Below are 57,671 nucleotides of genomic sequence, written 5' to 3'. Positions count from 1 at the left end.
CAGATTTCCTCACCCATAACGGGGACTCCCGCGTGCGTGTCGATGAACCAGCCTCGGTAGAGGCACCCGCGGCTGGCCTGGATGAGCTCGAGCGCGAGCTGGTCCAGCTCCGTGCCGACCTCGTCGCCGCCCGCCAGGAACATCGGGAGTCCACCGACTTCTTCGACAACGCCACGGTCCCGCTGCACTGGGTGGGACCGGACGGCACGATTCTGCGTGCCAATCAGGCGGAGCTCGACCTGTTGGGCTACGCCCGGTCGGAATACGTCGGCCGCAACGTGACGGAGTTCCATCTCGAGCGGCCGGTGGTCGACGAGCTGCTGGCCCGCCTCCGGGCCGGTGACGTGGTCCGCGAGTTCCCCTCCCGGCTCCGCTGCAAGGACGGCTCGGTGCGCGACGTCCTGATCGACTCGAGCGGCTACCGGGACAGCGGCCGCTTCATCCATTCCCGTTGCGTCACTCGCGACGTCACGGACCAATTGCGAGCCGAAGATGACCTGCACCGCAATCAGGCGCGCCTCCGGCTTGCGGCTCAAGCCACCCAGGACCTGATCTGGGACTGGGACCTGGTGAATGGCCGGGTCGCCTGGGAGGGTCCCACCGACAGTTTCTTCCCGCACCGGCCGGGCGAGCCCGGCCTGGCCGGCAACCCCTACCAGCTCTGGGCGCGCCGGGTCCATCCGGACGACCTGGCAGTGACCGAGGCGGCCTCCCGCGCTGCCTTCGAGAGCGGGGCGGAGTCCTGGAAGCAGGAATACCGCTTCCGGCGTGCCGATGACTCCTGGGCGCATATCCTGGAACGGGCGTTCGTGGTCCGCGACGCCCGGGGGAAGGCCGTCCGGGCCGTGGGAGCGATGCAGGATGTCAGCCGGCGGCGCGAGACCGAGGAGGCCACGACCCGCCTTGCCGCCATCGTCGCCTCGTCCACCGACGCGATCATCGGCAAGACGCCCGACGGCATCGTCACCAGCTGGAATGCCGCCGCCGAGCAGATCTTCGGGTACCGCGCGAGCGAGATCGTGGGCCGGTCGATCTTCCTGCTGATCCCCCCGGAGCTGCACCATGAAGAGCAGTCGGTGCTGGATCAGATTCGGCGAGGAGAGCGGGTCGAATTCTCCGAGACCGAGCGGATCAGAAAAGACGGCACCCGGATCTACATCTCGGTCACGGTCTCACCCATCCGGGATTCGTCCGGAGTGGTCATCGGGGCGTCCTCGATCAAGCGCGACGTTACCGAGCGGAAGCGCGCGGCCGCGGAGCTGGCGCGCCGGGAAGAGCGGTACCGTGCGCTGGTGACAGCCACCAGCTCCATCGTGTGGACCAGCGACCCGGAGGGACGGTTCAGCGAGCCGCAGCCGTCCTGGGAGGAGTACACCGGACAGTCATGGACCGAGCATGCCGGCTTCGGCTGGCTGGACGCCCTGCATCCCGACGACCGTGAGTCGGTGCTGGCCGCGTGGCTTCGGGCCCGCACCAACCGGTCCATTCTCGAGGCCCGAGGGCGAGTCTGGATGGAGGCGCACCACCGATACCGTCATTTCATCACCCGGGCGGCACCGGTGCTCGCGGCCGACGGCTCGGTCCGGGAGTGGATCGGCACGGTGACGGATGTGGAGAATCGCTGGGTGGCCGAAGAGCGGTTGCGGCAGGCGGAACGCATGGAATCGGTGGGCCGGCTGGCAGGCGGTATCGCCCATGAGGCGAATAATCAGATGACGGTGGTGCTCGGCGCCTCCGAATTTCTCCTCCGGCGCCTCCAGTTTCCCGAGGCGCGCGAGGACGTCGAGCATATCCGCCGCGCCGCCCACCGGACCGCGGCGATCACCCAGCAGCTGCTCGCCTTCAGCCGCCGCCAGGTGCTGCAGCCGCAGATCGTGGACTTGAACGCTGTGATCACCAGCATGCAGCCGATCCTCCAGCGTGCCCTGGGCGAGCTGTCCCGGCTGGTGCTGCGGCAGGCCGCCGATCTGGGTCCGGTCAAGGCCGATCCGGGCCAGCTCGACCAGGTGCTGCTCAACCTGACGCTCAACGCGAAAGACGCGATGCCCAACGGTGGCGTCCTCACCATCGAGACGCAGAACGTGATGCTGGGCAAGGCCTACGGAGCAAGCAAGGGGGTCGAGAGCCTGGCACCGGGGCCCTACGCCATGATCATGGTCGGCGACACCGGCCGGGGCATGGATCGGGCGACGCTGGACCACATCTTCGAGCCGTTCTTCACCACCAAGGACGTGGGCGAGGGCACCGGTCTGGGCCTGGCCACCGTGTACGGCATCGTGAAGCAGACCGGCGGGTTTGTCTGGGTCTACAGCGAGCCGGGTCACGGCACGGCTTTCAAGATCTATCTGCCGCTGTTCGTCTCTCCTGCCGAGACGACGTCCGCGCCGGTACCCGCCCCTGCCGAGGGTGGCAGCGAGGTGATCCTGCTGGCCGAGGACGAAGCGTCGGTCCGCGCCATTCTCGCCCGCTCGCTCCGGGAGTACGGCTACACCGTGCTGGAAGCGGTCGACGGCGCCGAGGCCCTGGAGCTCGCCCGGCAGCAGCTCGCCCCGCCGGCCCTGGTCATCGTGGATGTGGTCATGCCGGGCATGGGCGGCCGGGAGCTGGCGGAACACCTGGCGGCCCGCTGGCCCGGGATTCCCGTGCTCTTCACCTCCGGGTACACCGGGCTCGACGCCGTGAGCCGGGGCCTCTTGCAGGAACACCAGAACTTCATGCAGAAGCCGCTCGAACCGGAGGCGCTGGCCCGCATGGTCCGCCAGATGATCGACGCCAGGAGGTCTCCCGCCCAGCCCACCTGACCTGGCCAGGGCTAAGTTGCATCGAAAATGTCGCTCGGTTGTGACTCAGGTCCCAGAGTTTTGGGCCGGAGTGTTCATTGGTTGGCTACCGCCCCTCTTCGTGGAGAGGGTCTTTCGCCAGTGCCACGCGCTGCGAGGAGGCCCGGAATGTCTCTACCCGAGGATGACGCGGTCATCCCGCTGTCACTCGCCCCCACCGTGCTCGTCGTCGACGATGAGCTGACCCCGCGCTCCATCATCTGCCGCATGGTGCGGGGAATGGGATACCAGGTACGAACCGCACGGAATGGACGGGAGGCGCTCCGCTACTTGAAGCAGCACCCGGGAGAGGTCCACCTGGTGCTCACTGATGTCATCATGCCGTACATGGACGGCGGGGAACTGGCGGAGCGGGCTCGAGATCTCGACCCCAGCCTCAAGCTGATCCTCATGTCGGGCTACCCCCGCGGCGAAATCGCCGATCTCCTGGGCGCATATCCCGAGCTCCCGTTCCTGGAGAAGCCGGTGGCATTCGGCAGGCTCTATGAGCTGCTGGGTGAGCTGCTCGGCGTGGTCGGCGGGCCACCGAGCAACCCGCGTCGCACCTCACCCGCACGATATCGGAGCTCCCACTCCTCCTCGGGGTGAGCGGCCGGGTGCTCAGCCCGCTGGCTCGGCCCAGTTCCTTGGCTCCAGCATGGCCAGCAGCTCCGCCTCGAACGACCCGGGGGGATAGCTCGGCGCGTAGTCCCAGGCAGCCACCGGCGGCAGGCTCATGAGCACGCTCTCGGTCCGGGCATTGGTCTGCAGTCCGAACACGGTGCCCCGGTCGTGGAGCAGATTGAACTCCGCATACCGGCCCCGCCGCACCAGCTGGAAGTGCCGCTCGCGCTCGCCGTACTCCAGCTCGCGGCGGCGCGCGACGATGGGCGCGTAGGCCAGCGGCAGCGCCCGGCCCACGTCGAGCAGGAATTCCACCAGCCGCTCGAGGCCGAGCCCGGCCTCGCCGTCGCGCAGGTTATCGAAAAAAACCCCACCGATACCCCGCCGCTCGTCCCCCCGGTGGGTGTTCACGAAATAGTGGTCACACCAGGTCTTGAACCGGAGATAGAAGGAGGAGTGGTGCCGGTCGCAGATCGTCTTGAGCGTCCGGTGGAAATGGGCGGCGTCCTCCTCGAACGGATAGGTCGGCGTGAGATCGGTGCCGCCACCCAGCCAGGCATCCCGAACCTCGCCGGCCGGATCGGTGATCTCGAAATAGCGAACGTTGAGATGGACCGTGGGAATCATCGGACTCCGCGGATGGAGCACCAGGCTCATGCCGGTGGCGTAGAATCCCACCTCCTCCAAACCGCTCGCCCGCGCCCCGACCCGCTGCGCGGCGGCCGCGGGCAGGATTCCTTCCACAGCCGATCGATTGACCCCGGCCTTCTCGAAGGTCACGCCTTCCAGCACTCGCGCCACGCCGCCGCCGCCACCGGGCCGCTCCCAGCGATCCTCCCGGAACGTGCCGCCGCCGTCGAGCTGGGTGAAGAAGCGGGTGGTCTCGTCGTGGAGCGATTCCAGCGATTCCGTGACCAGCCGGCGCAGTGGAGTCATCGGGCGCTCCACTCCTTCACCGCATCGACGAAGGCGCGCGCATGGGCCACGGGTACGTCAGGCAGGATGCCGTGCCCCAGGTTTGCGATGTGGCCACGGCCCCCGAACGCGTCCAGCATGTCCCGGGTGCGCTCACGGATCGTGGCAGGCGCCGCATAGAGCCAGGTGGGATCGAGATTGCCCTGCAGGGCCACCCCATGACTGGCCAGTCGCCGCCGAGCGTCGGCGGGGTCGGTCTGCCAGTCGATGCCCACGACGTCCGCCCCGGTTGCGGAGGCGATCTCCTCCAGCGCCCATGCCGCGCCCGGGGCGAACACGATCACCGGCGCGCCCGCCTCCCGCGCGAGCCGCGCCGCCTCGGCGAGATAGGGCAGCGCGAACTCGCGGAAGTCGCGCGGCCCCAGCGCGCCGGCCCAGGAGTCGAAGAGCTGCACCGCCTGTGCGCCGGCTGCGACCTGGGCCTGGAGGAACCCGCCCACCGTGTGGGCCAGCCGGCCCAGCAGCAGGTGCGCAAGCCCGGGATCCTGCAGCAGCAGGCGCTTGGCCTGAGTGAATGCCTTCGAGGCACCGCCCTCGATCATGTAACTCATGAGCGTCCAGGGCGCGCCGGCGAACCCGATCAGCGGCACTCGGCCGGCCAGCTCCCGGCGGGCCAGACGGATGGCATCCAGCACGTAGGCGAGGTGCTCCCGCGGCTCGATCTCGCGGAGCGCCCCGAAGTCGGCTGCCGACCGGAGCGGCCGTGCAAACCGCGGTCCGACCCCGTCGGTGACCGTCAGCTCCATCCCCATTGCCTGAGGAACGACCAGGATGTCGCTGAAGATGATCGCGGCATCCACCCCGACCAGATCCACCGGCTGCAGGGTAACCTCGGCCGCGAGCTCCGGAGTGCCCACCATCGTGAGAAAGTCGGCCCGCTCCCGCACGGCGCGATACGCGGGCAGATAGCGCCCCGCCTGGCGCATCATCCATACTGGTGGCCGGTCGGTGGGCTCGCGCCGGCAGGCGCGGAGAAAAAGGTCGTTCATTCTCCCCCGTGACAGTCAGCTGGACAGCAGGGTGCGAACGCCGGCGGCGAGTGCCTCCGCCGTTGGGAGGGCGGCGACGCCGGCGGGCGGCCAACCGGACGCGCGTGCGGCCGCAGCGGTCGTCGGACCGACGGCGAGCAGGGCCGGCCGGGCCCCGCTGGGACAGGCGCGGGCCAGCAGGTCGGCGACGCTTGGGCTCGCGACCACCACCACCTGCCCGCGCTCGACCGCTCGGCGTGCCTCGACCTCGCCGGCCAGCACCGAGCGGTAGCAGACCACTTCCTCGACCTCGATGCCGTCATCGCGCAGTCGGGTCGGGAGCTCGTCCCGCCGGATCTCGCCGCAGGGGAAGAGCACCGGGCCCCGGACCCCGCCGTCGAGCATCGCCCGGGCGAGGGCGCCCGCGGCGCCGAGCGAGCCGGTGAGCCGCCCATCGGGTGTGTGGAGCGGCACGGACAGATCGCCCAGTGCCGCCGCCGTGCCGACGCCGCTGGCCCACACGCTCGGGCTGCGCGGCGGCTCGAGCCGCGCCTGCCTCCCCGCGCCCAGCACGCGGTCGATGAATGCCCGCGCCGAGCGCGGCGAGGTGAATGCCAGCGCATCGTACCGGTCCAGGTGGTCCAGCGCCGAATCGACCGGTCTCCAGTCGAGCGGCGGGACAAAGGAGATCAGCGGGTGCTCCTCGACCGCCACCGGAATGGCCTGCAGCGCCGCCAGCAGGCCGGGGAACGTGCCTGCCGACGCGGTGACCACGACGGTGCCACGCATCAGGGCTCCGGTATGGCCGGAACCGTTGCGGCGCGCACCTCGGCCAGGATCGCGCTCGCACCTTCGGCGAGGAGCCGCTCGGCGAGCGCCACGCCCAGCGCGTCCGCCGCCGCCTCGTCGACGACCTCCGCACTCTCGACGCCATCCACGGCCCGCTCGCCGCCCAAACTGACCACCCGGCCGTGCAGTCGAAGATCGCGACCCGCACCGGAAAGCTCGGCGTGAGCCGCCACCGGAACCTGGCACCCACCTTCCAGTCGCCGGAGGAAGGCACGCTCCGCCGAAACCGCGAGCGCGGTCGCCCGGTGGTGCAGCGCGCCGCGAATGGCTGCCGCCAGGGAGGCGTCGCCGTCAGGTACCGTGATCGCGAGCGCTCCCTGCCCCGGCGCCGGCAGCATCAACGCCGGCGAGAGCCGCTCGCCGATCCGGCCGCCCAGGCCGAGCCGGAGCAGACCGGCGGTCGCGAGGAGGATGGCACTCCACTCGGGCTGAGCATCGAGCTTGGCCAGCCTGGTGTCCACGTTCCCGCGCACATCGGTCACCCGGAGATCGCGGCGCAGGTACAGCAGCTGCGCCCTTCGCCGCAGACTGCTGGTGGCTAACAGACCGCCCTGCGGCAGCTGGTCCCAGCGGCAGGGGCCCCGACCCACCAACGCGTCGGTCGGATCCTCCCGCTCGCTGATGGCCGCCAGGGTGATGCCGGTGGGAAGCGTGGTCGGGAGATCTTTGAGCGAATGCACCGCCAGATCGATCCGGCCCTCGAGCATGGCATCGTCGATCTGTCTGGTGAACAGGGCGCGGCTGCCGATCCGGGAGAGAGGGACCTGCTGGACCAGATCACCCGTGGTCCGGATCTCGACTCGCGCGGTCCGGTGGCCGGCCGAGTGCAGCAGGGCGCGGACGTGCTCCGTCTGCCAGAGCGCCAGCGCGCTGCTCCGCGTCCCGATCCTGAGCGAAGCCGCGACCGTCACCGCGTGCCTGCGGCCGCATCCGCTTCGAGCCGCTCGATCAGCCGGCCGGCCGCCTCCTCGCCCGACGTTATCACCTCGCCGACCGCCACCCCTTCGCGGTACGAGCCGGCCAGCGCGAGCCCCGGGTTCCGGCGCTCCACCTCGTCCATGACGTCCTTGTAGCGACCGTAGGTGAGATCGTACTGCGGGATCGCCTTGGGCCAGAGCTGGAAGCTGCGAAACGTCGCCTCGCCTTTGACTCCCAGAAGGGCGTGGAGATCGTGCATCGCCCGCGCCGTGATGGTGGGCAGGTCGGCGTGCGCCAGGTCGGGGTTCCTGACGCCGCCGACGAACGTGGTGAGGGTGACGTGGCCCTCGGGCGCACGGCCGGGAAAGAGGGTGGAGGAGAAGATCACGCCCAGTACGCTCCGGCGCTCCACTTCAGGCACCAGAAAGCCGAACCCGTCGAGCGGATGGGTCACGTCTTCCCGGCGGAAGCCCAGCACCAGGACGCCGATCGGCGGGTGGGTGATGCTGGCGAGCGTCTTCAGCCGATCGCCGCCGGCGAACTCCAGATCGATGTCGTCGATGCAGTGCGCCGGCGCGGCGTACACCACGCCGTCGTACAGCTCGGCCGGCTGGAAGGCGGCGCCCACGGTCCAGCCCTTGGGTCCTCGCCGGAGCTGGGTGACGGGGGACTTGAGCCGGATCTCCGAGCGGAGCTCGCGGGCAAACGCCGCAGGCAGCTCCTGCAGTCCGGTCCGGAACGAAACCAGGCCGTCGCCCGCGGCTTCGCCTTCCTCCTCACGCCGGCGGGGCCTCGCCATCCCGGCCAGCGCCCTGATCACCGACCCGTGACTCCGCTCCAGGGCGGCCAGCTTGGGCAGCGCCAGCCGGACCGAGAGCTGTTCCGGATCGCCCGCGAACACGCCTGCGACGAACGGGTTGGCGACGTAATCGAGCACTTCCTGATTGAACCGCCGCCGGACGAAGGCCCCGACGCTCTCTTCCATCGGCGAGTCGCTCGCGTCGACCAGCGGCTCCCCGAATACGGCGAGCTTGGCGGTATTGGAGAGCAGTCGCGTGGTGAGAAGCTCGGGAGGCGAGGTCGGGAGGGCCAGGAGCCTTCCCTTCTTCGCGATGTACCGGTGCCGCGCCTCGGGCGAGGCGGCGATGAGACTGGCCCGGAGACCCAACTCGTCGAGCAGGGCGCGGACCGGGGCCGCGGGCGCGGCGAGCGAGCTCGGTCCCAGCTCCGCCACGTAACCCTCCCGCCGTTCCGTGAGGATCACGCCGCCCACGCGTTCCGTCGCCTCGTAGACCACCACCCTGACGCCGCGCCGCTTGAGCCGGAAGGCAGCCGTGAGGCCGGCCACCCCGGCCCCGATGATGGCTATCGCGGCCATGCCGAGGCCAGCGCCGCCTCGAGCGTCGCGAGCTCGGCCGCGCCGTGCACGGTCGAGGTAAACGCGGCCTCGAAGGCCGACGGCGCCAGATACACGCCGCCGTCGAGCATCGCATGGAAGAAGGCGGCGTAGGCGGCCCGGTCGCTCCGGCGCGCGGCCGCGTAGTCGCGCACCGGCTCGGAGGAGAAGAACGGCGTGAGCATGGTCCCGACGCGCTGCACAGTCACCATCACGCCGGCGCCGGACGCCGCGGCGAGGATGGCCTGCTCGGCCCGGCGAGCCCAGTCTTCGGCCCGGTCCCACACGCCGGGACGCGAGAGGACGTCGAGAGTCGCGATGCCGGCGGCCATGGCCAATGGGTTGCCGGACAGCGTCCCGGCCTGATAGACCGGCCCGGCCGGCGCGATCTGCTCCATGAGCGCGCGGGAGCCGCCGTACGCGGCGGCCGGCAGTCCGCCACCGATCACCTTCCCCAGGATGGTGAGATCGGGGTCGATGCCGTACAGCACCTGGGCGCCCTGCCGGTGCACTCGCCAGCCGGTCATCACCTCATCGAAGACCAGCAGCGCCCCGGTGCGCCGGGTGATTGCGCGGAGTCCTTCGAGAAACCCGGGCACCGGCGGCACTACGCCCATGTTCCCGGCCACCGGCTCGACCAGGACCGCCGCCATCTCCTCGCCGCGGGTGGCGAAGATCGCCTCCACGGCCGCGAGGTCGTTGAACGGGGCGATGATCGTATCGGCCACCGTGGCCGGAGTCACGCCGGGCGAGTCCGGCAGTCCCAGCGTGGCGACGCCCGATCCGGCGGCGGCCAGGAGCGCGTCCGCGTGACCGTGATAGCAGCCGTCGAACTTGAGGATCAACCTGCGGCCGGTGGCGGCGCGGGCGAGCCGGACGGCACTCATTGCCGCCTCGGTGCCGGAGCTGACGAACCGCACCATCTCGAGCGCGGGGAAGGTGTCCACCACGACCTGCGCCAGTCGGACTTCCAGCTCGGTCGGCGCACCGAAGGTGGTGCCCCGCCCCGCGGCGGCGACGACGGCTTCGAGCACCTCGGGATGGGCGTGTCCCAGGATCAGCGGTCCCCAGGACAGGACCAGGTCGACGTAGCGATTTCCGTCGGCGTCGACCAGCCAGGCGCCCTCACCCCGCTCGATGAACCGCGGCGTCCCACCCACGCCGCGAAAGGCGCGAACCGGGCTGTTGACACCGCCGGGCAGGACCCTGCGGGCGGCCGCGAAGAGCCGCTCCGAGACGGAGCTCGATCGAGCGGAGCGTACCTCGGTCATCGGCTGGTGTCCCCGGCGAGCCAGGCCGCGACATCCTTCGCATGATAGGTGATGATCGCGTCCGCACCTGCGCGGCGCATGCCCAGCATGGCCTCGAGCACCACACCGCGCTCGTCGATCCAGCCCTGGGCCGCGGCGGCCTTCACCATCGAATACTCGCCGCTGACGTTGTAGGCCAGCAGCGGCAGCGTGGTCCGCTCCCGTACCGCCCGCACCACGTCGAGGTAGGCGAGCGCCGGCTTGACCATGAGCATGTCGGCGCCCTGGGCCTCGTCCAGGGAAGCTTCCAGCACCGCCTCCCGCACGTTGGCCGGATCCATCTGGTACTGCCGTCGGTCGCCGAACGCGGGCGCGCTGTCTGCCGCTTCGCGGAACGGACCATAGAACGCACTCGCGTACTTGACCGCGTAGCTCAAGATCCCCCGCTCGGTGAAGCTCGCCTGGTCGAGCGCGCTCCGGATGGCTCCCACCATGCCGTCCATCATCCCACTGGGCGCGACGATGTCCGCCCCTGCCTCGGCGTGGCTCACGGCCACGCGGCCGAGGACGGCCAGTGTGGCATCGTTGTCCACCGAGCCGTCCCGCAGGATGCCGCAGTGGCCGTGGCTGGTGTACTCGCAGCAGCAGACGTCGGTGAAGAGCAGCAGGCCGGGGTGCCGCGCCTTCAACTGGCGCAACGCCTGCTGGACGATGCCGTCGGCCGCGTAGTTCTCCGAGCCGATCTCGTCCTTGGCGGCGGGAAGTCCGAAGAGGATGAGTCCGGGAATGCCCAGCGCCTCGAGCCGCTCCGCCTCACGGTCGAGGGGGCCGTCGACCGAGAGATGAAAGACACCCGGCATCGATGCGATTTCCCGCTCGACGTCGCGGCCATGCACCACGAATACCGGCTGGATCAGGTCGCCGGGGCTCAACTCGTGCTCGCGGACCAGCTGCCGCATGGCCTCGGTGCGACGGCGGCGTCTGGGACGGAGGATCTCGGGGGAGGACACGGAGGGAAGACTAGGGAGCGCGGGGCGCCGCCGCAACCGCATACGATGGGGTGCTGGAGTCCTTCAGCGGAACCGTTCAGGCGGTGCTGCCGTTGGTATCAGTACGGGTGAAGGTACATTCCTGGTACGAAACAGCATTCCCGCGTGCCCGCTCCCGGGAAAATCATCCCCGAGGCGGGCAATGGGTTACGGTCTGCATCAGCCCTGGGCCATAGTGGCCCGGGTCACGCCGCGGCCCGAGCGGCTGTCACCGCTCGGCTGTTCGTTTCGTGGCATCATGAGTGTGTCAGGGCGTCCCGCGGCGTCGCGTACGCGGCGGCGGACCCCCGCCGTGCACGGAGCGCGACCGCGATGAAGCCCCTCGTCTCGCATTTTCCTGCCCTGCTGTTGGCGGTGTCGGCCGCCTCGTGCGCGCCGCACCGGGTACACGTCACCGAGCCCAAGCCGATCAATTCCACGGTGGCTATCGTCGGCGCCACCCTATGGGACGGCACTGGCCGCGGGCCGGTGCCTCACGCCGTCACGCTCATCCGCGCCGATCGGATCCTCTGCGCCGGTGCCGCCGCGGAGTGCCCGGTTCCCCGCGGCGCCCGGGTCATCGACGGACAGGGCCGTTATCTGATTCCCGGCATCATCGACAGCCATGTGCACCTGCTGTTCTTGACCAATGGCAGCGCCGGCCAGGACCTCGCGCTCGACCTGCGCGACCTGCTGGCCCAGGGCGTCACGACCGTGCGTGACATGGGGACCAATCCGGCGGAGCTGCTGGCCAGGGTGAATGCGATACCCGCGTCGCCCCGGGTCTACGCCATGCAGCTGGTGGCGGGCCGTCGCTTCTTCTTCAACGGCTTCCGGGCCACCGAGACGGCCCGAGGCGCCGTGCTGCGGCAGGCGCCTGCCGTCATCATGCAGTGGCTCGGGTGGACGCCGCTCCAGTTCAATCCGGGAGATAATCCGGATCAGATCGTTGCCACGGCCCGGGAAGTCGGGGCGATGGGTCTCAAGCTCTACGCTCAGCTCGACAGCGGCTCGGTCCGCCAACTGGTCGCGGCGGCCCATCGGGCCGGCATGCCGGTATGGGGCCACGCCTGGGTGCAGCCGGCCAGCGTTCGTGAGCAAGCCTCGGCGGGCCAGGACGGCGTGGTCCACGCCGCCGGTCTGGCCGGAGAGCTGTTCACCATAGAAGAGCGGGACACGCTGGTCAAAGACGGCGACCTGCAGATCGCCACTGCCCGGGTCGCCACGGTGGCCGCCGCGCACGATCCCCGCGTTCTCGCTGCGCTCGACACCATGGCACGGCTGGGAACCATGTTCGAGCCGACGCTCGACGCGGTCCAGCACAGCGTGGCGTCGTTCGACGCCAGGCGGCGGCACATCCCTTCACTGCAGGAGAGCTACGCGCGCGCCGCGTCCGGATTCGGTATGGAGGTCACCCGTGAGGCCGTGCGCCGGGGCGTGCGGATCAGCGCGGGGAGCGACCACGTGGCGTATGGCCCCGTCGGAGACCGGGCCTCGGTCTTCGGGAATATGCGGTTGCTGGTGGACTCCATCGGTCTCTCGCCCACCGCGGCGCTGCTCGCTGCCACCCGAGACGCGGCTCGGGCCATCGGCGGCGAGCCCGGCGGCCAGATCGGAACCATTGAGGTCGGGCACTACGCCGACCTGGTGCTCTTGAGCGCGAATCCCTTGGTCAATCTCGACAATCTGGAAGCGGTGGAGTGGGTCATGCGCGGCGGTCGCATCTGGCGGCCGGGACAGCTCCGCAGCGGCATCGCGATGCGCTAGGCGCTGCTCAGCGGGCGGACGTGCCGATCTCGATCGGCAGGTCCTCCCGCTCGGCCCACTCGGTCCAGGATCCCACGTAGATGCGCACCCGGGAATAACCCAGCAGGTACCGCAGGGTGAAGTAGACGTGGCTCGCCTCGGTGGCGCTGTTGCAGTAGGCGATGATGCTCTTGTCCGGCGTGATGCCCTGCGCCCTGTACCCTGCGCGCAGCTGGTCAAGGCTCTTCCACACGTGGCCGAACCCCGCCTGGGTCAGGTCATCCTGCCAGTAGTGATTGACCGCCCCCGGAATGTGGCCCCGGCGCATCTGGGCTCCCGCCTCTCCCGCAAATTGATCGGGTGGCCGGGCGTCGACCAACACGGCATCACCGGTCCGAAGCGCACCCTGAATGTCCTCCAGAGAAGCGGTCTCCGGGTGGAAGGGTGCGGCGGGGAACCGCGTGAGCGGAATCCGCGGATAGCGTCGCGCGATGGGCCGCTGCTCCAGCTCCCACTTGAAGTATCCGCCGTCCAGCACGTACACCTTGGGATGTCCGAACGCCGCCAGGAGATAGGCCAGGAAGGTCGCATCGATGTTGTGGGTCTCCCCGGCGCTGTAGATCACCACAGGCTGCTCCGGGCTGATCCCCAGCCGGGAGAAGAGCTCGGCGTACTCCTGGCCCGACAGCAGCCGCGTCGGTATCCCCCCTTCGCTGGCCCGGATCGTCTCGGTATTGAGGTACTCCGCGCCGGGCAGGTGCCCCTTGAGATAGGTGAACACGTCGGTGCGGACGTCGATCACCAGCACCGTACCCTCCGCCTGCCAGCGTGCCAGCTCCTCAGTGGAGAGAATCCTCGGCTGGGCCGAGCCCGCCACGGGACTCGGCGCTGCAGTGGGCTTTCCGGTGCATCCCAGCCCGACCAGAAGGCCGATCCCGAGCAGCCCTCGTCCGAGGCGTGTCATGGGAGTGAGTCGCCCAGACCCATATACGCCTTCTCCTCCTCCAGGTAGACCCGCACCGCGTTGCGCCGCCGGCGAGAATTGAGCGACACCGGGCGGGTCGCGTCGGCCGGCGGGAGCGCGCTCATGGCGCGCTGCATCGGCACTCCGCGCTCCACCGCCGTCCGCATGTCCGCGTCGAGCCCCGAGATGTATTCTCTGGTCCGGGCCACCAGCTTGGCCGGCACCCGGGGAATCGCGCCGTGCCCCGGAACCACCACTCGCGGGTTGAGGCTGTCGATGGCCGCGAGGGCCCGGAGCAGCTCGCGGGAGCTGCCGTCCACCACCATCGTGACGCCGTCCTCCACCAGGATGTCACCGGTGAACAACACCCGCTCGGCCGGGAGCCAGATCATCAGATCGCCTGGCGTATGACCCGCGCCCGGGTGGGTGATCACGACGACTCGCCCGCCCAGGTGCAGCGTGTCGGTGCCGGTAACCGGACGGTCGGGCACGTCGGCAAACTCGAAGCCCCGCATGGCATCGATCCCCATGACCCGTGTCCAATCCGCCACCAGCGCGTCGGGACCCGCTTCGGAAGCCAGGATGCGTGCGTCGGGATGGGCGATGACCTTGGCACCGGCCCGGCGGAATATGATGGCCCCGAAGTGATGGTCCGGATGGTGGTGCGTGAGCACCAGCCAGACGATCGGCTGGCGGGTGACCCGGCGGATGGTGCGCAGGAGCTGCTGGCCCTGTCGTGGACTCGCCAGCGCATCCACCACGATCACCCCTTCCCCGGTCACGATGAATCCCGCGTTTGGCCGCCCCTCGGACCCGCGTCCCGAGTCGCCCGGGACAGCGTAGATCCCATCGGCCAGACGGCGGGCGACGAAGGGGGGAGCGCGGAGCGAATCTCCCGCGGACGGAGTGGTACCGAGCTGCGAGTAGGCGAAGAGCGCGAGGGGAAGCAGCACGCGGGACAGCCGGCGATCGGAAGGTGGGCCGACCTGCCAGCGCCGGTCAGGCCGAAGCGAAGGCGATGTCGGCCGACTGCCGGTAGACCCCGCCCTTCGAGTCGGTCCACACCATCGTGAGCGGGGCCTCCTTCTCGGCCCGGAGGGTAAAGCTCACCACCGGATCTCGACTGATCCCCGAGGTCCACTCGAACCGGGCGACCGGCTGGTCCCCGTAAGTGATGACCACGTCCTTGATGAAGAACGCGGGGATCGGCCGGCCATCGGCGGTGCGGAAGAACCCGGTGTCCATCGGGTGCGCGATGATGGAGGTGACCCTGAAAACCTCACCCCGGGTGATCCGGTCGGGCAGGCGGATCCTGGCTTCACCGATGGGGGCGCCGGACATCATCCGCATCCGTTCAGGGACACGATCACGTGGGCGTAGGCGCCCCAGATCTCGCCGGTGCTGGTCTCCAGGATGGCCCGCACCCAGGTGGTGCGCTTCATCTTGATCCGGGTCTCCAATGCGACGCTACCAATGGCCGGCGTCAGGTGAAAGACGGCGAGATGCGGGTCGGGGTTGTGATCGACGATCAGATGAACGGCGGTGACGTGCTGCTCCGGGGTCATCGGCAGGTCGCTCTCGATCACGACCGGGACCACCCGTCCATCCTCCGCCACGGCCGGCATGTCCAGCGAGAGCCGTCCCTTTCGGATGGGACGATCGCCCACCACGGTCCGGAGGATCCGGGCGACCTCCTCGTTCGGCACCTCGGGGTCCGTCGGATCGGACCAGCGCTCCGGCAGCAGGAGCAGCCGCTCCTGGGCGAGGAGGCGCTGCCCTCCCAAGAGACCGGCCCACACGAGTCCGACGGTTCTGAGGAATGTTCTACGTGAGGACGGTTCCGAGCTTGACAGGACGACCTCCTGGGGCCACGGGGAATCCTCGGGTAAGGTCGGCGCTCCCGATGACCAAGTCAAGCGTAGCGGCGCGCTGCTTGCGGCGGCCCGGGTGGCCACGGTCAGGGCTGACGAGCCCGCCTCGTGCAACTTGTGTCACCCACCGGGGCTCACTAGTTTAAATCGTTCAGCCGCAAAGTGATGTGGGAACTCTCCCACCTCCTATTCGTGCCGAGGCACCGTGGACACACAAGAGCTTCAACAGGTTGCGCTCTTCGAGAAGTGCCGGCAGTTCACCAAAGCGCGAGAGCTGAAGGCGGTCGGCCTCTATCCGTACTTCAATCCGATCTCGGAGTCGGAAGACACCGTGGTCGTCATCGATGGGCAGAGGCGCATCATGCTGGGGTCGAACAACTACCTCGGCTTGACCCACCACCCCAAGGTCCTCGAGGCCGCCTCGCGCGCGCTCAGCCGCTATGGCTCCGGCTGTACCGGCAGCCGCTTCCTCAACGGCACCCTCGACCTGCACGAACAGCTGGAGGGCGCCCTGGCCGACTTCCTCGGCAAGGAAGCCTGCCTGGTCTTCTCCACCGGGTACTCGGCCAACCTGGGACTCATCTCCGGGCTGGTGGGCCGTGGCGAGGTCGTCTATCTCGACAAGCTGGATCACGCCTCCATCGTCGACGGCGCCAAGCTCTCCTATGGGGAGACCGAGCGCTTCAACCATGGGGACCTGGCCAATCTCGAGCGGCGGCTGGAGCGGAACGCCAACGGTCGGGGATCGATGATCGTGGTGGACGGCGTCTACTCCATGGAAGGCAACATCGCCGACGTGCCCGGCCTGGTCCGGGTGGCCCGGAAGTACGGAGCCGCGCTGGCCCTGGACGACGCGCACGCACTCGGAGTGCTGGGGCCCAACGGAGAGGGCACCGCGGCGCACTTCGGCATGACCGACGAGGTGGACATCATCGCCGGCACCTTCTCCAAGTCGCTGGCCTCGATCGGCGGCTTCGTGGCGGCCTCCGACAGCGTGGTGCATTACCTCAAGCACCACAGCCGCCCGCTCATCTTCACCGCCTCGCTCCCCCCGGCCAACACGGCCGGCGTGCTGGCGGCCCTGCAGGTGCTGCAGGACGAGCCCGAGCGTCGGGAGCGTCTCTGGGCCAACACCCGGCGGCTGCACCAGGGCTTCCGCGGTCTGGGCTTCGAGATCGGTCCCACCGAGACCCCCATCGTGCCCGTGCTCATCGGCCCGCTGGAGAAGACCTTCCTCATGTGGCGGCGACTGTTCGACGCCGGGGTGTTCACCAACCCGGTAGCGCCACCCGCCGTCCCGGCCTCTCAGTGCCGGCTCCGCACCAGCCTGATGGCGACCCACACGTTCGAGCAGATCGACTTCGCGCTCGAGCAGTTCCATCGCATCGGCCGCGACCTGGGGGTCATTTGACCGCAGCCCTGCGCGTACGCGCGGCGCGGGACCGACGAGACCTCAAGCGCTTCATCGACCTGCCCTATCGGCTGCACGCGCGGGACCCTCTCTGGGTCCCGCCGTTGCGTCGAGACGTGGCCTCGCTCCTCGATCGAAGCAAGAACCCCTTCTTCGAGCACGCCGAGGCCGAGTACTTCCTGGTGGAGCGGGCGACGGAGGTAGTCGGCCGCATCGCGGCGATCAGCAACCGGCTCCATAACGACACCCACGGGGACCGGGTCGGCTTCTTCGGCTTCTTCGAGTGCGTCGACGACCAGGCCGTCGCCGACGTCCTCTTCAGCACGGCGGCGGAGTGGTGCCGGGTGAAGGGTCACGACGTCATGCGCGGCCCCGCCTCGTTCTCGGTCAATGACGAGTGCGGCGTGCTGGTGGATGGGTTCGAGACTCCGCCCACTCTCATGATGCCGCACAACCCCCGGTACTATGTCCAGCTGATCGAGCGGGCCGGGTTCCGCAAGGCCAAGGACCTGCTGGTGTATCAGGGCGGCAGCGAGGATCACTATATCCCGGTGCCCGAGCGCCTGGCCCGGGGCACCGAGCTGATTCGGCAGCGCCAGGGCATCACGCTCCGGCCGCTCAACATGAAGGCGTTCAAACAGGACGTCGAGCGGATCAAGGAGCTGTACAACGCCGCCTGGGAGAAGAACTGGGGATTCGTGCCGCTCACCGAGCACGAGATCGACCACCTGGCGGAGCAGTTCAAGCCGGTGGTCATTCCGGAGATCGTGCCGTTCGCTGAGAAAGATGGAAAGGTCATCGGCTTCGGGATCGTGCTGCCGGATCTCAACGTCGTGTTCCAGAAGAACCGCTCGGGCCGGCTGCTGCCGGTGCTTCCTCGTCTGCTCTGGAGCCTCAAGACCGGCAAGATCCGCCGCGCCCGCATCCTGCTGCTCGGCATCGATCCCCAGTACCAGGGCAAAGGGGTTGACGCCATGCTCTACCACTGGATCTGGACCCAGTGTGGAGCGCGGGGCATCACCTGGGGCGAGGCCGGATGGATCCTGGAGGACAACCCGGCGATGAACGCGGGTCTCGAGAAGATGACCTTTCGGGTCTACAAGACCTACCGACTGTACGACCGGCCGATATGAGGGCGCTGGTGACCGGCGCCACCGGCTTTGTCGGCAGTCATGTGACCGAGGCGCTTCGCCGCCAGGGCGACGAGGTCACCGCGCTGGCCCGATCCGCCCGGAAGGCGAAGCTGCTTGCGCCACTCGGAGTGCGGGTCGTGCCTGGCGATCTGCATGACGCCGCGGCCCTGACCCGCGCCGTCGAGGGACAGGACGTGATCTACCATGTGGCCGGAGTGGTTGCCGCGAGGAATGAAGCCGACTTTCTCGCCGCCAACCGCGACGGCACCGCCAACCTGGTGGCCGCCGCGGAGCGCGCCGGCCGGCCGCGCTTCGTGCTGGTCTCGTCGATGGCGGCGGTGGGGCCGTCCGCCAGGGGACAACCGCACCGGGGCAACGAGCCGCCAAGACCGGTCACCGCCTACGGCCGGAGCAAGTTGGCGGCGGAGGGTGTGGTCACCGCCAGCTCGCTCCCCTGGACCATCGTTCGGCCGCCGATGGTCTACGGTCCGCGTGACACCGAGGTCTACAAGGTGTTCCGCCTCGCCCGGCTGCGAATCGCGCCGGTGTTCGGTGACGGCAACCAGGAGCTCAGTGCCGTCCACGGTGCCGACCTGGCCGACGCGCTGCTGGCCGTCGCGCGCTGTGCCGAGACCGCGGGGCGCAGCTATCACGCCTGCCACCCCGAAGTGTTCACCAGTGCCAGCTTCGTGCGAACGGTGGCAGCGGTCATGGGTAGCTCGGTGGCCCTCCTCCGCATCCCTCCGTCCGTTGGCCGTGTCCTGCTGGGCATCACGGAGACCGCGGCCCGTCTGACCGGTCAGACGACGATCCTCACCACCGACAAGGCCAACGAGTTTTTCCAGTCGGCATGGGCCGCCAGCCCTGCCCAGCTTACGGGAGACACCGGCTGGCGCGCCGCGCGGGACCTCCGCACCGGACTCGCCGAGACCTATCGCTGGTATCGGAGCGCGGGATGGCTTTAGCCGTCAGCGCGCCGATCGCCGCGGAGCCCGCCCGGCGCGGGACGCTTCAGCCGGTAGACCTTCTATTGTTGGGCTACCTCGGCATCGTCTCGGTCGTGGCGCTGCGCCGGGCCCCCAGCCAGCCGGAGTGCTGGTGGCTCCTCGGCGCGCACGCGCTCTTTCTCGTGCTGCTCGCGTTGATCACCCGGCCTCAGCCGGGCCGTCTGGGCCAGACCCTGCGGGAGATCTATCCGTTGCTGCTGCTGGTCGGGCTGTACGGCGAGCTCGACGTGCTGAACGGTCTGGGCGCGACGGTCCATGACGCCACCGTGCAGCGCTGGGAGCTCGCGCTGTTCGGCGCTCAAGTGAGCCGCGAATGGTGGCAGGCGGTACCCAGCCGGTTCTGGTCGACCGTGCTGCACGGCGCCTACTTCTCTTATTACCTCGTGGTCACGCTCCCCGCGCTCTACTTCGTCTGTCGCGGCGACCTGCGTGCGGTACGCCAGTTCGTGCTTGCGGTGATCGCCACCTTCGTGACCTGCTATCTGATCTTCATCTTCTTTCCGGTGGCCGGACCGTACTACGTCTTCCCCCCACCGGCCGCGTGGTTCACCGACAATTTTCCCGCCCGCCTGGTGTACCAGACGCTGGCAACGGGAAGCTCGTACGGTGCCGCGTTCCCCAGCTCTCACGTGGCCGCCACCGTGGCCGCGGCCCTCGCCGCCAAGCGCCATTCCACCAGGCTCGGTCTGCTGCTCCTGATGCCGACCGCGCTGCTGACGGTCGGGGTCGTCTACTGCCAGATGCACTATGGGGTGGATGCGATTGCCGGGCTGCTGGTAGGGCTCGTCGTGGCCTGGGCCACCCGGAAAGCAAGCGACCCCGTGAGCTGGAAGCCCACGGGGTCGCCCCTGGTGGCGCCGCAGGCGGTTACTGCACAGTAATCTTGCCGTGCATACCCAGCGCGAGGTGAGGCAGGCAGTAGAACTTGTACTCCCCCGCCGGCGCGCCGGCGAAGCTGACCTTGTAGACCGCATCCTGCTCGGCGAGCAGCGGGCCCTGCAGCGGGCCCATCTGATCGGGCATGCCGGCCTTCAGCTTGTCCTCGGCGCCCTTGGGGATGCTGTCGCCCCAGAACGAGACGTTGTGGGGACCACCACTCTTGTTGTGGAACTGCACGACGTCGCCGCTCTTGATGGTGAGCTGCGCCGGATCGAACTTGTAGGTGGAGCCCTGGAGCTCCATGGTCACGTCATGCGTCGCCCCGGTGGCGGCGGGAGCGGCAGCGGGAGCCTGCTGCTGCTCGGGCGTGGTGGTGCTGGTGGTTGTCGCCTGATCTGGAGCCTTCTTCTCGCCGCCGCAGGCCGCCACAATGACGGCTAGCCCAGCCACGAAGGATGTCGCTCGCATCGCTGCTTTGCCTCCGAATGACAGGAAAAACACGCACCTTGTGAACCCTTTCACAAGATCTCAATAATATCGTGGAAGCCCTCAAAGGGAAGGGTGACATAGCTGGGATCGGACAATGACATCGACGCTGCCGATCGCGCCCGGCGTTGCCGCGCCGCCCTGCCGAAGCCTGGGATCGCATTGCCAGGGACTGCACGTGACGCTTCGAGTGGGCGCGCTGGAGGAAGGCACCGCCTCGCTGGATCACGAGGCCACCTGGCTGCTGGGACACACTCAGCGCATCACCTTCCTGGAGCTCCGGGAGGGGGACGGGGACCTCTACGCCGAAGCGATTCTCCACGTGCCCTGCCGTTTCCTTCATCAGGAGCTGGGCCGCGCCACCTGCCGCGCGCATGGCTTCACCGGCCAGATCCCCAGGGGTCCGCGCCAGGAGGAGCAGCCTCTCCGACTCGGTCGAGACCGATTCGTCATCGTGGAAGACCGACAGAATACGGTGAGGACCCTCCCCTTCCCCCGCCGGTCGCTTCCGGTGCTGGAGGGGCCGTCCGCAATGGGCGACAACCCATGCGCCGGGGCGCCCTGCCGGACCGCCGACAACACCCGGGGGGCCGCCTGCTGCCGAGATCTCCAGGTGGAGATCATGTGCACCCGCGCCCAGCGCCGCCTCGAGGCCCTGGTGCGCGCGCGCCGCTCGCCCTATCTCTGTAAGGTGGTCCGGGCCGGTGACTTCTCCATCGACGTGGAGATGATCTCCTCCTGCGGATACTTGGCGGACGATGGCATCGCCTGCACCTTGCACGGCCGGGTCCGCTCCGACGGCCGGCCGGCCAAGCCCGACCTGTGCAGCGAATGGCCACCGAAGGATCAAGGGCTGCATCCCGGCTGTGTGTTCGCTCCGAAACGCCGTGCCCGGGGCCGCACCGGCTAAGGAGCGCAACTGTGCAAGCCTTGAGAGCTTGCCCGTCCTTGTCAGCGTTCCGGACTCCCTGCCAGCGAGGGGCCGGCCAACAGGGGAGGTCCGGTGCCCGACGAGCTTGAACAGCTTTACCTGAGCACCTATACGGCGGTCGTGCGCTTCCTGTATCGGAAGGTCTGGGACGCGGAGCGGGCCGAGGACCTGGCCCAGGAGGTCTTCGTCCGGGCCCTCTCGCACCGGCCGGACAAGCCCCGTGCCTGGGTGTTCGCGGTCGCCGCCAACCTGGCACGCGACGAAGCCAGAGCGGCGGTCCGCCGCCGGCGCCATCTGACCCTCCTGAAGGGCGATCCCATCGCCCAGCCCACCCTGACCCCCGCTCCAGACGATACCGTCGAGCACGACGAGCAGATTGCCTCGGTGCAGGAGGCGCTCAACACATTGACGCCGCGCGACCGGGAGATTCTCCTGCTGTGGGACGCGGGGCTGAGCTATCCGGAGATCGCCACCCAGACCGGGTTAGCGGTGGGAGCGGTCGGCACTACGCTGGCCCGCGCCCGGAAGCGTCTGGTGGACGCGCACGACCGGCAACATCGGCGGACAGGAACCGATGCGTCACATTCCTGAAGAAGAGCTGCACGCCTATCTGGATCAGGGGCTGAGCCGGACGCAGTGCGTCGAGATCGAAAGCCATCTCGCCGACTGCGCCTCGTGTCGGGCCCAGCGGGATGGCATTGCCGCTCTCCGGGACAGGACCACGGCGCTTCTGGCCCGGCTGGCACCGCCCCGCAAGCCGATGCCGGTGTTCGAGAGTCTGCGGAAGCGGGCAGCGGAGGAAGCGTCCATGCGGCGCCGTCGCCTGCAGCGAGCGGCCTGGGCCGCGAGTCTGGTGGCCGCGGTCGGCTTGGGCTGGGGCGCCAGCGCACTCCTCAGGCCTGGCTCGACCCGCCTGCAGGAGGGCAACACCCGCCGCCCTCGCGCGACGGCTGCGGTCCCCTCCGCGGCGTCTCGCCCGCCGATCCAGGCGGTCACCCCAGCCCCGGCGCGGATGGTCCACGATTCCGTGCGGCCGTCCAGGCCGGTCACCAAGGTCGCCACCCGCACTACCCCGCCGGAGCGCCCGGCCGCGCAGGACCGCTCGGCCGCGCTGGCCGTGCTCGATCTCGCACCCGCTCCTGAGCTCAGCAGACTGGACCCGCCCCGCTCCGGGAGCGAGGAGTTCGGCGGCATGTGGCGGACGCTGTCCTGGGATGGGGCGCAGGCGGAGGCCGGGAAGCCCCTGCCCCGCATCGAGGGACTACCGGTGGTGCAGGTGCAGATTCAGTCGGGCCAGCAGGGGACTCGCCCGGTGACCGTGGTGGCGCAACAGCTCGCGTCGGGGCAGGTCATTCGCACGATCGAGGGCTCCGCCACCGACGTCTCCCACTTGCTCTCGGTCCGCGCCGGCGGCGATCCCGAATCGCTCACGGTCCGCAGCGATTCCAACCCCGATGGCGCGCGGCCCACCGACCAGGCCATGGCCATGCAGGTCGGCGACCGGATGCTCGCGATCACCGGCGCGCTTCCACCCGACAGCCTGCGCGCCATGATCCGCCGGCTGAACGCGGAGATGCGTACCAAGTAGGATCGGGGGCCGCTCAGGCTCTGGGCTTGCCGCGGCGCTCCAGCAGCTCGGACGGCACATAGTCTTTGGGACTCTCCTCGTGGTCGTACTCCGCCGCAACCACCGCATGATGTCGCTCTCGCTCCAGAGTGATCTCCGCCAGGCGTGGCGAGATCATCGGGAAGGTCCGCGCGAACACCGCGTAGGACAGCAGGAATAATCCCAGAAACAGCAGGGTAGGTCCCAGCTCCGGCAGGTAGAACACCGGACCAGGAAGTGCCGTCACCGACGGCATCACGAGGAGGAACCGTTCCAACCAGAGCGAGACCAGACTCACCACAGCGAAGAAGCCCAGCGTGACCCGGGTCTTCTTGGGCGCCACACCCAGCAGACCGAAGAACGGAATCACGAACATCCCCAGCAACACCGCCCGCCCGATCGGCAGCCAGTGACCCCACAACCGGGAGAAGACGAAGCCGGTCTCCTCCGGCAGGTTCCCGTACCAGATCACCAGGAACTGGGCCCACATGAGGTAGGTCCAGAACACGGTGAAGCCGAAGCACAGCTTGCCCAGGTCATGGCGCTGCTTGGGTGACACCAGGTCGGCAACGCCGAGGTGCGAAGCCCCGTACATCATGGTGAGCGCGAGCAGCATGTGGGCGCCCAGGAAGGAGCCCATGAAGTAGAACGCACCCAGCAGGTTGGAGAACCAGTGGGGCTGCAGCGCCATCACGCCGTCGAACGCGATGAGCGTAGCCACCGCGGCGTACAGCACGACGTAGAGCGGCGCCAGGCGATGGATGTGCTCTTCCTGGGCGCGGGCCGCGGCGTCGCCCCCGTCGTAGCCCCGGGTCCAGCTGTCGAACAGCGCGCGCCGGCCGGGCGCCGCACCGGCCCGACTGGCCAGCAGGTCGGGCACCAGGTCGGCCCGGATCAGACGCCATCCCACCAGCGCGAGGATGGTGAGCCCGATGCCCAGCCGCGCGAACATGAACCCGTGAGAGAGCCAGACCGCCTTGGCGTGCTGCAGCTCCGGGAGGGCGGCGTTCATGGGGCCGTAGATCGACTGGTATCCCGCCGTGAAGATCAGCACCAGTCCCAGCAGCGAGATCGGCAGGAACGCGGCGGCAGCCTCGGCGAACCGGATCACCATGCCGGACCACTTGGCGTTGGTGACCTTCTGCACCGCCACGAAGGCGACGCTCCCGAGGGACAGCCCGGTGAAGTAGAGCCAGTTGACGTGGAACAGTTGCCAGGCGCGGTCCCGGTTGCCGTCCAGCAGCGCGCCGCCGAAGAGGATCGCTCCCAGAATGGCGCACCCGCCGCCCAGGCCGAGGAAGGCCTGATACTGTCCGGCGAGGGAGCTCCGGACCAGCCGCTCGTGCAGCGTCGTCGGGCTCATGGCGCCACCTCGCCGGTCGACCCGGTGGCGCTGGCGGTCGGCGGAATCCCCTTCTCCGCTCCCGCCGGCTCGGGCCCGGCCGGCGTCTCCGCCTGCAGCTTGCGCACGTGGTTTACGATGGCCCAGCGGTCACTGGGCAGGTACACCTTGTCGCCGTAGCGCGGCATGACGCCTCGACCGTAACGAATGATGCTGTAGATGTACCCGTCGCTGTATCCGCGGGCGCGGCCGGTGAGGAGGGACGGCGCGCCGATGCGGGAGGTGACCGTGCCGTTGGCGGCGCCACCCGGCCCGTGACACACGGAGCAATAGGTATGGAACAGGGTATCGCCCGCGGCGTCGACGTCCCGGGGGATGACCGCCACGCTCGGCCCCGGCGGAGAGGCGTGCCCGCCGGAGGCCGCCGCGTAGGGGTTCTTGAGCGCGTCGGCCGTGGTCGTCTTCCCGGTGACCCACTCGCCCGACCAGTCCGGCTCACCGCCGCTGACCGGGACGGCGCCCGCCGGCGTGTACCGCGGCACACCGGCGGTCTGGTAGGGATGCACGTAGCGCGCACGGATCATGTGATCCAGTACCGGAATGATGTGCCAGAGATCGTCCGGGGAGGGCACCCGATCGTACCACCAGTCGCACCCGCCCGCGCCCAGACTCAGCGCGGCCAGGAGCGCGGTCCGCACGGCGAGCGAGGCCCAGCGCGGCTCACGCGGCTTCATGACGCACCTCCACCGCTCCCGCCGAGCGGAGCAGTTGCTCCAGCGAGCCGAGCTGGTCGGCGCCGCTGGGAACGAACACCCCGATCTGGTCGTCGCTGTACTTGGGATCGTAGGCGATCCCGCGCTTGCCCATCAGCACGCTGAACAGTGCGAGGCCCGCCACCGTGCTGAGGGCGCCGAGCAGGATGGTCAGCTCGAAGGCGATCACCACGTATGGCGGGATCGAGCCGATCGGCTTGCCGCCGACCAGGGTGGGCCAGTCGAAGGACATCCAGAGCGTCATGCCGAAGCCCGCGGCGCAGCCGGTGAGGCCGCCGATGAGGGTGAACAGCCGCACCGGGCTCACCGAGTGATCGAGCGCCTCCTCGATCTCGTGGTTGGGAGCCGCCGAGTAGACCACCAGATTCCGGTGACCCCGCGCGCGCAACGCTCGAATGGCATCGGCCGCGGCGTCCACATGGACGAACGACGCCAGCAGTCCGGGCACCCGGCGGGGGGTCCGCCTCATGAGCGCCATCAGTGGTGTCCTCCCCGTAGCCGCGGCATGGGGATCATCTCCTTGATCTCCTGGATCGCGACGATCGGGAAGCTCTTGGCGAACAGCAGGAACCACATCCCGAACCAGCCGAAGGAGCCGGCGAGGATGCCCCAGTCCGCCCAGGTCGGGTTCATGCCGGACCAGGCCCACGGGATGTAATCGTTGCTGAGCGAGGAGGCGATGATGACGTAGCGCTCGAACCACATCCCGATATTGACGAAAATCGAGATCACGAACAGCGAGGTCAGGTTGGTCCGGATTTTCTTGAACCACAGGAGCTGCGACACGAAAGCGTTGCAGATGATCATGCTCCACCCCGCCCACCACATCGGGCCGAAGGGCCGCAGGAAGAAGGTGGTCTGCTCGAATGGGCTGCCGCTGTACCAGGCGACGAAGTATTCCATGCTGTAGGCGTAGAACAGGATCGAGCCGGTAAACAGGGTCAGCTTGCCCAGATTGTCGAAGTGATACGGGGTGATCATGTGCTCGATCCGGAGCGCCCGGCGAAGCGGGATGATCAGGGTGAGCACCATGCCGAGGCCGGAGTAGATGGCTCCGGCCACGAAGTAGGGAGCGAAGATGGTGCCGTGCCACCCGGGAACGATGGAGGAGGCGAAGTCCCACGACACCACCGAGTGGACCGAGAGCACCAGCGGCGTGGCCAGGGCGGCCAGATAGAGGTAGGCCCGCGAGTAGTGCCGCCACTGGTTGTCGGTGCCCTGCCATCCCACCGCCGTGAGCGAATAGACCGACCTCCGCCAGCCGCCCACCTTGTCCCGCACCGCCGAGACGTCCGGAACCAGCCCGAGGACCAGGAAGACGGTCGACACCGTGAGGTAGGTGGAGATCGCGAACACGTCCCAGATCAGCGGCGATTTGAAGTTGGGCCAGAGGTACCGCTGGTTGGGATAGGGAAGCAGCCAGTAGAAGATCCACTGCCGTCCGATGTGGATGATCGGGAACAGTCCCGCGGTCATGACCGCGAACACGGTCATGGCCTCGGTGGAGCGGTAGACCGCCGTCCGCCACGGCGACCGGAAGAGAAAGAGAATGGCGGAGATGAGCGTGCCCGCATGGCCGATACCGATCCAGAACACGAACGTGGTGATGTACACGCTCCAGAAGATCGGCGGGTTGTACCCGGCGTGCCCCAGGCCGTCCTTGACCAGCGTCAGGAAGGTGAGCACGCCGACCAGGAAGAGGGAGACCGCGCCGAACAGCAGGATCAGGTATCCCCGCGTCGGCCGGCTCAGCGTCCCCACGACGTCGTTGGTGACGTCGGCGTGCGTCTGGGTGATGACCAGGTCGCCGTGGACGCTGGTCGGCAATTTCGGTTCGGCAACGACGGCCATCGGTTATGCCTCCACCGGCTGCAGGACCTTGGCGAGGTAGGTGATCGCCGAGCGGGTGTTGACCTCCTCCAGCACGCGGTACCCTCGCGGATCCTTCTTGAGGGCGGCCACCCGGCTCGACGGGTCGACCACGTTCCCGAAGACGATGGCGTCCGACGGGCAGGCCTGGGCGCAGGCGGTGGTGAACTCGCCGTCCCGCATGGTGCGATTCTCCAGCCGGGCCTGGTTCTGGGCGCCGCGGATGCGCTGGATGCAGAAGGTGCACTTCTCCATCACCCCGCGCGCCCGCACGGTCACGTCCGGGTTGAGCTGCAGGTTGAGCGGCTCCGGCCAGGCCATCTCGTTGTACTTGTACCAGTTGAAGTAGCGCACCTTGTAGGGGCAGTTGTTGGCGCAGTAGCGGGTGCCCACGCAGCGGTTGTACACCTGCGCGTTGAGTCCGTCCGGCGTGTGATAGGCGGCGTACACCGGGCACACCGGCTCGCACGGCGCGTTGGCGCAGTGCTGGCAGAGCATGGGAATGAAGCGCGCGGAGATCGGCTCGCCGGGCGCTTCGCCGCCCTCCCAGTACCGCTCGATGCGCATCCAGGTCATCTCCCGCCCGCGAAGAATCTCTGCCTCGCCCACCGTCGGGATGTTGTTCTCCGCGTAGCACGCGGTGACGCACGCCTGGCAGCCGGTGCACTTGGCCAGGTCGATCGCCATGCCCCACTGGGGATGGTCGCCGGGGTAGTTGCCGTACTGGGTGGCCTGGTGCTGCTCCTCGCTCCAGCCCTTGAGCGCCGGCAGCTCACGCTCGACTTTGAGCTCGCTCTCCCCCTCGCCCTCCTCCAGGTAGGCCTGCTCGATCGTGAGCCCCTTGCGTGCCGCGGCGAGTGGGATCGCTTCGGCGATGCCCCGGCCCAGCTGCCGGGGGACTCCGGCCACGCTGGCGAGCTTCTTGTACTCGCCCGTCTTGGTGACCGCGACTCGAGTCGAGACGTACGGGATGAACTCGCCCTTGGACGCGCCCAGCAGGTCGAGTGCGTTGACACCCCGTCCCTGCGCGAAGGCGCCGTACTCCGTGTGGCCCAGCCCGAGCGGCACGGCCACGACATCGGGATGCACCCCCGGATAGATGAAGACCGGAGCCTCGATCTGTCCGTGAGGGGAGGTCAGGCGGACGATCTCCCCGTCGCGGACATCGAGCCTGGCAGCGGCGTCAGGATGGAGCTCGACCCAGGAGTGCCAGGTGATCTTGGTGACCGGGTCGGCGTTCTCCAGCAGCCAGGGCTTGTTGGCCCCGCGGCCATCGTGCAGCAGCCCGTGTGGGTAGGCGGCGAAGACGAACGCACCGTTGCCCTCGAATGCCGGCTTGGTATAGGCCATCTGGGCGGCGCCCGCCGCAAGCGTCACTTCCGGACCGCCGACCACGGCATCGAACACGCCGCCGCGTTGCAGCGCCTGGCGCCAGTATTCCTCCGCGTCCGGCGCGCCATGCTGGGTCGCGATGGTCTGCCAGCGGCTCCGCAGGTGCGCCTCGTAGGAGGGCGCATTGAACGCGGCCAGCGCCCCGCCCGCCTTCTGCGAGACCCGGAGCAGCAGGTCGCCGGTGGCCATGGTGTTGAATACCGGTTGCATCACCGGCTGCATCAGGCTGCGTACCCCGGCCCGCGGCGTCAGGTCGTCCCACCGCTCGAGTGCGTGATGCTGCGGGAGGATCAGATCGCAGAGCCTGCTGGTCTCGTCCAGAAACATCGAGGTCGAGACCTTGAATCCCGCCTTGCGGAACCGGTCGGCGAAGCCGCTCGCCTTGGGCACGGTGTACACCGGGTTGGCCTCGTGCACCAGCAGCACGGCCACCTCGCCGGCCGCCGCCGCGGTGGCCAGCTTATCCAGCGCGCCGTAGCCATCTCCCGAGCCAAGGTCGGCACCGAAGCGCACGGTCTCGCCGACGTTGCCCGCGACAAAGTTGAGCAGGTTGACCGCGGCGCAGAGCTCGACCGCCCCGGCGTGCTGCGCTCCGGCGCCGCCAGCCACCGCGAGGCTCGGCCGCGCCGCGGCGAACTCGCGGGCCAGCTGCTCGATCCGGGGCGCGGGGATGCCGGTCTCCTGCGCCGCCATGCCGGGGGTGAACTGGGCGAGCGCGGCAGTCACCGCCGCCGGGGCGCCCCGCTCCGCGGCGACCAGGTGCGCCATCGCCAGGGCGAGCGCGGTCTCGGTCCCGGGACGGAGGGCGAGCCACTCGTCGGCGTTGAGGCCGGTGAGATCCATCCGCGAGGAGGCGTAGACGAACTTCGCCATGTCGCCGCTGCTGAAGCCGTGCGACTGGGCGAAGCCCCGCTGGTTCTCGATCGGCGCCAGCCAGGTCTCCAGGAAGTCCGCCCCGAACGACACGATGTATTTGGCCTTGGCGAAATCGTGCGCCGGCAGCTTGTCGATGCCGAAGACCTGGCGGTTGGCGGCCCGGAGCGGCTCGTGATCGAAGGAGTCGTACCGCACCAGTCTCCCGCCCAGCGCGGCGGTCCAGTCGGCCAGCAGGTCGGAGAACGTGCCTCGGCCGGCGCCGGAGATCACCGCCACTTTGCCGCCGGCCGCCGTCAGTTTTCCCGCGAGCTGGCCGATCGCCTCGTCCCAGGTGATCTCCTTGAAGCCCCCCGCGGGGTTCCGGGCCATCGGCCCCTTGAGCCGGCTCGGATTGTAGAGACCCTGGAGCGCGGCCTGGCCCCGGGCGCAGAGCTTCCCCTGATTCACCGGGTGCTCCGGGTTGCCCTCCAGCTTGACGGCGCGGCCTTCCCGGGTCCGCACGTGGACTCCGCATCCGGTCGAGCACTCGGTGCAGGTGCCGGCGTACCATGTGGCCAGGCCGGGGATCTGGTCCTCGGACTGGACCAGATAGGGCACCAGCTTTTCCACTCCGCTGGTGGAGCAGCCGGTGAGGGCCATCGCTCCCCCGCCGGTGACCCCCAGAACGGTCAGGAACTTCCGGCGATCCATCGGTGATTCCGGAGTGACATCCGTCATCGTGAATCCTCGTTCTCTCGGCCCGCGGTTCGGCGGAGCGGCGGGAGACTCAATAATGACATACCGAGCAGTCTCGCGAGACCTTCCGCTGGACATGGCAGGTGATGCAGAATCCCATGTTGTTGACGTTGTTCACCCGGTAGACCTGGGGCATGCGCTGGACCTCGCCATGGCAGGTGATGCAGGCGTTCGGTCCCAGCGCCTTGATGTGCCGCTGGTGGGGGAAGTGGGCGTGCCGCGCGAGGTAATGCACGCGCACCCACTCGACCGGCTTCTTCTCGGTCCAGGCCTGGCGCACCTTCTTGATCTCGGTCTTGGCCGAGCTGTCGCTGCCGCCGATGACCAGGTGGCACCCCATGCAGGTCTGCATCGAGGGGATGCCGGGCTCCGGCGAGACCGCCACGGAATAGTGGCAGTACTGACATTGGATCTTGAACTGTCCAGCGTGAATGTCGTGGCGGAAGAAGATCGGCTGACGCGGACCCTTGAGCGCTCCGCTATCGGAGAGGACCGGGGCCCCGATCGAATCGGCGACCGCTTTGGCTTGCTGCGCCTGGGTGGACGGGCCGGTCAAGGCCAGGAAAGTCGCCAGCGCGCCGGCCCCGAGGCCGCCGACCACGATCGCCAACGTACGCATCATCGATCCCGTGCTGAGGGAGTGGCGCACCGCTGCTCGTGAAGCGATTCACTTGCGCGCCAAAGTAAAGTGCACCCATCCGATTATTCAACCCGAGCCCTCGGCTAATGGGAGCGTTTCACTCGGCTTCGATCCCGCCATCCTCGGGGTCCGGCCGAGCACGCGGCTTGGGAGCGCGGTGCGGCGTCGGGCGCTCGGCCAGCCACTCGGCCTTGCGGGCCGCCAGCCGGAGAAACGCGTCCACGGCGCGGCGGTCGTCCAGCTCCAGCCAGCACCACTTGACCGGACCGGTACGCTGTCCCTCCTGCACCGCCCGGGCAATCGCCGCCGCCGGCCGGGCGGCGCGGCGGAAGCGGTCCTCCTCGGACTCGCTCAGGGTGAAGGTGGCGGAGAGCGCGTCGCCCACCACGTGCACCCAGCACAGCTTGCGGTTTCCCAGGCCGTATTCCCAGGCCCAGCGCCAGCTGGTCCCCATGAAGCGCACGCTCTCCGCCACCCCGGGAAGCGCCAGCAGGCCCTTCCGGAGCGCCGCGAAGCGCGCCGCCGCCGCCGCGGGCAGATCGTCCAGCGGCGCCGCGGCGGCGGGCTCGACCTCGGCATCCGCGTAGCGATTGGCCGCCCAGTACGCGCTCGAGCGCAGACGAGTCATGCGTCGCTCCCGCTCGAATGGCCCGTGGAATCGTCGGGATCGGCCGCGAAGGGGACGCCGGCCCGCTCCAGGTACCGCAGCACTTCGATGCCCATGGCCCGGACCAGGGAGGCTTCCCGGCCGTCGAGGTCCGCGCGGTGCACGATCTCACGGAAGGAGCGCATGACGCTGTCGGGGCGGCGGGTCTTGAAGAAGTCGATGGCCCAGAGGGCCCGCTGCCAGTCGGCGAAGAGCGTCTCGAGCTGGGCGGCGGTCGCGGGACCCGCCTGATTCCGCGGCGGCTTCAGGGGCAGCCGTTCACCGCCACGCGCGTTCCAGCTCTCGTACGCCATGATCGCCACCGCCTGGGCGAGGTTGAGCGAGGGATGCGCCGGATCGGTGGCGATGGTGACCACCAGATGGCAGAGATCGAGCTCTGCGTTGGTGAGCCCGCGGTCTTCCCGCCCGGCGACGATCGCCACCGGCCCCGCGGCGGCCCGGCTCACCAGCTCGGCCGCCGCCTCGCGGGGCCGCAGGGTGTGCCGCTTGGCGGCTCGCTCTCGCCCGGTCAGCACCGCGGTGTAGACACAGTCGGCCACCGCGTCGGCCAGGGTCGGCACCTGTTCGATGCGCGCCACGAACTCCGCCGTGTTGTGCGCGATTCCTTCGATCCGGTAGGGATCGAACACTTCGGGATCGACCAGGCGCATCCGCTCGAGTCCGAAGTTCTTCGCGATCCGGACGGCGCTGGCGATGTTGACGATGTCCTGCGGATTGACCAGCACCAGGATCGGCGGGGCCACCCGCCCGCCGTCATCCCTCGCCGAGGAAGGACACATCGTGCCGCTTCGCCTTGAGCGCCGCGGCGAACCCGGCCTTCTCGACGGATTTCATGTAGGCTTCCTTGGGCTCGACCTGCTTGGCGTCCACCAGCTCCATCAGGGCGTCGTTCAGCGTGACCATCCCCGCTTTGCGATTGGTCTGCATGATCGAGGGAATCTGGAAGGTTTTCCCCTCCCGGATCAGGTTGGACACCGCCGGCGTGCTCAGCAATATCTCCCGGGCGGCCACCCGCCCCCCGCCGATCTTGCGGCACAGCGTCTGGGCGATGACGCCCCGGAGCGATTCCGACAGCATGACCCGCACCTGGGACTGCCGGTCCGCGGGGAACTGGTCGATGATCCGGTCGATGGTGGAGGACGCGGTGGTCGTGTGGAGTGTCCCGAACACGAGGTGCCCGGTCTCCGCGGTCTCGATGGCAATGGAGACCGTCTCCAGATCGCGCATCTCGCCGACCATAATGATGTCGGGGTCCTCCCGCAGGGCGGCCCGCAGCGCATGCTTGAACGAGCGGGTGTGGACCGCCACCTGCCGCTGGGTCACCAGGCAGCGCTTGCTCTGGTGCACGAACTCGATCGGGTCCTCGATGGTGATGATGTGATCGGTCCGGGTGCGGTTGATGAGATCGATGAGCGCGGCGAGGGTGGTGCTCTTGCCCGAGCCAGTGGGGCCGGTCACTACCACCAGACCCTTGGTGAGGTAGCAGAGGTTCTGAACTTCGCGGCCCAGCCCCATCTCGTCCGCGGTACGGACTGTGGTCGGAATCACCCGGAAGACCGCCATCGGCCCGTGCCGGTCCCGGGCGGCGTTGCAGCGGAACCGCGCCAGGCCGTCGATCTCGTAGGCCCAGTCGGTGTCGCCGGTCTCGCGCAACTCCCCGATCTCCCGGGGTGTCATGATGCTCGTGAGCATGGCCTCGACCCGCTCGGCAGGGATGGCGGGCAGGGGCTCGCGGGTCAGCTCGCCCGAGCGGCGGAGCAAGGGCGGCTCGCCGGTTCGGAGGTGGAGATCGGAGGAGCCGGAGGAGACCAGCAGCCGGAAGAGGTCGTCCATCGCGGCGCGCGCCTCGGCCAGGTCCTGCGCGCTCCTGGCAACCGGCGCCGCCACCGGCAGCGGAGTGGCGGCCGGTGCCGCGGGCGCTACCACCGGATGCAGCAGCACCTGCGGGCCCGCAGCGCCCGGCGAGAGCTCCACCCGCACGGGACCGCTGGGCGACTGGTAGACAAAGGCGAGAGCCTCCCCCCCACCCAGCCGGGGCGCCAGCTCGGCCGAGGCCACCTCCCGGAGGAGCCCGAGGATCTGGGTATCGGTCAGCGGATCGCGGGTGAGCGGCCGCCGGGCGCCGTTCCCGACCAGGGACGCCGGCGCGCCGGGCGCGAGCTGGAGGGCGTCGGCCCGCTGCTCGTGAAGTACCTGAATGAGACGATCGAGTCGAGCCAAGGGCGATCTCAGTCGAGGGGACGGGCAAAGCGGACGAGCGACTTGTTGACGTACCAGGTCACGTCGTCCGAAAAGAGCGAGAAGAAGGCGCCGCTGCCGTTGAGGTAATCCAGCGCGCGCCCGCGAGACGGCGGCAGCTCGAAGGAGGCGTGTCCCCGGTACTCCGCCCCACCCTGGAGCACCACCTCGAGCCCGATCAGCCGCGCCGCCGAAGCCCGGTCGGGATCCACCAGCGCGGCCTGGTCGCGACAGGCCACCACCGCGGCCTGCGCTTTGGGCACGAAGGCCACGCCGCCGAGCGACAGGGTCAGCGCGAAGAACGGATCGGCACGGCAGAGCATTTCGAGCGGCGTCTCCGGGCCGGGCGGGTAGGCCGGCCGTGCGAGCAGATGGAGATCGCCCCGGAGTACGATCCCTTCGGCAAGGACGACTTCGGCGAGCACCTTGTTGGTGAAACCCCAGTCGTTCATCGGCTCTGTGGTGAGGAGTGACCGGAAAGTGAGTGGGGAGGAGCGGAGCGGCAAGTGGTCACCCGCGGATCTCGACGCCCGCCTGCTGCTCGTTCAACCGAATCGGATCCAGGTAGTCCGCCCCTTCGCCCAGCTCGGCCCGGGCTGCCCCCAAGCGCGCGCCGGCCTGCTCCAGCACCGGCGCGGTCACACCGGTCTCGGCCAGGAGCATGCGCGCGATGCCCACGTCCTTGTCGAGGAGCGCCAGGCGAAAGGTCCGCGGCCAGGCGCCGGTCAGCACCCGCTCCGGCACCAGCACCTCGCTCACGAACGAGCGGCCGCTGGACGCGTTGATCACATCCAATGCGATCCGCGGAGCCACACCGGCCTTGACCAGCGACGTCAACCCCTCGCCCAGCGCGAGGATGTTGACCGCGAGCAGCGCATTGTTGACCGCCTTGAGCGCGTCGCCGGCGCCGACCGGACCGACATGCTCGATCCGCTTGCCGAAGGCAGCCAGGATCGGTCGCGCGCGGGCGAAGGTCGCCGCGTCGGCACCCACCATCACGCTGAGTGCGGCGGCCGCGGCGCCGTTGGTACCGCCGCTCACCGGCGCGTCGGCGAAGGCGATGCCCCGCGCCGCCAGCCGCCCCGCAATCCGGCGGGAGCTCGCGGGGTCGCCGGAGGTGCAGTCAAGCAGGAGACCGCCGGCCGGGAGGCCGGCCAGCAGTCCGTCGGGCCCATCCAGCAGCGCCTCGACCTCCCGCGAGCTCGGCAGGCAGGTGATCACCACGTCGGCGTCCGCCGCCAGCGCGCGCGGGGTCGGCGCCACTCGCGCACCGGTCTCGGCGGCGAAGGCCGCGGCTCGCGCGGCGGTGCGATTCCAGACGGTCAGCGGACCCCGCCGGGCCAGATGCGCGGCCATGGGACCGCCCATCGCCCCGAGGCCGAGAAAGCCGACGTGCATGGGGGACGGTGCGCCTTTCGGAAGAGCGGCGATATTCGGCGAGGTGGCAAGTTACCCAAGCAAAACGGCGGGCCCAAGGGCCCGCCGTCTTGCTGCCTGCCGGGTGGAGGTCTTACTGGCCTGCCCCCAGAGTCTGATTGGTCACGGCACGATAGCTGTTGAGGCGTCCGGCGCCGAAATGCGTCGCATCGCCCTTGGAATCCACCGTGGCGATCAGCTGGTTGCGCAACGCCGTTCCCCGCAGACCGAGCTTCGACGCCACGATGCCCGCCGTTCCCGTCACCTGGGGTGCCGCCATCGAGGTGCCCTGCATCCAGGTATACCCGCCGCCCAGGCGCGCACTGTAGATACAGCCATCGGGCGTGGTGTTCGAGTAGCAGCTTCCACCCGGGGCCGAGATGTCGAGGCCCGGGCCGAAGCTGGAGTAGGGCGCCAGCGCGTCGGACCAGGTCGTGGCCGACACGGAGATCGCATTGGCATCGCAGGCGGGACATTCGACCGTGTTGGTGCCGGCATTTCCGGCGGACGCGATCACCAGCACGTTTTTGCCGGTGGCGTAGCTGATGGCGTCCTTCTCGGCCTGCGACTCACTGGACCCGCCCAGACTCAGGTTCATCGCGACCAGGCCCGGCTGGTCGGCCGCCGCGAGGATCGCGCTCACGATGGCCGAGGTGGGGCAGCCCCGCTGGCCGCAGACTCGCTGCACGTACACTTTGACGTGCGGCGCGGCGCCGGAGACGCCCGCCACCCCTACCGTCGAGCCCGCCATGGTCCCGGTGGTGTGAGTGCCGTGTCCATCGGTATCGGTCGGATCGTTGTCGTTGCTGTACCAGTCCTTGCCGGCGATGAGCCGGCCGGCGGGAAACTCCGCGTGAGTGAAGTCCACGCCCGTGTCGATGCTGCCGATCACCACGTCGCCACCGCCGGCGGCGTATCCTTGGATGTTGTCCTCATCCGCGTCGAGGGTGGAGCCGTAGCTCGTGGGCAGCGGCTTCCCTTTGTTCTTGCCGCTGGTGTAATTCATGTTCTTGCCGCCCGGATTGTAGAACGCCCACAGGTTCGGGTCGATCGCGGTGGGCTGACGGAGATAGTTGGGCTCCGCGTAGACCACGGCAGCATCCCGGCGGAGCGCGGCGGCATTGGCCCGCTCACTGCCGGCGGCGCCGCGCAGCACCACGAAGGCGTCGTGGTAACCGTGCTCACCGACTCCGAGACCATGGCCCCGTGCCACTGCCGCCGCGGTCGCTCCGGTCGTGAGCTTGACGATCACCTCGCCAGGCACGACCCGTTCGGGACCAGCGGCCCGGGCGGTCGCGAACGCCGGGGCGGCTGCCGGGGCCTCCGGCTGGTTGGGACTCTCGGAACAGGCGGCGAGGGCGAGCGCGCCACAGGCGAGGAGCGCGGGTGACGTCCGGGTCATACGTATCCTCCACTGACAGGGGACCAGCAAGGCAGGCTTTTACAAGTTGACTGACGGGCCGCTCGGGCGCTAGCTGTCCAACCCCTGCCAATTTCTGCACTTCCGAACCAAGGGGTTCCATGCATGGGTGCGCGGATCATGCACGTGGATCTCGACGCCTTTTTCGTGGAGGTCTGCCGCCAGCGGCATCCCGAGCTGCGTGACGTGAACCTGCTGGTGGTCGGCGGGCGGCGGGACCAGCGGGGCGTGGTGCAATCGGCCTCCTACGGCGCCCGCCGTTTCGGCATTCACGCCGGCATGCCGATCGGCCAGGCGGTGCGCCTCTGTCCTCAGGCCACCTTCTTCCAGGGATCCTTCCCCCACTACCGCAGCGCCTCCCTGGCAGTGCGCGCGGTGCTCCAGCGTTTTTCGCCGACCGTGGTGATGGCGTCGCTGGACGAGGCGTACCTCGACTTTGGCGGCACCGAGCTCCTCTATCCGATCTCGCTGCTCCCGGTGGCGGAGGCCCTGCGCGACGATGTGCGCCGGGACACCGGGCTCGCCACCAGCATCGGGATCGGGCCCAACCGGATGGTGGCGAAGCTCGCCTCGGACTTCGCCAAGCCGCGCGGGCTGATGGAGGTGCGCGCGGGATGGGAGGAAGGCTTCCTGGCCGGATTGCCCCTCCGAGCGTTGCCCGGCGTCGGCCCCAAGACGGCGGACCGTTGGGCCGAGCTCGGTCTGGCTGATGTCTGGCAGGTCCAGCGGATGGAGGAGGCCGCGCTCGAGCGCCTGCTCGGCGCGGACGCGCGGGTGCTCAAGCTGCGGGCACACGGTCACGGCGGCAGCACGCTCACCGGCGGCCGGCTGCCCCGGTCGGTGAGCAGGGAGACCACGCTGTCACGCGACCTCCGCGATCCGGATGTTCTCGAGTCGACCCTGGCGGTCCTCACGGCGCGGGTGGCCGGGCAGTTGCGGGACGAGGGGCTGGTGGCCCGCACCGTCACGCTCAAGCTGCGGCACGACGACTTCCACACCGTGACCCGCCGGCGGACGCTGACGGAGGCCACCGACCTCGACGCGGAGCTCTTTGGGGCGGCCCGCGCGTTGTTTCGCGAGGCGTTCGGCGACGTTCGCCGGCGCGACCGCGGCGTCCGGCTGATCGGCATCGCCGCAACCAATCTTGGCGTGGCCGCGGAGGCCGATCTCTTCGAGAGCGAGGACCGGCGGCGGCAGCGCGAGCTCACGACCGCGGTCGACCAGGTGCGCGAGAAGTTCGGCTTCGGGGCGGTGTCTCGGGGCAATGCGCTCCGCGCCAAGCGTCCGCGCAGGGAGGAGTGACGCCGAACCGATCAGGGCTTCCGCAGATTTCGATCCTCGAAGCGGAGACCCACCGTCCCGTCCACTGCCGTCACCTCCGGCCCCAGATCCGGGAAAGCCGCGGCGACGCCGCCGGCGCCCCGCACTTGCACCGTGCTGTTCCGAAACAACCGATAGTAGCCGATGAAGACACGCCGCGTTCCCGGCCGCACGGCGCAGCCGCAATCGACCGCTCCGCGGAGACCCGCGTTGACCGTCACCCGGAGCGGCTGGCTGCTGGCGTTGGTGATGAGCGGCGCGAAGTAGGCGCCATCCCCCGCCTGGCTGGTCGCGACCGCGCGCACCACGCCGTGCGGGCCGCGGAACACGGCGGTCCCCTTGACCGGGGCGCCCATCGGCGTGCCATCCGCGCTGAGCGGGCGGACCAGCTCCCACTCGACCACCAGAGTGCGGCCGCGGGGAACGCCCAGTCGCACCGTTTCGCCCGGGGCAACGGTCCGGGGTCTTGCGGCCCCGATGGTGAGGCGTACGGGAGCCGCGAGGCGGTTGGTGAAGTCGAGCTTGGGTCGGAGCAGCAGCAGGACGCCGCCACCTACCGCCAGCACCAGCAGGAGCAGCAGGGCCAGCAAGGGAGCCACCCCGGGGCCGGGCAGATCCCCTGGGGACGGCGCGGTGCCTCGATCCGCGAGGGTCACACGATCTCCTTGTTCGGGCGGCCGGCGTGGGAAGATCAGCGAACCGGGAGAAACGACTTGAGCGGATTGGCCGGCGCGGGGCCGCGCCGGCGAGTGGCCCGCGGCGGGGCGCCCACTGACTTGAGGGTCCGGCTGCTCACCCGGATGACCGCGGCACCGGTGACCGAGTCAGCCAACAGGCCAAGCGACTGGAAGCGCGCCGTCCGGCCGCCCCTGTCGGTCACCCGGACCGCGCTGCCCGGCCCGAGCGAATAGTAGCCCAGCGGCAGAGAATCACCGGGCCCGATGCCGCAGCGACAGTCGATGCTGTCGCGACCGCTCATCACCGACACGCGAAGTGGGCCAGCCGAGCCGTTCACCACGATGGGCATGAACCAGGAGCGGCCGCCGCTCCCGGCGGTCACCACCCGGCGCAGCTCTCCCCGCGCGCTGTCGGCCAGAATGCTCCCTTCCAGCTCCGCGCCCAGCATGCGCCCCTCCGCGTCAGGGCGGACCATCGCCCAGTGCGCCTCCACCGGCTGACCCGCACTCAACTGGACCCGAGCGCTGTCTCCCCTCGGAATGGTGAACCCGCTGTCTCCGACCGTGACCGCGATCGGCTGCAGGAGTCGATTCTCCACCACCAGGGCGGTCTGGACCGGGGCCGCGGCCGGCGGCGGGACCGGGGCCAGGGCGGCCTTCTTCGGAGCGAGTGACAGAAAACCCACCGCGGCCGCGACGAGCGCTCCCGCCGCCATCAGCACACCGCCGCGCCGGGGCCGGCGCGGCGCCTCCGGAGTCGCAGCGGCGAGCGGCTCCGTGTTGGTCTTGGCCGCGGCTCCCTGACCGTCGCGCAACGCCTCGAGCAGCGCCTGCGCGCTGGGATATCGATCCTCGGGACGCTTGGCGAGCGAGCGAACCACGATGCGGGAGAGCCAGGGCGGGATCCGGTCCCGCGAGAGGGTCTTCACCGGAATCGGCTCGCTCACGTGGCGGCTCACGATCTCCTGCGAATCCTCGCCTTCGTACGGCGGTGCGCCCGTCAGCATATGGAAGAGCACCACCCCTATGCCATAGACATCGGACCGGGCATCGACATCGTGACGTCCGAGCGCCTGCTCCGGACTCATGTAGAGCGGAGTGCCGACGATGAAGCCGGTCTGGGTGTGGTGGGCCGCGCCATCGAGATACTTCACGATGCCGAAGTCGACCAGCAGCGGGCGGCCGGTGGCCTGCTCGATCAGGATGTTGTCCGGCTTGACATCCCGGTGGACCAGCCCGTGCTGATGCGCGTGATGCAGCGTCTCCAGGATCGGCCCCGCGATGGCCAGCGCGCGCGCCACCGGGATGGGTCCCTCCACCCGGAGCAGCTCCGCGAGGGAGCGGCCTTCCAGGAACGGCATGGCGTAGAACACCAGGCCTTCCGCCTCGCGCACGAAATGGATCGGGAGGGTGTGCGGGTGGCTCAGCCGGGCGATGGCGCGCGCCTCCTGCTTGAAGCGCGCCAGCATCGCCGGCGTCCAGTGGAGGTCTGGCCGAAGGACTTTGACCGCGAGCCGCCGCTGGAGCTCGAGATCGAGGACCTCGTGTACTTCCGCGAAGCCGCCGCGGCCGATCAGCCGCACCACCCGGTACTGCGCCCCCAGCGCCCGCGCCAGGCCGTCCCGCGCGTCGCCCTCGGCCGGCGGAATCCGCGGCGGCAGGTCCTCGCTCCGGAGCAGCGCCAGGCTCCCAGGACCGCACCGGGCGCAGTGCGCGACTCCATCGGGCAACGGCGCGTGACAGGATGAGCAGACCAGCACCGGCATGGGCCTCCGCGGATGAGCGCTACGCCTCATGGGTAATCAACAACGACGGCCACCGCCCCGCATCGGGCGGGGGACGGCGCTGTCTCGAGGGCAGATTTGGTGGCTGCAGGAACCAGCATATTATGCCTGAATCTGGTGACACTTTGACCAATTTTGCCGCTTCTGGTACCATCGGCCGAGATATTTATGCAAATCGTGCAAGTTTGCCTTGACACTAGCGCGCGTGGCCCGTATACTCCCCCCAGGCCGACCGCCCACCGAGGGGCGGGGCCATCGACCCACCCCGACCCGCGCGAGATCGCCATGGCCACCACCGCACGAGCCAAAGCCCCCGGTCGCACCACCCAGAGCAGCGAGGTCCGCCAGGTCCTCGATCTGATCAAGCAGCGGAAGATTCAGGTGGTGGACGTGAAGTTCTGCGACCTTCCGGGCACCTGGCAGCACTTTTCCATTCCGGCGGCCACCCTGGACGAGGACATGATCCGCGAGGGGCTGGGCTTCGACGGCTCGTCCATCCGCGGCTTCCAGGCGATCAACGAAAGCGACATGCTGCTGCTGCCCGACGTCTCCACCGCGTTCGTGGATCCGGTGCTGGAGGTGCCGACCCTCTCGCTCACCTGCGACATCTACGATCCGCTCACCCTGGAGCCGTACTCCCGGGATCCGCGGTTCATCGCCTTCAAGGCCGAGGAGTACCTCCGGACCACCGGGATCGCCACGGCGTCGTATTGGGGACCGGAGGCGGAGTTCTTCATCTTCAACTCGGTGCGCTTCGACCAGAATGCCTTCGAGGGGTATTACCACATCGATGCCGAGGAGGGGATCTGGAACTCGGGCCGGAACGGCGGCACCCCCAACCTCGGCCACCGGCCCCGGCACAAAGAAGGCTATTTCCCGGTGCCGCCGGTCGACCGGCTGCAGGACGTCCGCTCCAAGATCATGCTGGCGCTGATCGAGGCCGGGGTGCCGGTCGAGGTGCAGCACCACGAGGTCGGGACGGCGGGGCAGGCGGAGATCGACATCCGGTTCGGCCCGCTGGTGCAGACCGCCGACCGGATGATGCTCTACAAGTACATCGTGAAGAACGTCTGTCACAACCTGGGGTATACGGCCACCTTCATGCCCAAGCCGCTGTTCGGCGACAACGGCTCGGGCATGCACTGTCATCAGTCGCTCTGGAAGGGCGACCAGCCCCTGTTCTTCGACGCCAACGGCTACGCCCTCATCTCGGAGACCGCGCGGCACTACATCGGCGGCCTCATCGCCCACGCGCCCGCGCTGCTCGCCTTCTGCGCCCCGACCACCAACAGCTACCGCCGCCTGGTGCCCGGCTTCGAGGCCCCGGTCAACCTGATGTATTCGGCTCGGAACCGTTCGGCGATCTGCCGCATCCCGATGTACTCCGAGAATCCCAAGACCAAGCGGGTCGAGTTCCGCGCGCCGGACCCGAGCGCCAACCCGTACCTGGCCTTCGCGGCGATGCTCATGGCCGGGCTCGACGGGATCAAGCGCAAGCTGGAGCCGCCCGAGCCGATCGACGAGGATCTCTACGAGATCCACGACGAGCGGAAGAACCTGATCAAGCAGGTGCCCGGCAGCCTGGGCGAATCGATCGCGGCACTGGAGCTGGATCAGGCCTTCCTGCTGGAGGGCGACGTGTTCACCCCGGACGTGCTGGAGACCTGGATCTCGATGAAGCGCGCCAAGGACATCGCGCCGGTGAGCCTCCGCCCGCATCCGTACGAGTTCTTTCTGTACTACGACACCTGAGCGGCGGGCGGCGCGCCCGGGTGGTATCCAGGGCCCGTGACTTGCTCACGGGCCCATCTTCAGGACTGGAGCGCCGCAGTCGCCCTAGGGCGTTTCCCTCGTGAATCCTGCCGAAAGCGTTCACCGAGCCCGCGAGCTTCATTAGATTCCTGACCTCCCTCGCCCCAGCCCGGAGCCGCGGGATCCACTCTGCAGAGATATCGGTCCATGTCCCAGCGCCTGAGGAGCGAAGTCGTCACCGCGGGCGTGCAGCGTGCGCCCAACCGGGCCATGCTCCGCGCGGTCGGATTCCGCGACGAGGATTTCGGCAAGCCCATCGTCGGCGTCGCCAACGGGTATTCCACCATTACGCCGTGCAACGCGGGCCTGGATGTGCTGGCCCGGCGGGCAGAAGCCGCCGTCCGCGCCGCCGGGGCGATGCCCCAGGTGTTCGGAACCATCACCGTGAGCGACGGCATCTCGATGGGCACCGAGGGCATGAAGTACTCCCTGGTGTCCCGGGAGGTCATCGCCGATTCCATTGAGACCGCCTGCGGCGCCGAGAGCATGGACGGGGTGGTGGCCATCGGCGGCTGCGACAAGAACATGCCCGGGGCGATGATCGCCATCGCCCGAATGAACATCCCCGCCATCTTCGTCTATGGCGGCACCATCAAGCCGGGGCACCTGGACGGCCACGACCTCACCGTGGTGAGCGCGTTCGAGGCCGTCGGCCAGTTCAGCGCGGGAAAGATCGATCAGCGCGAGCTGCTCGAGGTCGAGCGCCACGCCTGCCCTGGCAAAGGCTCCTGCGGAGGGATGTTCACCGCCAACACCATGTCCTCGGTGTTCGAGGCGATGGGCATGAGCCTGCCCTACTCCTCCACCATGGCCGCGGAAGACGAGGAGAAAGCGGAGAGCGCCGCGGAGAGCGGCCGGGTGCTGGTCGAGGCCATCCGCCGTCAGATTCTGCCGCGACAGATTCTCACGCGTCAGGCCGTGGAGAACGGCATCGCCGTGGTCATGGCTCTGGGCGGCTCCACCAACGCCGTCCTCCACCTCCTCGCCATCGCGCACTCGGCGGGCGTGGCACTCGCGCTGGACGACTTCGAGGCCGTCCGCGCCCGGGTGCCGGTCCTCTGCGACCTCAAGCCCTCGGGCCGCTTCGTGGCCACCGATCTGCACCGCGCCGGGGGCGTGCCCCAGGTGATGAAGATGCTGCTCGCGCACGGACTGCTGCACGGCGACGCCCTCACCATCACCGGACAGAGCATTGCCGAGACGCTGCGCGATGTCCCGGAGGAGCCTCGGCAGGACCAGGAGGTGATCCGGCCGTGGTCCCGCCCACTCTATGCCCAGGGCCACCTCGCGGTGCTTCGGGGCAACCTGGCCCCCGAGGGCGCGGTCGCCAAGATCACCGGGGTCACGTCGCTCCAGATCACCGGGCCGGCGCGGGTGTTCGACTCGGAGGAGGCCTGCCTGGCGGCGATTCTGGCACGGCGGATCCGGCCTGGCGACGTGCTGGTGATCCGCTACGAGGGTCCGCGCGGTGGACCCGGCATGCGTGAGATGCTGGCGCCCACCTCCGCCATCATCGGTGCTGGCCTGGGCGACTCGGTCGGGCTCATCACCGACGGCCGGTTCTCGGGAGGGACCTACGGGCTGGTGGTCGGCCACGTGGCACCGGAAGCGGCGGTGGGAGGCGCGATCGCGCTGCTGGAGGAGGGAGACCTCATCACCATCGATGCCGCGCAGCGACTGCTCGAGGTCGACGTCTGCAGGGAGGAGCTGGCGGGCCGGCGGCAGCGGTGGAAGGCGCCGGCTCCGCGGTACACGGCGGGCGTGCTCCACAAGTACGCCCGGCAGGTCTCGAGCGCCAGCCTTGGTGCGGTGACCGATCTCTAGCACGGGAGTCGTCCGCCGGCCCGGCCGGCCGCGATCGCGCGAGGCGCTGGGCTACGCCGGTCTCGCCGTGGTGTGCCTGCTGCTCTTCGGCTGGCTCACCGGACTGGTGATGGCGGGCCGCACCGATGGCTGGGACCAGCAGGTAATGTTGAGCCTCGGGCGGGACCGGCGTCCCTGGCTCAGCTGGTGGATGACCGTCCTGGGGGTGGTCGGGTCAGGCGCGGTGGAAGCGCCGCTCGTGCTCCTGCTGCTGTACGTCCTCGTCTCCCGCCAGCGAGTGGCCGACGCACGGGGCTACGCGGCAGCCGTGCTCAGCGGCTGGGCCCTCTACGCCGTGGCCAAGCTGGTGGTGGGCCGGGCACGGCCGCACGTCATTTCCTACCTCATGCATGGCGCCGGCTGGTATTCCTATCCCTCCGGCCACAGCATGCTCGCGCCGCTGGTCTTCGGACTCGGCGCGATCGTGTGGGCGGTACCATGGCAGAGGAGGACTGCCCGGTGGGCCATCCTGGGTGCCGCTATCCTGCTGTCCGCCGGCATCGGAATCTCTCGTGCCTACGTCGGCGTGCACTACCCCACCGATGCCATCGGTGGACTGCTTCTGGGCACGGGCTGGAGCGCGGTGTGGCTGTTCCGGTGGGAGCGCCGGCCGCCGGTGTAGCGGTTGTCCATGGCGGCCCGGCACGGCAGCGCAATTCCCCGCTATCGCGCCCCCGCCCGCTCCATTCCGCGCCCGGTCAGCACCAGCCGGGCGATCTCGTCCCCCATCTCCACCGAGCCCACCGTCGCCTCTCCCGGGCGAGCGATATCCGCCGTTCTGGCCCCTCCGCCGAGCACGCCGGCCACCGCGCGCTCGACACCGTCGGCCGCCTCGGGCAAAGCGAGACCGTACCGCAGCAGCATCCCGACCGACGCGATAGCCCCGATCGGGTTGGCGATGCCCCGGCCCGCGATGTCCGGGGCCGAGCCGTGCACCGGCTCGAACAATCCGGGTCCATCACCGATGGAGGCGGACGGCAGGAGGCCCAGCGATCCGGTAAGCACCGCACCTTCGTCGCTCAGGATGTCCCCGAACAGATTCTCCGTGAGCAGTACGTCGAACCCCGCCGGGTCGGCCACCAGGCGCATCGCGGCGAAGTCCACGTACAGGTGCTCCAGCCGGAGGTCGGGATACTCCGTAGAGCCCACTCGAGTGACCGTTTCCCGCCACAGCTGCGAGACTTCCAGCACGTTGGCCTTGTCGACCGAGGTCACCAGGCCCTTCCGCCCGCGGGCCGCCTCGAAGGCCACCCGGGCCACCCGCTCGATCTCCGGCACCGAGTAGCGCAGGGTGTTCACGGCGGCATCGGAACCCAGGCTCCGCGGCTCGCCGTAGTAGAGCCCGCCCAGCAGCTCGCGGACGATCAGCAGATCGACTCCCTCGAGCAGCTCAGGCCGGAGTGGCGACGCATGACGCAGCCCCGGATGGACCGCGACCGGACGAAGATTGGCGTAGGCCCCGAGCAGCTTCCTGAGCGCGAGCAGCCCCGTTTCCGGGCGCCGGCGGCCTTCCGCGGCGGCCAGTGAAGGATGACCCACCGCGCCCAGCAGCACCGCGTCGGCCTGGGTCACCGCCCCTCGGGTCCGGGGCGGCAGCGAATCATCGGCCTCCGCTACTCCCGCGGCGCCGACGGCGTACTCGGCGAGATCGAGGCGAAAACCGTGCAGCTCCGCTGCCGCGCGAAGCACCTTCACCGCCGCGGCTGTCACCTCGGGTCCGATCCCGTCTCCCGGGAGCACGGCGATGGTGTATCGCTTCATCCGGCCGACCCCTGGCGCGCCGCTTGCCGGGCCCGCTCGAACGCGGCGATCCGGGGCTCCTGCAACAACGTCTTGCCGATCTCATCCAGCCCTTCGAGCAGCATCTCCCGCCGGTATTCGTCGATGCTGAACACCGCCTCGAAGCCCGCGTCATCCCGCGCCCGGCGCTCCCAGAGGTCCACCGTGAGCTCGTAGCCGGCCGCCGCCGCGCTCGCGCGGCGGAAGAGCTCGTCCATCTCCGCCTTCCTCAATACCACGGGCAGCAGACCGTTCTGACAGCAGTTGCCGTAGAAGATGTCGGCGAAGGATGCGGCGACGATCGCTCGGAACCCGTAGTCCGCCAGCGCCCATGGTGCATGCTCCCGGGACGATCCGCAGCCGAAGTTCTCTCCCGCGAGCAGAATCGACGCGCCGGCGGCGGCGGGCTGATTGAGCTCGAAATCAGGATTGGGCGAGCCGTCGGCGAGATAGCGCCAGTCGAAGAACAGGCATGGTCCGAAGCCGGTCCGCTCGATCCGCTTGAGGAACTGCTTCGGGATGATCTGATCGGTGTCGACGTTGGCCCGCGGGATCGCGGCGACGCGTCCGGTGTGGCGGAGGAAGGGTTGCATACTCAATTTGATAAATATGCGTGATGGAAGATGTGCACCTTCATAATTTGCTTTAAGTAGATGTTGTATATGTTAGTGTTAAATGAGTTAGCGAAAGCTAATAAAGTACGTTAGCGGGACGCATACGCGCTTGAGCCCTCTGTATATCGCTTCGATTACCGCCGAATATACCCCCGCACGTCCACCAGACGGCCCTCCACCGCCGCCGCCACCGCCATCACCGGACTCACCAGGTGCGTTCGGCCTCCCCTGCCCTGCCGTCCCTCGAAATTCCGGTTTGATGTCGATGCGCATCGCTCGCCGGGACCGAGGATGTCCTCGTTCATGCCGAGACACATCGAGCAACCTGGATTGCGCCACTCGAAGCCGGCCTCGGTGAAGATCCGGTCGAGACCTTCGCGCTCCGCGGCGGCCTTCACCTGCTGCGAACCCGGCACCACCATCGCGCGCACCCCGCTCGCCACCCGGCGGCCGCGCGCGACACCGGCGGCCTCGCGCAGGTCTTCGATCCGGGCGTTGGTGCAGGAGCCCACGAACACCCGATCGACCTTGAGGCCTTCCAATGGCGTTCCGGGACGGAGTCCCATGTACTCGAGCGCGCGTTGGTACGATTGCCGGTCGGCATCGGTGGGTGCCTCGGTCGGGTCGGGGACCAACTCGGTGATCTCGGCCGTCATCCCCGGACTCGTACCCCAGGTGACCTGGGGGCCGATGGCGGCGGCATCGAGCTTCATCTCCCGGTCGAAGGTCGCACCAGGATCGGTGGCGAGCTCGTTCCACACCGCGCTCGACCGGCTCCATTCCTCCCCTGACGCAGACCGCGGCCGGCCGGCCAGGTAGGCAAGCGTCTTCGCGTCCGGTGCCACCATGCCCGCGCGCGCGCCGGCCTCGATGGACATGTTGCAGATGGTCATCCGGCCTTCCATCGAGAGGGCCCGGATCGCCTCGCCGGTGTACTCGATCACGTGGCCGGTGGCGCCCGCCGTCCCGATCCGGCGGATCACCGCCAGGATGAGGTCCTTGGCGCCGACTCCGGGGGCGGGCATGCCGGTGAAGCGAACTTCCATGGTCCGGGGACGGGACTGCACGATGCATTGAGTGGCCAGGACGTGCTCCACCTCGCTGGTCCCGATCCCGAACGCCAGCGCGCCGAACGCTCCATGGGTCGAGGTGTGGGAGTCCCCGCACACGATCACCATTCCCGGCTGGGTGAGCCCCAGTTCCGGGCCGATGACGTGCACGATGCCCTGGTTCGGGGAGTTGAGGTCGAACAGCTCCACCCCGAACTCCCCCGCGTTGGCCCGCAAGGCATCGAGCTGCCGGGCGGAGACCTGGTCGGCGATGGGCAGCCGCCGGTCTCCGGTCGAGACGTTGTGATCCACGGTCGCCTTGGTCAGGTCCGGCCGGCGCACCCGGCGACCCGCCAGGCGGAGCCCTTCGAACGCCTGGGGCGACGTCACCTCGTGCACCAGGTGCAGATCGACATAGAGCAGGGCGGGCCCACCGGGCTCCTGCTGGACGACGTGCGCCTCCCAGACCTTCTCGAACAGGGTGCGTGGCGTCACGTGACCGGCGCCGGCTTTCGGCCGCTGGGGGCGGATGACGCGGCCTTAGACTCGGCCGACGCTGCGCGCTGGGCCGCTTTACCTTCTTCCGACCAGGGCATCATCGCCCGGAGCTGGGCGCCGACCCGTTCGATCTCGTGATCCCGGTCGGTCTGGCGCAGTCGCTCGAAGTTGGCGCGGCCCGACCGATTCTCCGCCAGCCACTCGCGCGCGAACGAGCCGCTCTGAATCTCCTGCAGGATGCGCCCCATCTCCGCGCGAGTCTCCTGCGTGATGATCCGGGGGCCGCGGGTGTAGTCCCCATACTCCGCCGTGTCGCTGATGGAGTAGCGCATGAACTGCATCCCACCCCGGTACATCAGGTCGACGATCAGCTTGAGCTCGTGCAGGCACTCGAAATAGGCCATCTCCGGGCGGTAGCCCGCGGCGGTGAGCGTTTCGAATCCGGCCTTGACCAGGGCCGTCACGCCGCCGCAGAGCACGGCCTGCTCCCCGAAGAGATCGGTCTCGGTCTCCTCGCGGAACGAGGTCTCGATGACCCCGGCGCGGGTGCACCCGATGCCGGCAGCGTAGGCCAGCGCGTTCGCCAGCGCCTGCCCGCTCGCGTCCTGGTGCACCGCCACCAGGCCGGGCACGCCGCGTCCCCCCTCGAACTCGCTGCGGACCAGGTGCCCCGGCGACTTGGGCGCCACCATAGAGACGTCCACGCCGGCCGGCGGCACGATCTCGCCGAAATGGATGTTGAACCCATGGGCGAACATCAGCGTCTTGCCCGGGCGGAGCCCCGCGGCCACCCCGCCCTCGTAGACAGCGCGGCCGTCCTGGTCAGGCGTCAGCATCATGATCACGTCGGCCGCGGCGGCCCCTTCGGCGACCGTTCGTACGTCGAGCCCCGCGGCCTGTGCGCGCGCCCAGGAGCCGCCACTCTTGCGGAGCCCCACCACGACCTTGGCTCCACTGTCCCGAAGATTGAGAGCATGGGCATGGCCCTGGCTGCCGTAGCCGATGATGGCAAAGGTGCGGCCCGCCAGACGCCCGCGGTCGGCGTCGGCGTCGTAGTACACCCGCACGGGAAGGTTGGTCATGACTCGGTCTCTCCTTAGAGGGGAGCGGGAACCCGGTGCTCCGGGGTCAGTCCCGCCTCGATGGCGATGGCGCCGCTGCGGACCACGTCGAGCAGCTCGAACCGCTCGAGTGCCCGGATACAGGAAAGCACGAACGCCTCCGAGCCGGTGAGCTCCACGATCACCGCGTCGGGCGTATCGTCGATCACCGATGCGTGGTAGAGCTGCACCACGTCGAGCAGCTCGGCGTACCGGTCGGCGGCGGCGCGCACTTTCACCAGGGCCAGCTCGCGGGCCACCCCGTCCTGCGCCGCGAACGCTGCGGCCTCGCGCACGCCGACCACCTTCTGCAACTGCTGCACGGCCCGATTGGCCGTGGCTTCGTCCGATTGAATCATGATGGTGAGCCTCGAGACGCCTGGGGTCGTCGTGGGTCCGACGGCGATGCTCCGCACAGGCAGGTTGCGTCGCCGGATGAGTCCGACGGCGCGATTGAAGGTGATCAGCCGGTCTTCCAGCAGCACCGTGAGCGCGTGGGCGCCGGTCATACCCGGACCAGTTTCGGACCAGGTGACGGCGCGGCCGCCGTGGCCTCTTCCGACTCGATGGCGTCGGAGAGGGAGGCGCCGGGGGGAATCATGGGAAACACGTTGGCTTCCTGCTCGATGAGGAACTCCACCACCGCGGGCCCCGGCTGGGCCAGCGCGCCCCGCAGCACCTCGTCCACCTGGGCCGCGCTCTCCACCCGCCATCCGGGAATGCCGTACGCCTCCGCCAGCTTGACGTAGTCCGGACTCCAGATCGGCGTGGCCGAATAGCGCCGGCCGTGGAAGAACTGCTGCCACTGCCGCACCATCCCCAGGTAGCCATTGTTGAAGATCGCCATCTTCACCGGGATGCCTTCCTGCACCATGGTCGCGATCTCCTGCATGTTCATCTGGAATCCGCCGTCACCCGAGATGGCCCAGACCGGCTCGTCCGGACGGGCCAGCGCCACACCCATCGCCGCGGGCACCGCGAACCCCATCGTGCCGAGCCCGCCCGAGGTGATATGGGTATTGGGTCGCCGGTAGGGAAAGAACTTGGCCACCCACATCTGGTGCTGGCCCACGTCGGAGACGATGGTGCAGCGTCCGCCCGAGGCCTGGTCGATGGCGCCGAGGATCGACTCGGGAGAGAGCCCGCCGCGGAAGCTCTCCACCCGGGGGCGCATGAGGCCGGCGATCTCGTCCCGCCATGCCTCGCAATCGCGTGGGGGCACGGCCGCGAGCAGCTCGCGGAGGACCTCGCCCACGTCGCCCACCAGACCCACGGTCACCGGCACGTTCTTGCCGATCTCGCTCGGATCCAGCTCGACGTGCACCACTTTGGCCCCGCGCGCGAACGCCGCCAGGTTGCCGGTCACCCGATCGTCGAACCTGAGCCCCAGGCCGATGATGAGGTCCGCCTGCTGGATGGCCCGGTTGACGTGCACCTCGCCGTGCATCCCCGGCATCCCCAGGTGCAGCGGGTGCGACTCGGGGAAAGCGCTGATGCCGAGCAGGGTGGTGATGACCGGAACGCCGGTCCGCTCCGCCAGCATCCTCAGCTCGTCGTAGGCGCCGGCCAGGATGACTCCGTGTCCCGCCATGATGAGCGGCCGCTCGGCCTGGGCCACGAGTCTCGCGGCTTCCCGGATCCCGGCCGCCCGGTCGCCCACGCCGGACGCACCGGCGATCGCGCCCGGCGTCTCGGCACGCCCGCCGGTCCACTCCGCCTTCTGGTTCTGCACGTCCTTGGGCACGTCCAGCAGCACCGGACCGGGTCTCCCCTCAAGTGCCACGGCGAACGCCTCGCGCACGGCATCGGCCAGCTCCTCGACGTCTTCGACCAGGCGATTGTGTTTGGTGATGGGCTGGGTGATGCCGATGATGTCGGTCTCCTGAAAGGCATCCCTCCCGATCATCGCCCGGGGCACCTGGCCGGTGATCGCCACCAGGGGCGTGTTGTCCATGTGGGCCGTGGCGAGCCCCGTCACCAGGTTGGTCGCACCCGGCCCCGACGTGGCGACACAGACGCCGACCCGGCCGCTCGAGCGGGCATAGCCATCGGCGGCATGCGCCGCCGCCTGCTCATGCCGCACCAGCACGTGGCGCAATCCGGGGAACTCCGGCAGCGCGTGGTAGAACGGCATGATCGCCCCGCCGGGATAGCCGAAGAGGAGATCCACCTTCTCCTCCAGCAGTGCCCGGCAGAGAATCTGGGAGCCGGTCAGGAGCTCGGCCATCACACGCCCCAGAGATAGATGGAGTTGAGCGAGGTGGCCTCCAGCCGGTCGGCGTGGTAGGCCTTGTTGAGCGCGTGCACCAGCGCGCGCGCGCTCGCCTCCACGATATCGGTGGATGCGCCGTTCCCCGAGAGCGACTTGCCGTCGACGTTGGCCTGGAGGAAGACCTGCCCGACGCTGTCGCGCCCCGGCGTGAGCGATCGGAGCGACAGGCTCACCACCTCGATCTGATGTCCCAGGATCTCGCTGATCGCGGTGAACGCGGCCGAGATCGGGCCATCGCCGGTGCCCCGGGCGGACCGCTCGCCGGCCCAGGGACCGGTCATCCGCACCTCTGCCGTGGGACTGATGCTGCCGCAGACGACCCGCAAGTGACTGAGCTGGTAGGCCTCCTCGGCATCCTGAAAGCTCTCGTGCACCAGCGCCAGCAGGTCCTCGTCGAGGATCTCGCGCTTCCGGTCGGCCAGGGCGATGAACTGGCGGTAGACCTCGGTGAGCTGGGCCTCGCCCAGGTCGTACCCCAGATCCCGGAACCGGCGCTCCAGCGCATGTCGCCCGGAGTGCTTGCCCAGCACCAGGGTGGAGCGGGGAATTCCCACCATCTCGGGACGGATGATCTCGTAGGTGAGCCCGTTCTGCAGCATCCCGTGCTGGTGGATGCCGGCCTCATGGGCAAAGGCGTTCCGGCCGACGATCGCCTTGTTGGACTGGGGAAACGCGCCGGTGAGGTAGGAGAGGAGCTGGCTGGTGCGGTAGATCTCGCGGGTCTCCACGTTGCAGCGGAAGGTCACCGCCTGGCCGCGCACGTGGCTGGCCATGACGATCTCTTCCAGGGCGGCGTTCCCGGCGCGCTCGCCGATGCCATTCACGGTGCATTCGACCTGCCCTGCCCCGGCTTCGATCGCCGCCAGGCTGTTGGCCACGGCGAGTCCCAAATCGTCATGGCAGTGGGCGCTCAGCACCACCCGGTCGGCGCCGGGCACTCGGGCCAGGACGTCGCGGAACATGGCGGCGTATTCCGCCGGCAGCGCGTAGCCCACGGTATCCGGCAGGTTCACGGTGCGGGCGCCCTCCGCGATGGCCAGCTCCACCACCCGGCAGAGGAATTCCGGATCGGTCCGGCTAGCGTCCTCGGCGGAGAACTCGACGTCGTCGGTATAGCTCCGCGCCTGGCGGATGGCCGCCCGGGCGCGGTCGAGCACGTCCTCGCGGGTGGTCTTGAGTTTTTCCCGGATGTGGAGGTCCGAGGTGGAGATGAACACGTGCAGCCGGCCTCGCGCGGCCGACCGGATCGCCTCGCCGGCCAGCTCGATGTCGCGATCGTGGCAGCGCGCCAGGGCGGCGACGACCGGCCGCCGCAGCTCGGTGGCGATCTCCCGGACCGCGCGATAGTCCCCCTCCGACGCCGCGGGGAACCCGGCCTCCATGACGTCGACGCCGAGCGCATCGAGCTGGCGCGCCAGTCGGAGCTTCTCTTCGGAGGAGAGGCTGTTGCCGGGGGCCTGCTCGCCATCGCGCAGGGTGGTATCGAAGATCACGACGTCCTTGGTGGCCATACGCGCTTTCGTGCTCGAGAAAAGGGTGAAAGAAAAGCGCCGCGAGCCTGTCGGGTCGCGGCGCCTGGGAGATTCGGGGGAGACGCTGCTACTGTCTCACGCTACTCATGTCGGCACGCCGCGCAGCCCTCGCTCACCGATAAGCCCGGTAAGCAGGACGCTAACGAGAATGACGACGAGCCCGATGAGCAGCATGTGGACCTGATGCGGAGTGTGACATCGGCCGCCGGCGCGTTCCGCCGGCACGGTCCAGAGAGGCTAACGTAAGGCCTGGCCATATGTCAAGAGGCCGCGGGCCGCTTGACGAATGCACCGCGGTGCATAATAATTCAATCCATGCAGTCGACGCGCATCGCCCCGGCTACCGTGCTTCTGAATCTCGTCCGCTCCAGGGGAGCGACCGGGTAGCTGGCGCCTCGCGCGCAATCCCCGGCCCGCTCCCAGATGGAGCGGGCCTTTTTTGTTTCGCCTCGGCCTCTCCGGCCGACGAGGCATCCACCCGCAGGAGGCACCATGGCCGCCACTGGGCAGCGGATCCACCCGGCCGGTTCCCGTCAGCACGACCAGCGCCACGCCGCATCCGACCCGGGGGGCCTGCTCGACCCCGCACGGGAGCGCGACGCCTGCGGGGTCGGCTTCGTGGCTCAGGCCAGCGGCACCCGATCCCACGAAGTGATCCGGATGGCCTTGGACGCGGTGGCCCGGGTGTCCCACCGCGGCGCCGCATCCACCGACAATTCGGGCGATGGCGCGGGACTGCTGACCCAGATTCCCCATCGGCTCTTCTACCGCGATGCCTACCGGCTCGGCCTGCATCTACAGCCTGGCCTGCCGTTCGGCGTCGGCGCCTTCTTCCTGCCGCGGGACCCTCACGCGCTGGGCGAGTCCGTGGCCTTGATCGAGGCGGTGCTGGCCGGAGACGGCATTCCCTTCCTCGGCTGGCGCGACGTGCCCAACAATCCGGATGCGCTGGGACCCACGGCCAAGGCGTCCTGCCCGGTCATCCGCCAGGTGCTGGTGGGCCGTCCCGCCATGGCGGGTGACGAGGAGGCGTGGGAGCGCGCGCTCTATCTGGCGCGACGAGAGATGGAGCGACGAGCGTCCGCGCGAAACCTGCCGGACTTCTACGTCTGCTCGCTCTCCTGCCGCACCATCGTCTACAAGGCCCTCCTCACCGGGACGCAGCTCCCCGCCTTCTTCACCGACTTCCGCTACCCGGAGTATGAGAGCGCCGTCGCGATCTTTCACCAGCGCTACTCCACCAACACCCTGCCGAGCTGGCCCCTGGCCCAGCCGTTCCGCCTGCTGGCCCACAATGGCGAGATCAATACGCTGTGGGGTAACCGGAACGCCATGACGATGCGGCAGCCCATGCTCGCGTCCCCGGTCTGGGGCGAGAAGATCGAGCGGCTGCGCGAGGTCATCTGGCGCGACGGCAGCGACTCGGCCAGCCTGGACAACGCCATGGAGCTGCTGGTGCGCTCCGGGCGGGACGTGGTGCACACGTCGATGATGATGGTGCCCCAGGCGTGGGAGAAGTATTCCGACGTCGATCCGGGGGTGAAGGCGTTCTACGAATACCATCAATGCGTGCTGGAGCCGTGGGACGGCCCCGCGGCCATCGCGTTCACCGACGGGGTGCTGGTCGGCGCCTCGGTGGACCGGAACGGACTGCGGCCCTCGCGCTACAAGGTGCGGCGTGACGGGCTGGTGGTGTCCGGGTCCGAGGTGGGAGTGGTGGATCTGGACCCGCGCGAGGTCGTGGAGTGCGGCAAGGTGGGCCCGGGCGAGGTGCTGGTGGTCGATACCCGGCGCGGAGAGGTCATCCGGAACCCCGACGCGAAGCGGACGGTGGCGGCGCGGCGGCCCTATGCGCGCTGGGTGGCCCGCTATATGGCCACGCTGGTGCCTGATCCCGCCCGGGTGCCTCCGGTGCACGCCGGAGAGGCCCTGATCCGAGACCAGCGCGCGTTCGGCTACGGCTCGGAAGATCTGCGGCTGGTGCTGGAGCCGATGGGGAGCTCCGGCGGCGATCCGGTCTGGAGCATGGGCGACGACACGCCGATCCCGCCCCTCTCGGCGGTGCCGCAGAGCCTGTACGCCTACTTCCGGCAACGCTTCGCCCAGGTGACCAACCCGCCCATCGATTCGCTGCGCGAGGCGATGGTGATGTCGCTCCGCATGCACCTCGGCCGGCGGGGGTCTCCGCTGCTGGAGCGTCCCAGCTACGCGCGGATGCTCCGTCTGGAGCATCCCATCCTGGCGGCCGACGAGATGACCGCGCTCCGCAACGTCGCCGGCTTCTCGACCGTCACGATCGACGCGGTGTGGGACGTGGCCCGAGGGGTGGACGGCCTTCGGCCGGCGCTCACCGCGCTCCGACGGGCGGCGGAGCGCGCGGTCCGGCGGGGCGCCAGCATTCTGGTGATCAGCGACCGCGCCGCCGATGCGCGCCGCGCGCCGATCCCGATGCTGCTGGCGGTCGGCGCCGTGCGGCAGCACCTGGTGCACACCGGGCTCCGGGCGCGGGTGGGTCTGGTGGCCGAGGCGGGCGATGCCTTCGACATCCATCACTTTGCCACCCTCATCGGGTATGGCGCGGAGGCGGTCCACCCCTGGCTGGCCTTGGCAACGATCGAAGGGTTGTACAGCGAAGAGCGAGAGCGCTCCCGCCGGGAGAAGGAGGGCGATGCCGCCCCCCGGCCGACTCCTGCCGAGGGACGAGCCCAATTCCGCTCCGCCGCCGAGAAAGGCCTGCTCAAGATCCTCTCGAAGATGGGCATCTCGACGCTCTCCTCCTACTGCGGCGCCCAGATCTTCGAGGTGCTGGGGCTGGGACACGAAGTCATCTCCACCTGCTTCGCCGGCACGGCCTCACCAATCGGCGGCATCGGCTTCGAGGAGATCGCGGAGGACGTCCTGACCCGCCATCGGGCCGCCTATCCCGACGGCGAGGGTGCGGAGGTCTCGTTGCCGGACCACGGCCGGGTGCGCTTCCGGAAAGACGGGGAGGATCACGGATGGGCCCCGCCCATCGTGGTGGCCCTGCAGCAGGCGGTGAAGGCCAACGGCCAGGACGCGTACGGGGGATTTCTGGTGAAGAACGGGGGCCGCCGGCCGGCCGGGCCGCGCGATCTCCTGGCCGTGCGCGAGGGTGCCCCGGTGCCACTGGAGGAGGTCGAGCCGGCGGAGGAGATCCGCCGCCGCTTCATTTCCTCGGCGATGTCGCTCGGCGCACTCTCGCCCGAGGCCCACGCGACGTTGTCGATCGCGATGAACCGGATGGGCGCGCGCTCCAACTCCGGTGAGGGTGGTGAGGACCCGCAGCACTACCACGGACTGGGCAACGGCGACCGGGCCGACAACCGCATCAAACAGGTGGCGTCCGCCCGGTTCGGGGTGACCACGGAGTACCTGACGCGGGCGGAAGAGCTGGAGATCAAGATCGTGCAGGGGGCCAAGCCCGGCGAAGGCGGCCAGCTCCCGGCGCACAAGGTGACCGATCTCATCGCCCGGTTGCGACATGCGGTGCCCGGCATTCAGCTGATCTCGCCGCCGCCGCACCACGACATCTATTCGATCGAGGACCTGGCCCAGCTGATCCACGACCTCAAGACGGTGAACCCACGGGCGCGGGTCGGGGTCAAGCTGGTGGCCGAGACCGGCGTCGGCACGGTCGCGGCGGGGGTGGCCAAGGCTTACGCCGATTACGTGCTGATCGCCGGGCACAACGGAGGCACCGGCGCCTCGCCGCTGTCCTCCATCAAGCATGCCGGCTCGCCGTGGGAGCTGGGATTGGCGGAGGCGCAGGCGACGCTGGTCCGGAACGGACTCCGCCACCGGATCGAGGTCCGCACTGACGGCGGTCTCAAGACCGGTCGGGACGTGGTGATCGCCGCCCTCCTGGGTGCGGAGACGTACGGATTCGGCACGGCGCCTCTGGTGGCCATGGGCTGCGCCATGGCCCGGCAATGCCACATCAATACCTGCCCCACCGGCATCGCCACCCAGCGAACCGACCTTCGCACCAAGTTCAAGGGTACACCGGAGCAGGTCATCACCTACTTCACCCTGCTGGCGGAGGAGGTCCGGCAGTTCCTCGCGGCGCTGGGCGCCCGGAGCATGGACGAGATCATCGGACGGAACGACTTCCTCCGGCGGGTCGAGCGGCCCGAGGTCCCGCGGGCGCAGATGCTCGACCTGTCGCTGCTGCTGGCCCCGACGGACGACGCCGGCCGGCCGCGCCGGCCCACCGGGTGCCTGCGGCGCACCGCGCCGCGGAACGACCGTCCCGGTCTGATCTCACTCGATGAGGAGATCCTGACCGAGCTGGCTCCCTACCTGGAGAGTGGATTGCCGTTCTCCGGGAACTATCCGATCTCCAACCACCACCTGGCCGTGGGTGGCCGGGTGGCCGGCACCATCGCGGAGCGGCACGGCGACGCGGGGCTGCCAGCGGGGTCGGTCCGGCTCCGCTTCACCGGAAGCGCGGGGCAGAGCTTCGGCGCCTTCGCCTGCCGGGGCATGCAGCTCGAGCTCGAAGGCGAAGCCAACGATTACGTCGGGAAGGGATTGAGTGGCGGGGAGCTGATCATCCGCCCGTTCCGCCGCGCGGCCTACGCCGACGTATCGCACCTCCATCTCATCATCGGCAACACGGTGCTCTACGGGGCCACCGGTGGGAAGCTCTTTGCCGCGGGACAGGCCGGTGACCGGTTCGCCGTCCGGAATTCGGGAGCGGTTGCGGTGATCGAAGGCGCCGGCAACCACTGCTGCGAGTACATGACGGCCGGCATCGTGGTGGTGCTGGGACGGGCGGGCCGGAACTTCGGCGCGGGCATGTCCAATGGGGTGGCCTACGTGCTCGACGAGGGCGGGACGCTGGACAGCCGAGTGAACCACGACATGGTGGAGCTGGCCGAGCTGGAGGAGCAGGACGTCGAGCTGCTCAAGCGGCTGATCCGGGAGCACGAGGAGAAGACGGCGAGCGCCCGGGCACGGACCATACTGGTGCAGTGGGAGGAGTTTCTGCCGCGCTTCCGGAAGGTGGCGCCCAGGAACGCCGCCGGCCTGGTAGCGGCGACTCGGGACGCCTACCTGCAGGCGGTGCAGATCGAGCCAGGGCTCGAGCTGGCGCGCCGGACGGCCTGAGCCGGCAGGAAG

48 protein-coding genes are annotated in these 57,671 nt (G+C 69.2%); 15 read left to right on the top strand and 33 right to left on the bottom strand.

Annotated features, from left to right (window positions below; all coding sequences use genetic code 11):
• Positions 1 to 32: 32 nt before the first annotated feature.
• Positions 33 to 2,801: a PAS domain S-box protein gene (locus VHR41_01040; GenBank protein ID HEX3232750.1), complete on the top strand. Its 2,769-nt coding sequence runs from the start codon at positions 33 to 35 to the stop codon at positions 2,799 to 2,801.
• A gap of 147 nt (positions 2,802 to 2,948) precedes the next feature.
• Positions 2,949 to 3,428 carry a response regulator gene (locus tag VHR41_01035; protein ID HEX3232749.1) on the top strand — a complete coding sequence of 160 codons (480 nt, stop codon included), beginning with the start codon at positions 2,949 to 2,951 and terminating at the stop codon, positions 3,426 to 3,428.
• Between the two features lie 12 nt (positions 3,429 to 3,440).
• On the opposite strand, the gene hemF is transcribed toward VHR41_01035, so the two are convergent.
• From hemF to hemB, 7 genes are read right to left on the bottom strand one after another with little or no spacing between them, the layout of a single operon-like run.
• Entirely contained in the window at positions 3,441 to 4,379 is a 939-nt protein-coding gene (gene hemF / locus VHR41_01030; GenBank protein ID HEX3232748.1) for an oxygen-dependent coproporphyrinogen oxidase, read from the bottom strand.
• Positions 4,376 to 5,407, bottom strand: a complete 1,032-nt coding sequence (gene hemE, locus VHR41_01025; GenBank protein HEX3232747.1) for a uroporphyrinogen decarboxylase — start codon at positions 5,405 to 5,407, stop codon at positions 4,376 to 4,378. Before hemE ends, hemF begins: the two co-directional genes overlap by 4 nt.
• A 15-nt stretch (positions 5,408 to 5,422) precedes the next feature.
• Positions 5,423 to 6,175, bottom strand: a complete 753-nt coding sequence (locus VHR41_01020; GenBank protein ID HEX3232746.1) for a uroporphyrinogen-III synthase — start codon at positions 6,173 to 6,175, stop codon at positions 5,423 to 5,425.
• Positions 6,175 to 7,146 carry a hydroxymethylbilane synthase gene (gene hemC / locus VHR41_01015; protein HEX3232745.1) on the bottom strand — a complete coding sequence of 324 codons (972 nt, stop codon included), beginning with the start codon at positions 7,144 to 7,146 and terminating at the stop codon, positions 6,175 to 6,177. Before hemC ends, VHR41_01020 begins: the two co-directional genes overlap by 1 nt.
• The gene (gene hemG, locus VHR41_01010) at positions 7,143 to 8,531 is read right to left on the bottom strand and encodes a protoporphyrinogen oxidase (protein ID HEX3232744.1); all 1,389 of its coding nucleotides are present in this window, start codon (positions 8,529 to 8,531) and stop codon (positions 7,143 to 7,145) included. The genes hemC and hemG overlap by 4 nt, the downstream gene beginning before the upstream one ends.
• Positions 8,519 to 9,820 carry a glutamate-1-semialdehyde 2,1-aminomutase gene (hemL, locus tag VHR41_01005; protein HEX3232743.1) on the bottom strand — a complete coding sequence of 434 codons (1,302 nt, stop codon included), beginning with the start codon at positions 9,818 to 9,820 and terminating at the stop codon, positions 8,519 to 8,521. The genes hemG and hemL overlap by 13 nt, the downstream gene beginning before the upstream one ends.
• On the bottom strand, positions 9,817 to 10,851 hold the full coding sequence (gene hemB / locus VHR41_01000) for a porphobilinogen synthase (protein ID HEX3232742.1): 1,035 nt from the start codon (positions 10,849 to 10,851) through the stop codon (positions 9,817 to 9,819). Before hemB ends, hemL begins: the two co-directional genes overlap by 4 nt.
• Positions 10,852 to 11,160: 309 nt before the next feature.
• Between hemB and VHR41_00995 the strand changes: the two genes are divergently transcribed.
• Complete coding sequence (locus VHR41_00995) at positions 11,161 to 12,594, top strand: amidohydrolase family protein (GenBank protein ID HEX3232741.1); 1,434 nt, start codon at positions 11,161 to 11,163, stop codon at positions 12,592 to 12,594.
• A 7-nt stretch (positions 12,595 to 12,601) separates the two neighbouring features.
• Here the strand turns inward: VHR41_00995 and VHR41_00990 are convergent, their stop codons facing one another.
• Genes VHR41_00990 through VHR41_00975 form a run of 4 tightly spaced genes read right to left on the bottom strand, consistent with a single transcriptional unit; the run spans position 12,602 to position 15,336 of the window.
• Positions 12,602 to 13,537: a sulfurtransferase gene (locus VHR41_00990; protein ID HEX3232740.1), complete on the bottom strand. Its 936-nt coding sequence runs from the start codon at positions 13,535 to 13,537 to the stop codon at positions 12,602 to 12,604.
• Positions 13,534 to 14,490 carry an MBL fold metallo-hydrolase gene (locus VHR41_00985; protein ID HEX3232739.1) on the bottom strand — a complete coding sequence of 319 codons (957 nt, stop codon included), beginning with the start codon at positions 14,488 to 14,490 and terminating at the stop codon, positions 13,534 to 13,536. The genes VHR41_00990 and VHR41_00985 overlap by 4 nt, the downstream gene beginning before the upstream one ends.
• 46 nt (positions 14,491 to 14,536) lie before the next feature.
• Positions 14,537 to 14,878 (bottom strand): thiosulfate oxidation carrier complex protein SoxZ, encoded by a 342-nt coding sequence (gene soxZ, locus VHR41_00980; GenBank protein HEX3232738.1) that lies wholly within the window; start codon positions 14,876 to 14,878, stop codon positions 14,537 to 14,539.
• The gene (locus VHR41_00975; protein HEX3232737.1) at positions 14,878 to 15,336 is read right to left on the bottom strand and encodes a thiosulfate oxidation carrier protein SoxY; all 459 of its coding nucleotides are present in this window, start codon (positions 15,334 to 15,336) and stop codon (positions 14,878 to 14,880) included. The genes soxZ and VHR41_00975 overlap by 1 nt, the downstream gene beginning before the upstream one ends.
• Positions 15,337 to 15,613: 277 nt before the next feature.
• On the opposite strand from VHR41_00975, the gene VHR41_00970 reads away from it, so the two are divergent.
• From VHR41_00970 to VHR41_00955, 4 genes are read left to right on the top strand one after another with little or no spacing between them, the layout of a single operon-like run.
• A complete protein-coding gene (locus VHR41_00970; GenBank protein HEX3232736.1) occupies positions 15,614 to 16,819 on the top strand; it encodes an aminotransferase class I/II-fold pyridoxal phosphate-dependent enzyme in 1,206 nt (401 codons plus the stop codon).
• Positions 16,816 to 17,952: a hypothetical protein gene (locus tag VHR41_00965; protein HEX3232735.1), complete on the top strand. Its 1,137-nt coding sequence runs from the start codon at positions 16,816 to 16,818 to the stop codon at positions 17,950 to 17,952. The genes VHR41_00970 and VHR41_00965 overlap by 4 nt, the downstream gene beginning before the upstream one ends.
• Positions 17,949 to 18,917, top strand: coding sequence for an NAD(P)-dependent oxidoreductase (locus VHR41_00960; protein ID HEX3232734.1), 969 nt, complete (start codon positions 17,949 to 17,951; stop codon positions 18,915 to 18,917). Before VHR41_00965 ends, VHR41_00960 begins: the two co-directional genes overlap by 4 nt.
• Positions 18,908 to 19,840, top strand: a complete 933-nt coding sequence (locus tag VHR41_00955; protein ID HEX3232733.1) for a phosphatase PAP2 family protein — start codon at positions 18,908 to 18,910, stop codon at positions 19,838 to 19,840. The genes VHR41_00960 and VHR41_00955 overlap by 10 nt, the downstream gene beginning before the upstream one ends.
• Here VHR41_00955 and VHR41_00950 read toward each other — a convergent pair.
• A complete protein-coding gene (locus tag VHR41_00950; GenBank protein HEX3232732.1) occupies positions 19,827 to 20,306 on the bottom strand; it encodes a plastocyanin/azurin family copper-binding protein in 480 nt (159 codons plus the stop codon). The genes VHR41_00955 and VHR41_00950 overlap by 14 nt on opposite strands.
• Before the next feature lie 115 nt (positions 20,307 to 20,421).
• Between VHR41_00950 and VHR41_00945 the strand changes: the two genes are divergently transcribed.
• The 3 genes from VHR41_00945 to VHR41_00935 all read left to right on the top strand — a co-directional run bounded on the left by VHR41_00945 (position 20,422) and on the right by VHR41_00935 (position 22,843).
• Positions 20,422 to 21,234 carry a hypothetical protein gene (locus VHR41_00945; protein ID HEX3232731.1) on the top strand — a complete coding sequence of 271 codons (813 nt, stop codon included), beginning with the start codon at positions 20,422 to 20,424 and terminating at the stop codon, positions 21,232 to 21,234.
• A 93-nt stretch (positions 21,235 to 21,327) separates the two neighbouring features.
• Positions 21,328 to 21,846: a sigma-70 family RNA polymerase sigma factor gene (locus VHR41_00940; protein ID HEX3232730.1), complete on the top strand. Its 519-nt coding sequence runs from the start codon at positions 21,328 to 21,330 to the stop codon at positions 21,844 to 21,846.
• Positions 21,830 to 22,843, top strand: a complete 1,014-nt coding sequence (locus VHR41_00935) for a zf-HC2 domain-containing protein (GenBank protein HEX3232729.1) — start codon at positions 21,830 to 21,832, stop codon at positions 22,841 to 22,843. Before VHR41_00940 ends, VHR41_00935 begins: the two co-directional genes overlap by 17 nt.
• A 13-nt stretch (positions 22,844 to 22,856) precedes the next feature.
• On the opposite strand, the gene VHR41_00930 is transcribed toward VHR41_00935, so the two are convergent.
• From VHR41_00930 to VHR41_00875, 12 genes are all read right to left on the bottom strand, one after another.
• Positions 22,857 to 24,224, bottom strand: coding sequence for a hypothetical protein (locus VHR41_00930; GenBank protein HEX3232728.1), 1,368 nt, complete (start codon positions 24,222 to 24,224; stop codon positions 22,857 to 22,859).
• Entirely contained in the window at positions 24,221 to 24,937 is a 717-nt protein-coding gene (locus VHR41_00925) for a cytochrome c (GenBank protein ID HEX3232727.1), read from the bottom strand. The genes VHR41_00930 and VHR41_00925 overlap by 4 nt, the downstream gene beginning before the upstream one ends.
• The gene (locus VHR41_00920; protein HEX3232726.1) at positions 24,924 to 25,445 is read right to left on the bottom strand and encodes a DUF3341 domain-containing protein; all 522 of its coding nucleotides are present in this window, start codon (positions 25,443 to 25,445) and stop codon (positions 24,924 to 24,926) included. The genes VHR41_00925 and VHR41_00920 overlap by 14 nt, the downstream gene beginning before the upstream one ends.
• Before the next feature lie 8 nt (positions 25,446 to 25,453).
• Positions 25,454 to 26,827, bottom strand: coding sequence for an NrfD/PsrC family molybdoenzyme membrane anchor subunit (gene nrfD / locus VHR41_00915; protein HEX3232725.1), 1,374 nt, complete (start codon positions 26,825 to 26,827; stop codon positions 25,454 to 25,456).
• Between the two features lie 3 nt (positions 26,828 to 26,830).
• Positions 26,831 to 29,830, bottom strand: coding sequence for a molybdopterin-dependent oxidoreductase (locus VHR41_00910; GenBank protein ID HEX3232724.1), 3,000 nt, complete (start codon positions 29,828 to 29,830; stop codon positions 26,831 to 26,833).
• A gap of 49 nt (positions 29,831 to 29,879) precedes the next feature.
• Positions 29,880 to 30,497, bottom strand: coding sequence for a cytochrome c3 family protein (locus tag VHR41_00905; GenBank protein HEX3232723.1), 618 nt, complete (start codon positions 30,495 to 30,497; stop codon positions 29,880 to 29,882).
• Between the two features lie 88 nt (positions 30,498 to 30,585).
• The gene (locus VHR41_00900; GenBank protein HEX3232722.1) at positions 30,586 to 31,116 is read right to left on the bottom strand and encodes a DUF3788 family protein; all 531 of its coding nucleotides are present in this window, start codon (positions 31,114 to 31,116) and stop codon (positions 30,586 to 30,588) included.
• Positions 31,113 to 31,898 (bottom strand): TrmH family RNA methyltransferase, encoded by a 786-nt coding sequence (locus VHR41_00895; GenBank protein HEX3232721.1) that lies wholly within the window; start codon positions 31,896 to 31,898, stop codon positions 31,113 to 31,115. Before VHR41_00895 ends, VHR41_00900 begins: the two co-directional genes overlap by 4 nt.
• Before the next feature lie 10 nt (positions 31,899 to 31,908).
• Positions 31,909 to 33,375 (bottom strand): type IV pilus twitching motility protein PilT, encoded by a 1,467-nt coding sequence (locus VHR41_00890; protein ID HEX3232720.1) that lies wholly within the window; start codon positions 33,373 to 33,375, stop codon positions 31,909 to 31,911.
• Positions 33,376 to 33,383: 8 nt separating this feature from the next.
• Positions 33,384 to 33,845 carry a hypothetical protein gene (locus tag VHR41_00885; GenBank protein ID HEX3232719.1) on the bottom strand — a complete coding sequence of 154 codons (462 nt, stop codon included), beginning with the start codon at positions 33,843 to 33,845 and terminating at the stop codon, positions 33,384 to 33,386.
• A gap of 58 nt (positions 33,846 to 33,903) precedes the next feature.
• On the bottom strand, positions 33,904 to 34,791 hold the full coding sequence (locus VHR41_00880; GenBank protein ID HEX3232718.1) for an NAD(P)-dependent oxidoreductase: 888 nt from the start codon (positions 34,789 to 34,791) through the stop codon (positions 33,904 to 33,906).
• Positions 34,792 to 34,903: 112 nt separating this feature from the next.
• Positions 34,904 to 36,211, bottom strand: coding sequence for a S8 family serine peptidase (locus VHR41_00875; GenBank protein HEX3232717.1), 1,308 nt, complete (start codon positions 36,209 to 36,211; stop codon positions 34,904 to 34,906).
• A 123-nt stretch (positions 36,212 to 36,334) separates the two neighbouring features.
• On the opposite strand from VHR41_00875, the gene dinB reads away from it, so the two are divergent.
• Positions 36,335 to 37,531 (top strand): DNA polymerase IV, encoded by a 1,197-nt coding sequence (gene dinB, locus VHR41_00870; GenBank protein ID HEX3232716.1) that lies wholly within the window; start codon positions 36,335 to 36,337, stop codon positions 37,529 to 37,531.
• Positions 37,532 to 37,542: 11 nt separating this feature from the next.
• Here the strand turns inward: dinB and VHR41_00865 are convergent, their stop codons facing one another.
• Together VHR41_00865 and VHR41_00860 are read right to left on the bottom strand one after the other, a co-directional pair.
• Positions 37,543 to 38,205, bottom strand: coding sequence for a hypothetical protein (locus VHR41_00865; GenBank protein HEX3232715.1), 663 nt, complete (start codon positions 38,203 to 38,205; stop codon positions 37,543 to 37,545).
• 35 nt (positions 38,206 to 38,240) lie between these two features.
• A complete protein-coding gene (locus VHR41_00860) occupies positions 38,241 to 39,992 on the bottom strand; it encodes a serine/threonine-protein kinase (GenBank protein ID HEX3232714.1) in 1,752 nt (583 codons plus the stop codon).
• Between the two features lie 303 nt (positions 39,993 to 40,295).
• Here VHR41_00860 and glnA point away from each other — a divergent pair, with 303 nt between their 5' ends.
• From glnA to VHR41_00845, 3 genes are all read left to right on the top strand, one after another.
• The gene (gene glnA / locus VHR41_00855; GenBank protein HEX3232713.1) at positions 40,296 to 41,762 is read left to right on the top strand and encodes a type I glutamate--ammonia ligase; all 1,467 of its coding nucleotides are present in this window, start codon (positions 40,296 to 40,298) and stop codon (positions 41,760 to 41,762) included.
• A gap of 207 nt (positions 41,763 to 41,969) precedes the next feature.
• Positions 41,970 to 43,646: a dihydroxy-acid dehydratase gene (gene ilvD, locus VHR41_00850; protein HEX3232712.1), complete on the top strand. Its 1,677-nt coding sequence runs from the start codon at positions 41,970 to 41,972 to the stop codon at positions 43,644 to 43,646.
• 67 nt (positions 43,647 to 43,713) lie between these two features.
• Positions 43,714 to 44,307 carry a phosphatase PAP2 family protein gene (locus VHR41_00845; GenBank protein ID HEX3232711.1) on the top strand — a complete coding sequence of 198 codons (594 nt, stop codon included), beginning with the start codon at positions 43,714 to 43,716 and terminating at the stop codon, positions 44,305 to 44,307.
• A gap of 41 nt (positions 44,308 to 44,348) precedes the next feature.
• On the opposite strand, the gene leuB is transcribed toward VHR41_00845, so the two are convergent.
• The 7 genes from leuB to VHR41_00810 form a co-directional block, all read right to left on the bottom strand.
• Positions 44,349 to 45,446: a 3-isopropylmalate dehydrogenase gene (gene leuB / locus VHR41_00840; protein ID HEX3232710.1), complete on the bottom strand. Its 1,098-nt coding sequence runs from the start codon at positions 45,444 to 45,446 to the stop codon at positions 44,349 to 44,351.
• Entirely contained in the window at positions 45,443 to 46,057 is a 615-nt protein-coding gene (gene leuD / locus VHR41_00835; protein HEX3232709.1) for a 3-isopropylmalate dehydratase small subunit, read from the bottom strand. Before leuD ends, leuB begins: the two co-directional genes overlap by 4 nt.
• 155 nt (positions 46,058 to 46,212) lie before the next feature.
• Positions 46,213 to 47,622, bottom strand: a complete 1,410-nt coding sequence (gene leuC, locus VHR41_00830) for a 3-isopropylmalate dehydratase large subunit (GenBank protein ID HEX3232708.1) — start codon at positions 47,620 to 47,622, stop codon at positions 46,213 to 46,215.
• Complete coding sequence (ilvC, locus tag VHR41_00825) at positions 47,619 to 48,707, bottom strand: ketol-acid reductoisomerase (GenBank protein ID HEX3232707.1); 1,089 nt, start codon at positions 48,705 to 48,707, stop codon at positions 47,619 to 47,621. The genes leuC and ilvC overlap by 4 nt, the downstream gene beginning before the upstream one ends.
• A gap of 14 nt (positions 48,708 to 48,721) precedes the next feature.
• Complete coding sequence (ilvN, locus tag VHR41_00820; protein ID HEX3232706.1) at positions 48,722 to 49,234, bottom strand: acetolactate synthase small subunit; 513 nt, start codon at positions 49,232 to 49,234, stop codon at positions 48,722 to 48,724.
• A complete protein-coding gene (gene ilvB / locus VHR41_00815; GenBank protein ID HEX3232705.1) occupies positions 49,231 to 50,952 on the bottom strand; it encodes a biosynthetic-type acetolactate synthase large subunit in 1,722 nt (573 codons plus the stop codon). The genes ilvN and ilvB overlap by 4 nt, the downstream gene beginning before the upstream one ends.
• Positions 50,952 to 52,508 carry a 2-isopropylmalate synthase gene (locus VHR41_00810; protein HEX3232704.1) on the bottom strand — a complete coding sequence of 519 codons (1,557 nt, stop codon included), beginning with the start codon at positions 52,506 to 52,508 and terminating at the stop codon, positions 50,952 to 50,954. Before VHR41_00810 ends, ilvB begins: the two co-directional genes overlap by 1 nt.
• A gap of 513 nt (positions 52,509 to 53,021) precedes the next feature.
• On the opposite strand from VHR41_00810, the gene gltB reads away from it, so the two are divergent.
• Positions 53,022 to 57,659: a glutamate synthase large subunit gene (gene gltB / locus VHR41_00805; GenBank protein HEX3232703.1), complete on the top strand. Its 4,638-nt coding sequence runs from the start codon at positions 53,022 to 53,024 to the stop codon at positions 57,657 to 57,659.
• The last annotated feature ends 12 nt before the right edge of the window (positions 57,660 to 57,671 follow it).

Source organism: Gemmatimonadales bacterium, from assembly GCA_036265815.1.
Lineage (GTDB): Bacteria > Gemmatimonadota > Gemmatimonadetes > Gemmatimonadales > GWC2-71-9 > CAVVWJ01.
Note: the sequence above shows the minus strand (reverse complement) of the source record. Positions and strands in the feature narration are given on the sequence as shown.

Bases quoted from the DNA above. Each gene is read 5' to 3' on its own strand.
- VHR41_00860 (HEX3232714.1), bottom strand. From the start codon at position 39,992: ATGCCGGTGCTGGTCTGCTCATCCTGTCACGCGCCGTTGCCCGATGGA.
- soxZ (HEX3232738.1), bottom strand. From the start codon at position 14,878: ATGTCCGGCGCCCCCATCGGTGAAGCCAGGATCCGCCTGCCCGACCGG.
- VHR41_00995 (HEX3232741.1), top strand. From the start codon at position 11,161: ATGAAGCCCCTCGTCTCGCATTTTCCTGCCCTGCTGTTGGCGGTGTCG.
- VHR41_00990 (HEX3232740.1), bottom strand. From the start codon at position 13,537: ATGACACGCCTCGGACGAGGGCTGCTCGGGATCGGCCTTCTGGTCGGG.
- VHR41_00875 (HEX3232717.1), bottom strand. From the start codon at position 36,211: ATGACCCGGACGTCACCCGCGCTCCTCGCCTGTGGCGCGCTCGCCCTC.
- ilvC (HEX3232707.1), bottom strand. From the start codon at position 48,707: ATGACCAACCTTCCCGTGCGGGTGTACTACGACGCCGACGCCGACCGC.
- dinB (HEX3232716.1), top strand. From the start codon at position 36,335: ATGGGTGCGCGGATCATGCACGTGGATCTCGACGCCTTTTTCGTGGAG.
- ilvB (HEX3232705.1), bottom strand. From the start codon at position 50,952: ATGGCCGAGCTCCTGACCGGCTCCCAGATTCTCTGCCGGGCACTGCTG.
- VHR41_00925 (HEX3232727.1), bottom strand. From the start codon at position 24,937: ATGAAGCCGCGTGAGCCGCGCTGGGCCTCGCTCGCCGTGCGGACCGCG.
- VHR41_00900 (HEX3232722.1), bottom strand. From the start codon at position 31,116: ATGACTCGTCTGCGCTCGAGCGCGTACTGGGCGGCCAATCGCTACGCG.
- VHR41_00935 (HEX3232729.1), top strand. From the start codon at position 21,830: ATGCGTCACATTCCTGAAGAAGAGCTGCACGCCTATCTGGATCAGGGG.
- nrfD (HEX3232725.1), bottom strand. From the start codon at position 26,827: ATGGCCGTCGTTGCCGAACCGAAATTGCCGACCAGCGTCCACGGCGAC.
- hemG (HEX3232744.1), bottom strand. From the start codon at position 8,531: ATGGCCGCGATAGCCATCATCGGGGCCGGGGTGGCCGGCCTCACGGCT.
- VHR41_00930 (HEX3232728.1), bottom strand. From the start codon at position 24,224: ATGAGCCCGACGACGCTGCACGAGCGGCTGGTCCGGAGCTCCCTCGCC.
- VHR41_01020 (HEX3232746.1), bottom strand. From the start codon at position 6,175: ATGCGTGGCACCGTCGTGGTCACCGCGTCGGCAGGCACGTTCCCCGGC.
- leuD (HEX3232709.1), bottom strand. From the start codon at position 46,057: ATGCAACCCTTCCTCCGCCACACCGGACGCGTCGCCGCGATCCCGCGG.
- glnA (HEX3232713.1), top strand. From the start codon at position 40,296: ATGGCCACCACCGCACGAGCCAAAGCCCCCGGTCGCACCACCCAGAGC.
- gltB (HEX3232703.1), top strand. From the start codon at position 53,022: ATGGCCGCCACTGGGCAGCGGATCCACCCGGCCGGTTCCCGTCAGCAC.
- hemE (HEX3232747.1), bottom strand. From the start codon at position 5,407: ATGAACGACCTTTTTCTCCGCGCCTGCCGGCGCGAGCCCACCGACCGG.
- ilvD (HEX3232712.1), top strand. From the start codon at position 41,970: ATGTCCCAGCGCCTGAGGAGCGAAGTCGTCACCGCGGGCGTGCAGCGT.
- VHR41_00945 (HEX3232731.1), top strand. From the start codon at position 20,422: ATGACATCGACGCTGCCGATCGCGCCCGGCGTTGCCGCGCCGCCCTGC.
- VHR41_00885 (HEX3232719.1), bottom strand. From the start codon at position 33,845: ATGAACGACTGGGGTTTCACCAACAAGGTGCTCGCCGAAGTCGTCCTT.
- VHR41_00955 (HEX3232733.1), top strand. From the start codon at position 18,908: ATGGCTTTAGCCGTCAGCGCGCCGATCGCCGCGGAGCCCGCCCGGCGC.
- hemF (HEX3232748.1), bottom strand. From the start codon at position 4,379: ATGACTCCACTGCGCCGGCTGGTCACGGAATCGCTGGAATCGCTCCAC.
- VHR41_00910 (HEX3232724.1), bottom strand. From the start codon at position 29,830: ATGACGGATGTCACTCCGGAATCACCGATGGATCGCCGGAAGTTCCTG.
- VHR41_00920 (HEX3232726.1), bottom strand. From the start codon at position 25,445: ATGAGGCGGACCCCCCGCCGGGTGCCCGGACTGCTGGCGTCGTTCGTC.
- leuB (HEX3232710.1), bottom strand. From the start codon at position 45,446: ATGAAGCGATACACCATCGCCGTGCTCCCGGGAGACGGGATCGGACCC.
- hemB (HEX3232742.1), bottom strand. From the start codon at position 10,851: ATGCGGTTGCGGCGGCGCCCCGCGCTCCCTAGTCTTCCCTCCGTGTCC.
- VHR41_01035 (HEX3232749.1), top strand. From the start codon at position 2,949: ATGTCTCTACCCGAGGATGACGCGGTCATCCCGCTGTCACTCGCCCCC.
- hemL (HEX3232743.1), bottom strand. From the start codon at position 9,820: ATGACCGAGGTACGCTCCGCTCGATCGAGCTCCGTCTCGGAGCGGCTC.
- VHR41_00950 (HEX3232732.1), bottom strand. From the start codon at position 20,306: ATGCGAGCGACATCCTTCGTGGCTGGGCTAGCCGTCATTGTGGCGGCC.
- VHR41_00810 (HEX3232704.1), bottom strand. From the start codon at position 52,508: ATGGCCACCAAGGACGTCGTGATCTTCGATACCACCCTGCGCGATGGC.
- VHR41_00880 (HEX3232718.1), bottom strand. From the start codon at position 34,791: ATGCACGTCGGCTTTCTCGGCCTCGGGGCGATGGGCGGTCCCATGGCC.
- VHR41_00960 (HEX3232734.1), top strand. From the start codon at position 17,949: ATGAGGGCGCTGGTGACCGGCGCCACCGGCTTTGTCGGCAGTCATGTG.
- ilvN (HEX3232706.1), bottom strand. From the start codon at position 49,234: ATGACCGGCGCCCACGCGCTCACGGTGCTGCTGGAAGACCGGCTGATC.